Source organism: Neobacillus sp. PVCKKU3, from assembly GCF_058323225.1.
Map to the genome: position 1 here is coordinate 1 of NZ_JBLVQN010000023.1, position 57671 is coordinate 57671.

At 41.7% G+C, this 57671-nt stretch carries 55 protein-coding genes and 1 other annotated feature (1 of these 56 running past the window's edge); of the genes, 49 read left to right on the plus strand and 6 right to left on the minus strand.

Annotated features, from left to right (window positions below):
* Positions 1–462: 462 nt before the first annotated feature.
* Positions 463–714: a YczF family membrane protein gene (locus ACNQGS_RS16185; RefSeq protein WP_491488202.1), complete on the minus strand. Its 252-nt coding sequence runs from the start codon at positions 712–714 to the stop codon at positions 463–465.
* A 128-nt stretch (positions 715–842) separates the two neighbouring features.
* On the opposite strand from ACNQGS_RS16185, the gene ACNQGS_RS16190 reads away from it, so the two are divergent.
* Genes ACNQGS_RS16190 through ACNQGS_RS16200 form a run of 3 tightly spaced genes read left to right on the plus strand, consistent with a single transcriptional unit; the run spans position 843 to position 4819 of the window.
* Positions 843–2447, plus strand: a complete 1605-nt coding sequence (locus ACNQGS_RS16190; protein WP_491488273.1) for a spore germination protein — start codon at positions 843–845, stop codon at positions 2445–2447.
* Positions 2447–3658 carry a Ger(x)C family spore germination protein gene (locus tag ACNQGS_RS16195; protein WP_491488203.1) on the plus strand — a complete coding sequence of 404 codons (1212 nt, stop codon included), beginning with the start codon at positions 2447–2449 and terminating at the stop codon, positions 3656–3658. Before ACNQGS_RS16190 ends, ACNQGS_RS16195 begins: the two co-directional genes overlap by 1 nt.
* 21 nt (positions 3659–3679) lie before the next feature.
* Positions 3680–4819 carry a GerAB/ArcD/ProY family transporter gene (locus ACNQGS_RS16200; protein ID WP_491488204.1) on the plus strand — a complete coding sequence of 380 codons (1140 nt, stop codon included), beginning with the start codon at positions 3680–3682 and terminating at the stop codon, positions 4817–4819.
* A gap of 38 nt (positions 4820–4857) precedes the next feature.
* Here ACNQGS_RS16200 and ACNQGS_RS16205 read toward each other — a convergent pair whose 3' ends face one another.
* The 3 genes from ACNQGS_RS16205 to ACNQGS_RS16215 all read right to left on the minus strand — a co-directional run bounded on the left by ACNQGS_RS16205 (position 4858) and on the right by ACNQGS_RS16215 (position 7111).
* Positions 4858–6183: an ATP-binding protein gene (locus ACNQGS_RS16205; RefSeq protein ID WP_491488205.1), complete on the minus strand. Its 1326-nt coding sequence runs from the start codon at positions 6181–6183 to the stop codon at positions 4858–4860.
* Between the two features lie 113 nt (positions 6184–6296).
* On the minus strand, positions 6297–6800 hold the full coding sequence (locus ACNQGS_RS16210) for a GNAT family N-acetyltransferase (protein WP_491488206.1): 504 nt from the start codon (positions 6798–6800) through the stop codon (positions 6297–6299).
* Positions 6801–6958: 158 nt separating this feature from the next.
* On the minus strand, positions 6959–7111 hold the full coding sequence (locus tag ACNQGS_RS16215; RefSeq protein ID WP_464572588.1) for a YpzG family protein: 153 nt from the start codon (positions 7109–7111) through the stop codon (positions 6959–6961).
* 251 nt (positions 7112–7362) lie between these two features.
* Between ACNQGS_RS16215 and ACNQGS_RS16220 the strand changes: the two genes are divergently transcribed.
* From ACNQGS_RS16220 to ACNQGS_RS16320, 21 genes are all read left to right on the plus strand, one after another.
* On the plus strand, positions 7363–8535 hold the full coding sequence (locus tag ACNQGS_RS16220) for an acyl-CoA dehydrogenase family protein (RefSeq protein WP_213140410.1): 1173 nt from the start codon (positions 7363–7365) through the stop codon (positions 8533–8535).
* Between the two features lie 59 nt (positions 8536–8594).
* Positions 8595–9359: a beta-ketoacyl-ACP reductase gene (locus ACNQGS_RS16225; protein ID WP_213140409.1), complete on the plus strand. Its 765-nt coding sequence runs from the start codon at positions 8595–8597 to the stop codon at positions 9357–9359.
* Positions 9360–9376: 17 nt separating this feature from the next.
* The gene (locus ACNQGS_RS16230) at positions 9377–9826 is read left to right on the plus strand and encodes a MaoC family dehydratase N-terminal domain-containing protein (RefSeq protein ID WP_491488207.1); all 450 of its coding nucleotides are present in this window, start codon (positions 9377–9379) and stop codon (positions 9824–9826) included.
* The gene (locus ACNQGS_RS16235) at positions 9823–10224 is read left to right on the plus strand and encodes a MaoC/PaaZ C-terminal domain-containing protein (RefSeq protein WP_491488208.1); all 402 of its coding nucleotides are present in this window, start codon (positions 9823–9825) and stop codon (positions 10222–10224) included. Before ACNQGS_RS16230 ends, ACNQGS_RS16235 begins: the two co-directional genes overlap by 4 nt.
* A 141-nt stretch (positions 10225–10365) precedes the next feature.
* On the plus strand, positions 10366–11133 hold the full coding sequence (locus ACNQGS_RS16240; protein ID WP_491488209.1) for a class II aldolase/adducin family protein: 768 nt from the start codon (positions 10366–10368) through the stop codon (positions 11131–11133).
* A 66-nt stretch (positions 11134–11199) separates the two neighbouring features.
* The gene (locus ACNQGS_RS16245) at positions 11200–12111 is read left to right on the plus strand and encodes a ketopantoate reductase family protein (protein ID WP_491488210.1); all 912 of its coding nucleotides are present in this window, start codon (positions 11200–11202) and stop codon (positions 12109–12111) included.
* A gap of 30 nt (positions 12112–12141) precedes the next feature.
* A complete protein-coding gene (locus ACNQGS_RS16250) occupies positions 12142–13746 on the plus strand; it encodes a long-chain-fatty-acid--CoA ligase (protein WP_491488211.1) in 1605 nt (534 codons plus the stop codon).
* A 22-nt stretch (positions 13747–13768) separates the two neighbouring features.
* Positions 13769–14917: an acyl-CoA dehydrogenase family protein gene (locus tag ACNQGS_RS16255; protein ID WP_491488212.1), complete on the plus strand. Its 1149-nt coding sequence runs from the start codon at positions 13769–13771 to the stop codon at positions 14915–14917.
* A 29-nt stretch (positions 14918–14946) separates the two neighbouring features.
* Positions 14947–16137: a thiolase family protein gene (locus ACNQGS_RS16260; protein ID WP_491488213.1), complete on the plus strand. Its 1191-nt coding sequence runs from the start codon at positions 14947–14949 to the stop codon at positions 16135–16137.
* Positions 16138–16152: 15 nt separating this feature from the next.
* The gene (locus tag ACNQGS_RS16265; RefSeq protein ID WP_491488214.1) at positions 16153–16533 is read left to right on the plus strand and encodes a PaaI family thioesterase; all 381 of its coding nucleotides are present in this window, start codon (positions 16153–16155) and stop codon (positions 16531–16533) included.
* Between the two features lie 53 nt (positions 16534–16586).
* Complete coding sequence (locus tag ACNQGS_RS16270) at positions 16587–16961, plus strand: PaaI family thioesterase (protein WP_491488215.1); 375 nt, start codon at positions 16587–16589, stop codon at positions 16959–16961.
* Between the two features lie 291 nt (positions 16962–17252).
* Positions 17253–18458 carry an acyl-CoA dehydrogenase gene (locus tag ACNQGS_RS16275; protein WP_491488216.1) on the plus strand — a complete coding sequence of 402 codons (1206 nt, stop codon included), beginning with the start codon at positions 17253–17255 and terminating at the stop codon, positions 18456–18458.
* A 22-nt stretch (positions 18459–18480) separates the two neighbouring features.
* Positions 18481–19254 carry an SDR family oxidoreductase gene (locus ACNQGS_RS16280; protein ID WP_491488217.1) on the plus strand — a complete coding sequence of 258 codons (774 nt, stop codon included), beginning with the start codon at positions 18481–18483 and terminating at the stop codon, positions 19252–19254.
* Between the two features lie 48 nt (positions 19255–19302).
* Positions 19303–20472 carry a thiolase family protein gene (locus ACNQGS_RS16285; protein WP_491488218.1) on the plus strand — a complete coding sequence of 390 codons (1170 nt, stop codon included), beginning with the start codon at positions 19303–19305 and terminating at the stop codon, positions 20470–20472.
* A 158-nt stretch (positions 20473–20630) separates the two neighbouring features.
* Positions 20631–21215, plus strand: coding sequence for a TetR/AcrR family transcriptional regulator (locus ACNQGS_RS16290; protein ID WP_491488219.1), 585 nt, complete (start codon positions 20631–20633; stop codon positions 21213–21215).
* Positions 21216–21242: 27 nt separating this feature from the next.
* Positions 21243–22919: a long-chain fatty acid--CoA ligase gene (locus tag ACNQGS_RS16295; protein ID WP_491488220.1), complete on the plus strand. Its 1677-nt coding sequence runs from the start codon at positions 21243–21245 to the stop codon at positions 22917–22919.
* 80 nt (positions 22920–22999) lie between these two features.
* Entirely contained in the window at positions 23000–23863 is an 864-nt protein-coding gene (locus ACNQGS_RS16300; RefSeq protein ID WP_491488221.1) for a branched-chain amino acid ABC transporter permease, read from the plus strand.
* Entirely contained in the window at positions 23863–24891 is a 1029-nt protein-coding gene (locus ACNQGS_RS16305) for a branched-chain amino acid ABC transporter permease (protein ID WP_491488222.1), read from the plus strand. The genes ACNQGS_RS16300 and ACNQGS_RS16305 overlap by 1 nt, the downstream gene beginning before the upstream one ends.
* A 2-nt stretch (positions 24892–24893) precedes the next feature.
* Complete coding sequence (locus ACNQGS_RS16310; protein ID WP_491488223.1) at positions 24894–25661, plus strand: ABC transporter ATP-binding protein; 768 nt, start codon at positions 24894–24896, stop codon at positions 25659–25661.
* Complete coding sequence (locus ACNQGS_RS16315) at positions 25654–26361, plus strand: ABC transporter ATP-binding protein (protein ID WP_491488224.1); 708 nt, start codon at positions 25654–25656, stop codon at positions 26359–26361. Before ACNQGS_RS16310 ends, ACNQGS_RS16315 begins: the two co-directional genes overlap by 8 nt.
* Before the next feature lie 144 nt (positions 26362–26505).
* Entirely contained in the window at positions 26506–27720 is a 1215-nt protein-coding gene (locus ACNQGS_RS16320; protein ID WP_491488225.1) for an ABC transporter substrate-binding protein, read from the plus strand.
* Positions 27721–27790: 70 nt separating this feature from the next.
* On the opposite strand, the gene ACNQGS_RS16325 is transcribed toward ACNQGS_RS16320, so the two are convergent.
* Positions 27791–29320, minus strand: coding sequence for a 2-isopropylmalate synthase (locus tag ACNQGS_RS16325; protein ID WP_491488226.1), 1530 nt, complete (start codon positions 29318–29320; stop codon positions 27791–27793).
* A gap of 42 nt (positions 29321–29362) precedes the next feature.
* Positions 29363–29597 (minus strand) — a binding site (T-box leader).
* Positions 29598–29831: 234 nt separating this feature from the next.
* On the opposite strand from ACNQGS_RS16325, the gene ACNQGS_RS16330 reads away from it, so the two are divergent.
* A complete protein-coding gene (locus ACNQGS_RS16330) occupies positions 29832–30248 on the plus strand; it encodes a PaaI family thioesterase (protein ID WP_491488227.1) in 417 nt (138 codons plus the stop codon).
* Positions 30249–30380: 132 nt separating this feature from the next.
* On the opposite strand, the gene ACNQGS_RS16335 is transcribed toward ACNQGS_RS16330, so the two are convergent.
* On the minus strand, positions 30381–30977 hold the full coding sequence (locus tag ACNQGS_RS16335) for a TetR/AcrR family transcriptional regulator (protein WP_491488228.1): 597 nt from the start codon (positions 30975–30977) through the stop codon (positions 30381–30383).
* Positions 30978–31278: 301 nt separating this feature from the next.
* Between ACNQGS_RS16335 and ACNQGS_RS16340 the strand changes: the two genes are divergently transcribed.
* The 24 genes from ACNQGS_RS16340 to ACNQGS_RS16455 all read left to right on the plus strand — a co-directional run.
* Positions 31279–32064: an enoyl-CoA hydratase gene (locus ACNQGS_RS16340; protein ID WP_491488229.1), complete on the plus strand. Its 786-nt coding sequence runs from the start codon at positions 31279–31281 to the stop codon at positions 32062–32064.
* A gap of 66 nt (positions 32065–32130) precedes the next feature.
* Positions 32131–33324: an acyl-CoA dehydrogenase family protein gene (locus ACNQGS_RS16345; protein ID WP_491488230.1), complete on the plus strand. Its 1194-nt coding sequence runs from the start codon at positions 32131–32133 to the stop codon at positions 33322–33324.
* A 45-nt stretch (positions 33325–33369) separates the two neighbouring features.
* Positions 33370–34542, plus strand: coding sequence for an acyl-CoA dehydrogenase family protein (locus ACNQGS_RS16350; protein ID WP_491488231.1), 1173 nt, complete (start codon positions 33370–33372; stop codon positions 34540–34542).
* Between the two features lie 550 nt (positions 34543–35092).
* Positions 35093–36652, plus strand: a complete 1560-nt coding sequence (locus ACNQGS_RS16355; protein WP_491488232.1) for an acyl-CoA synthetase — start codon at positions 35093–35095, stop codon at positions 36650–36652.
* 13 nt (positions 36653–36665) lie between these two features.
* Positions 36666–37730 (plus strand): phosphotransferase family protein, encoded by a 1065-nt coding sequence (locus tag ACNQGS_RS16360; protein ID WP_491488233.1) that lies wholly within the window; start codon positions 36666–36668, stop codon positions 37728–37730.
* A 20-nt stretch (positions 37731–37750) separates the two neighbouring features.
* A complete protein-coding gene (locus tag ACNQGS_RS16365) occupies positions 37751–38806 on the plus strand; it encodes a phosphotransferase family protein (protein ID WP_491488234.1) in 1056 nt (351 codons plus the stop codon).
* A gap of 10 nt (positions 38807–38816) precedes the next feature.
* Positions 38817–39275 (plus strand): hypothetical protein, encoded by a 459-nt coding sequence (locus tag ACNQGS_RS16370; RefSeq protein WP_491488235.1) that lies wholly within the window; start codon positions 38817–38819, stop codon positions 39273–39275.
* Positions 39276–39313: 38 nt separating this feature from the next.
* Positions 39314–40525, plus strand: coding sequence for an acyl-CoA dehydrogenase family protein (locus ACNQGS_RS16375; protein ID WP_491488236.1), 1212 nt, complete (start codon positions 39314–39316; stop codon positions 40523–40525).
* Between the two features lie 55 nt (positions 40526–40580).
* A complete protein-coding gene (locus ACNQGS_RS16380; RefSeq protein WP_491488237.1) occupies positions 40581–41438 on the plus strand; it encodes a crotonase/enoyl-CoA hydratase family protein in 858 nt (285 codons plus the stop codon).
* Between the two features lie 3 nt (positions 41439–41441).
* Positions 41442–42230, plus strand: coding sequence for a crotonase/enoyl-CoA hydratase family protein (locus ACNQGS_RS16385; protein WP_491488238.1), 789 nt, complete (start codon positions 41442–41444; stop codon positions 42228–42230).
* Between the two features lie 30 nt (positions 42231–42260).
* Positions 42261–43406, plus strand: coding sequence for an acyl-CoA dehydrogenase family protein (locus ACNQGS_RS16390; protein ID WP_491488239.1), 1146 nt, complete (start codon positions 42261–42263; stop codon positions 43404–43406).
* A 93-nt stretch (positions 43407–43499) separates the two neighbouring features.
* On the plus strand, positions 43500–45032 hold the full coding sequence (locus ACNQGS_RS16395; RefSeq protein WP_491488240.1) for a class I adenylate-forming enzyme family protein: 1533 nt from the start codon (positions 43500–43502) through the stop codon (positions 45030–45032).
* A 113-nt stretch (positions 45033–45145) separates the two neighbouring features.
* Positions 45146–46297 carry a CaiB/BaiF CoA transferase family protein gene (locus ACNQGS_RS16400; protein ID WP_491488274.1) on the plus strand — a complete coding sequence of 384 codons (1152 nt, stop codon included), beginning with the start codon at positions 45146–45148 and terminating at the stop codon, positions 46295–46297.
* 177 nt (positions 46298–46474) lie between these two features.
* A complete protein-coding gene (locus ACNQGS_RS16405) occupies positions 46475–47626 on the plus strand; it encodes a thiolase family protein (RefSeq protein ID WP_491488241.1) in 1152 nt (383 codons plus the stop codon).
* Positions 47627–47743: 117 nt separating this feature from the next.
* Positions 47744–48514, plus strand: a complete 771-nt coding sequence (locus ACNQGS_RS16410) for a 3-hydroxyacyl-CoA dehydrogenase (protein ID WP_491488242.1) — start codon at positions 47744–47746, stop codon at positions 48512–48514.
* A gap of 109 nt (positions 48515–48623) precedes the next feature.
* Entirely contained in the window at positions 48624–50264 is a 1641-nt protein-coding gene (locus ACNQGS_RS16415) for an acetate--CoA ligase (RefSeq protein ID WP_491488243.1), read from the plus strand.
* Positions 50265–50433: 169 nt separating this feature from the next.
* Positions 50434–50835: an acyl-CoA thioesterase gene (locus ACNQGS_RS16420; RefSeq protein WP_491488244.1), complete on the plus strand. Its 402-nt coding sequence runs from the start codon at positions 50434–50436 to the stop codon at positions 50833–50835.
* A 29-nt stretch (positions 50836–50864) separates the two neighbouring features.
* Positions 50865–51653: a tyrosine-protein phosphatase gene (locus ACNQGS_RS16425; protein WP_491488245.1), complete on the plus strand. Its 789-nt coding sequence runs from the start codon at positions 50865–50867 to the stop codon at positions 51651–51653.
* 45 nt (positions 51654–51698) lie between these two features.
* Complete coding sequence (locus tag ACNQGS_RS16430; protein ID WP_491488275.1) at positions 51699–51968, plus strand: aldehyde dehydrogenase family protein; 270 nt, start codon at positions 51699–51701, stop codon at positions 51966–51968.
* A 201-nt stretch (positions 51969–52169) separates the two neighbouring features.
* Positions 52170–53324 (plus strand): acyl-CoA dehydrogenase family protein, encoded by a 1155-nt coding sequence (locus ACNQGS_RS16435; RefSeq protein WP_491488246.1) that lies wholly within the window; start codon positions 52170–52172, stop codon positions 53322–53324.
* A complete protein-coding gene (locus ACNQGS_RS16440) occupies positions 53321–54415 on the plus strand; it encodes an acyl-CoA dehydrogenase family protein (RefSeq protein WP_491488247.1) in 1095 nt (364 codons plus the stop codon). The genes ACNQGS_RS16435 and ACNQGS_RS16440 overlap by 4 nt, the downstream gene beginning before the upstream one ends.
* On the plus strand, positions 54412–55224 hold the full coding sequence (locus ACNQGS_RS16445) for an enoyl-CoA hydratase/isomerase family protein (RefSeq protein WP_464493984.1): 813 nt from the start codon (positions 54412–54414) through the stop codon (positions 55222–55224). Before ACNQGS_RS16440 ends, ACNQGS_RS16445 begins: the two co-directional genes overlap by 4 nt.
* 258 nt (positions 55225–55482) lie before the next feature.
* On the plus strand, positions 55483–57000 hold the full coding sequence (locus ACNQGS_RS16450) for a class I adenylate-forming enzyme family protein (RefSeq protein WP_491488248.1): 1518 nt from the start codon (positions 55483–55485) through the stop codon (positions 56998–57000).
* A gap of 44 nt (positions 57001–57044) precedes the next feature.
* Positions 57045–57671: the 5' portion of a R2-like ligand-binding oxidase gene (locus ACNQGS_RS16455; protein WP_491488249.1), read on the plus strand. Its footprint extends 267 nt past the window's final position; 627 of the gene's 894 nt are visible here — the first part of the coding sequence; its start codon is at positions 57045–57047; its stop codon lies off the right edge, out of view.

The following is a 57671-nucleotide window of genomic DNA, read 5'->3' on the forward strand; positions in this document are numbered from 1 at the left end:
TAAGTCCTTCAACTCCAATAAAATAAGTGGTGAATTTAATGTGTCCTTTTTATAGTGAGGCATGACCGCTCATCTGATCTCTTCATTCTTTTAAAATGATGTTTAATGCGTATTTTTTTGGTAATCTTTCTGAAGACATTACTCAACCTGCCAAAATTCGGAAATGATTGCAACACACTTATCAAGGAAGGAAATGTGTGTTGCAACACTTAGGTTGACTTGCCTCCCTGTTGATTGGAGCGGAGGGCACTCGACTCCTGCGGGATACAGAGGTCACTGGAGACCCCGCAGGCGCTTTTAGCGCCGAGGAGGCTCCAGGAGCTCCCCGCGGAAAGCGAGTGCCCGGAGCGGAGATCAACAGGCCAGTTAGCAGGGATAAACAACAAAAGTTTGGTAATTTAAGTTTGGACAAAATAAAAAAATGCCGAGAAAAATAGCCTTTTTCGACAATCTGAGCTCGCTTTAAGGCGAGCTTTTTGTATTTTTATTTCTTTTCTTAAAAAAATTCACAACAGATTTAATGGAAAAATAGAGTAAAAATAACAAGATGATTATATTTTCCGCAGGTTCCATAACCCTAAAAGGATTAAGTTCTTTCGTGACAATTCCGGAAAATTTAGTGCCCATTATTATATCTATTGAAATAATTAGCATTGCTAAGGTTAGAGCTAAGAGAACGGTTGCGAACAATATTTTCATATAGGTCACCTTCATAACATTATTATTTTATTATTATCAGTTAGTTATGCTTAACATATTAATGCAATGTAAATTATGGATAACCCATTTATTTTTGGGCAATCTACCTAATATATCCACTTTGTTCTGAAAAGGGGGCGGAAATTGTGTCGATTTGGTCTACCAAGTTGAAAAACAAACAAAAAAAACGGAAAAATGATAATGTCAGACAGCACAATGATCCGCAAAAACCTGAAGAACAACCTATCCATAGGAATTTTGAAGATAATGTTTCACGAATTAAAGGAGAATTAGGTAACAGCACAGACTTGTTGTTCCGTGAGTATCAAATTGGTGGTCTTAAAGGAACCATTGTATATGTGGATGGACTGGCAAATGGTCAGCTAATCAATGATTTTTTTAATGAGACCCTTTTAAATTCAGGTTTCAATGGTACTCAAGATCCGTTTCAGTTTTTAATTGAGAAAGCAGCGGGTTTAGGAAATTTTCAGTTTGCCACTGACTGGAATCAAGTTTTTGATTCATTTCTTTCGGGAAATACTCTCTTTTTTTTAGACGGCTATAATCAAGCAATCAATGTGGAAACAAAGGGCTGGGATAAACGTTCCATATCCGAACCCTCTACACAATTAGCCATACAAGGTCCTAAGGATTCTTTTACAGAAACACTTCGGACCAATACCGCCTTAATCCGGCGGCGGATAAAAAGTCCAAATTTATGGCTAGAATCAATAAAGCTTGGTACAGTCGCCCAAACTGATATCGGAATTATGTATATTAAGGGGATTGCCAATGAAAAAATTATACTGGAAGTCAAAGAACGGCTGAATCGGATAAATATAGATGCTGTAATGGCTGCAGGTTATTTAGAGCAATTATTTGAAGATCAAACTTGGACACCCTTTCCGACGACCCATCATTCCGAAAGACCGGATGTGATAGCATCGCATTTACTCGAGGGAAGAATTGCCATTTTAGTGGATGGAACACCCTTTGTTATTACAGTGCCAGCTATTTTTGCCCAATTTTTTCAAGCGCCGGACGATTATTATGCCCGCTTTGATATTTCGACAAGTCTTCGCATACTACGAATTTTGGCCTTTTTAATTGCCTTAATGGGTCCTGCACTATATATTGCAGCGACAACCTTTCATCAGGAAATGATTCCTACCACTTTGGCTATTGCCATTGCTGCTCAAAGAGAGAATGTTCCCTTTCCGGCCTTTATAGAGGCTTTAATCATGGAAGTGACGTTTGAAATTTTGCGGGAAGCAGGCTTAAGGCTGCCGAGGGCGGTGGGTCAGGCAGTTTCCATTGTAGGAGCATTAGTTATTGGGCAGGCAGCTGTTCAAGCGGGAATTGTTTCCCCAATAATGGTTATTGTTGTCTCAATTACAGCTATTGCTAATTTTTCGACACCAACCTTTATGATGGCCATTGCTGCACGATTAATTCGCTTTGCAATGATGGCATTGGCAACTTTCCTTGGTTTATACGGAATTGTATTGGGGCTGATGTTTATGTCCATCCATTTATGTGCACTACGTTCTTTTGGGATTCCTTATATGATGCCGATTGCGCCTTTTAATGTTCAAAATCAGCAGGATATATTTATCCGATATCCTATCTGGGCTATGAAAAGCCGTCCAAAATTTATAAGTAAAGGAAATACAATAAGAGCGGGAGACAATCAGAAACCCATGCCACCTAAACAAGGGGATAATCAAGATTCGAAAGGTGAATCATGATGAGAAAAACCATTGTGATATTTTTAATCATCTGTTTGTTCCTGCCGATCCTCAGCGCCTGCTGGAATCAAAAGGAGTTGACAGATTTAGCATTTGTAATGGCTTTGGGTATTGATAAAGGCGAAGATCGGAGGTTTCGAGTTTCATTTCAAATTGTGAACCCTGGAAATGTAGCTTCCGGCCAAGGGGGCGGAGGCGGGGGACAGGGTATGCCAATTGCGGTCTATACAAGTTCAGGGGATACACTTACTGAAGCTGCCAGAAGAGCGACTGAAAAAATTTCGCGCCGCCTTTATTATGCCCATACCAATTTAATTGCCGTAAGTGAGGAAGTGGCGAAGGATGGACTCCTTGATATTATCGATGCCTTGGATCGCGACCCGGAATTTAGAACGACAACAGAGATGGTCGTAGCTAGAACAACTAGTGCAGAAAAATTGGTCTCGGCATTGGCTAATCTTGATAAACTGCCTGTCAATAAAGTTACAAAAGAAATAGAATCTACCGAAATGCAGTTAGGTGAAAATATGAGCGTAAATATTGATGAGTTCATAAACGGCCTTATAAGTCATGGGAGAGAACCGTTTGTAAATGGATATACAATATCCGGTAACCAAAAAATTTCTGGAAATGCGGATGATCTAAAGAAGACAAAATCAGAGGCCGTCCTTGCTTCTTCAGGATTAGCGATTTTTAAGAATGGCAAGCTTTCAGGATGGATTGACCGAGAAAAAGCCCGGGGAGTTATCTGGTTAATGGATAAGGTGAAGAGCACATCCATCAATATCGATTGGAATGGAAAAAAAAATGCCATCACGATGGCCCCGATACGATCTAAAACAAAAGTTGCCGTAAATATAAAACAGGGGAAGCCTGTTGTAAATGTAGCGATCGAATTTGAAGGATGGATAAGTGAAGCAAATACAACGGTGGATTTAACGGACCCGAATGTGATCGGTAAGATTGATAAGTCCGTGGCAAAAGAAATAAAAAAGCAAATTCAGTCTACTATAACAGAAGTTCAAAAGAAGAAAAGCGATATTTTTGGGTTCGGCGAAAGAATACACCGGAAAAATCCTAAGCTCTGGAAAAAACTAAAAGGGAATTGGAACGAACGTTTTGCGGACCTTGAAGTAAATGTAAAGGTAGATTCCTATACACGTCGTGAAGGAATTCGGACGAAGCCATTTTGGTTTGATATCAATCAATAAACCCTTAGTGAGGGGATAAGGATGGAAAACGCAAAAATAAAAGCATCGCAGATGTTTGTCCTCGTGGTCCTATTTGAAATGGGAAGCTCATTACTTGTTGGGCTTGGAGCAAGTGCAAGGCAAGATGCTTGGATTAGCATTTTATTAGGGTTGGCGGGAGGAATTTTAATCTTTTTTGTTTATTACCGGCTTTTTATATATTACCCGGAACTTCCATTGACAGGCTATCTGCAAAAAATAATGGGAAAATGGATTGGCAGAATACTTGCCTTGTTGTACATTGTCTATTTTATTTATATTGCGACAAGAGTATTACGGGACTTCGGAGAGCTGTTAACAACGACTATTTACACAGCTACTCCTCTGGTTGTCATCAACTCTTTAATGATTTTGACCATCATTTATGGGATTCATAAAGGTTTTGAGGTAATTGCCAGAATTGGTGAGTTGTACTTCGCGCTAATTTATTTGATGGCGATTTTCGGGATGATCCTTGTTACCGGTTCTGGACTTATCCACTTTGAAAATCTCCAACCCATGCTGGAGAATGGCGTTCAACCTATACTCCGCACATTTATAAAAGAAACTCTCGTCTTCCCATTTGGGGAGATGATTGTTTTTACCATGCTGCTGCCTTATTTAAACAATCCAAAAAAGGTCAAAATCGCCTGTATTGGGGGAATGAGTTTAGCGGGTATCAATATCGCTATTACCGCATTAGTTAACGTAGCAGTATTGGGACCAGATCTTTTTGTACGATCCAATTTCCCGTTATTAACCACAATTGGAAAAATTCAATTAGCAAATTTTATTGAACGGCTGGATGTATTTTTTATGCTTTATTTGGTTATTGGCGGCTTTTTTAAAATTACCGTCTTTTATTACGTGGCAGTGATTGGAGCTGCCGATCTATTCAAATTAAAAAGCCATCAAAAGCTGAATTTCCCAATCGGTTTTGTAATATTATTGGCATCAGTCATGATTGCCTCGAATTTTGCGGAACATATCGAGGAGGGGCTAAACGTTGTTACCATCTATTTATCTTGGCCCTTTCAAATCATCATTCCATTATTTTTACTAGTAATCGCCTTTTTTAGAAATAGAAAGAAACAACCTCAGCAGCAATCGAACCAACAGCCTAATCAACAATCCAATCAGTAATAATTGCTTGTATAATATAAATCAAAAAACAGCCTTCCTTAACTCAGTGAAGGCTGTTTTTTGTCATCCTGATGGGGTGGGACACTACTTACCTGCTGGATAGGTAGGACTATATGAACTGATGTACCTTGATTTTCCCTGCTCTCAAAATGAATGGTGCCATGATGTGATTGAACAATTTTAAAGCTAACAGTTAATCCTAAACCAGTTCCTTTTTCTTTGGATGAATAAAAAGGTTCACCAATTTTGGCAAGCCTTTCCTCAGAAATACCACAGCCGTTGTCTTCGATAACAATAGAAATCGTTCCAGGCTCCATTTTTTTAAAAGAAATGGTAACCATGCCGCCATTACCTGATGCTTCAATCGCATTTTTTATGATATTTATGAACAACTGTTTCAATTGGTTTGGCTCACATTCAATCGTCGTATCGTCATTTGGATATCGAGATTCAATCTGGACATTATGGTAGCTGGCTTCAGAGCTTAGTAATGAAATGACATCTTTTAAAAGTCTCTTAACATCCGACTTTGTAAATTTGACGGCTTGAGGCTTTGCCAGTAATAGAAGTTCACCAACGATATGATTAATTCGGTCAAGCTCATCAAGCATGATTTGATAATAAAACTGGTGTCTTTCATCCTCGACTTTAAGAAGCTGTACGAAGCCTTTAAGGGAGGTTAGCGGATTCCGTATTTCATGGGCTACGCTCGCCGACAGTTCACCGACAACTGACAACTTCTCGGTCCTTCTAAGGCGCTCTTCCCGTTCTTCAAGTTGCTTAACCATTTCCCTTCTTTCCGTAATATCGCGGCCAATAACGACGAGCCCTTGCCTAGTTCCATCAGAGTTAAATAGAGGGACCTTTATCGTATCAAAAACTTTTGCTGACCCATCTGGAAGGGGGAGGACCTCTTCAACACGGGTGATTTTTTTATTTTTCCAAGTTTCTTCATCTGAAATCTCACAATTTCTAAGAGCATCGGCGTAAAAATCTGTATACTCGGCTAACTCGGAATCTTTTTTACCGCGGTAATCAACATTTTCGAGCTGAAATAATTGTAACCCAAAATCATTGGCCTCAATCCATCGGCCTTGCCCATCTTTAAAGTTGACAAAATCCACCATTGAATTAATCAGGGTAGAAAGGCGCTGCTGGTCTTCCTTGGAGGCATTCAATTCATTTGCTTTATTCATAAAGAAATATATGAATGCCCCGGTGACCATTAAATAAAAAATTTCTTTGATTCTTGCTAATATTTCCGTATAAGAAGCTGGCACAAAATGTTCAACTAAATAGTTGGAACCATAAATCCATATTAAACTAGCAAAAAAGTAGATGATAATCAGCTTTTTTTTCTGCATGAAAATCTCCAATTCCCTCTACTGGGTTATATATTTATCTTTTATCTATATTACTAAATAATGACTGATTTAGAAACATCTTAATTCATGGAAAAATAGGTAAGGTTAATGATCTAATAAATTCTTTTGCCAAGGATCAGCAAGTCCCTTTCAATTCCGTCTAATTCGGCAACTTTTGGAAGATGGGCCCATTTTTCAAAACCAAAGCTGTTAAAGAGTTTAATGCTTGGCTCATTATGGGCAAATATAAAGCCCAGCAAGGTCTTGATGCCAATTTTTGGACAGAAGTCAATTGCTTTTTGGATCAAATATTTACCAAGCTTCTTGCCTCGATAATCAGGATGAATGTAAATGCTGATTTCAGCAGTGGCATTGTAAGCGGGTCTCCCATAAAAGGATTGGAAGCTTACCCAAGCGCAAATTCTCTCATCATGTTCTACTGCCCATAATGGCCGAAATTCAGGTGAATGATCGTGAAACCATTGCGTCCGGTTTTCAACACTGATAGGCTCTAAATCAGCAGTCACCATTCTGCCTGGAATGGTTGTATTATATATGTGAACAATATCTTCTAAATCTTTTATTTTTGCATCTCTTATTTTGAATTCTTCAAACATAACCTAACACCTCAAAAAGTTGAATAAATAGCTAGATTTTATGGTAACCCTTCTATCAACCAAAATCAATATCCGCTCGATTATTAAAAAGAAAAACCTTTTCCCGGAAATGTTATCCCGGAAAAAGGTTTTCCCTGATTCGTTTCATTGGCAAATCCCTACCAGCGGTGGGCTTTGGCATTACTCCTTAAGATGATGTTGTTTTGCGACATTTGCGTTTCGCCATTCACCTGAGATTTCTGACGCTTATGCCTTGTCGAATTTTTTACAAACATATCCGAATGTGCATCCAAACGCTCTCTGTAGCTCATCAAATCACCTCAAATTAGGATTTTGAAACGATGATATTCGAATGGAATATCATCTTTATCATTTGTAAAGATAATGAAAAATAGTCTATCTGAAAAAATTTTAAATATAAATTTAAATTTAAACTTGTTTTTTCTGAAATTTCGAAATAAAATAATCTTAAACATACCAACCGGTAGGTATGTGATAAACTAAACCGGCATATTAATAATAGCAGTAAAAAATACTAGAATCCTAGATTGGAGTGAAAGACATGCATTTACGTCTAACAGATGAACAAAAAATGGTTCAGCAAACGATTCGAAAATTTGTTGAAAAAGAACTAATGCCGCTTGAAAATGAAGTCCTAAGAAGAGAGCGGGAAGGTAAGCCAAGCCTACCGGAGGGCAAACTGCAGGAATTGCGGCTAAAAGCTAAGGAAGCTGGATTCTGGGGAATCAACACTCCGGAAGAATACGGCGGTGCAGATCTTGGACAAATGATGATGGCGCTTGTTTACATGGAGGTTTCCAAAACATTTGTACCATTCTCATTCGGCGGCTCTGCTGATAACATCCTCTACTATGGTAATGAAGAACAAAAGAAAAAATACCTAATTCCAACTATTAACGGTGAAAAGAAATCATGTTTCGCCATGACAGAGCCAGGTGCTGGATCTGATACAACAAATATTAAAATGACCGCTGTTAAAGATGGCAATGAATGGGTCCTAAATGGCGAAAAAACATTCATTACAGGTGGAAATGAAGCAGATTTTGTTATGGCTATTGCGATTACTGATAAAGAATTGCACCAAAAAACAAGAGGCCGTGAAGGTGTAACATGCTTCATCGTTGACCGCGATATGGGCTGGAAATCAGAATTTATACATACCATGGGAGAATGGGGTCCAGCCGGATTGGTATTTGATAATGTCCGCGTTCCGGAAGAAAATATTCTTGGCGAACTGCATAAAGGTTACAATCTTGGACTTGAGTGGATTGGCTTTGCAAGATGGGTTGTTGGCGCTAGAGCTGTTGGTACAGCAGAACGCTTATTGCAAATGGCGATTGATTATGCAAAAGAACGCGAGACTTTCGGCAAACCGATTGCAGAAAGACAAGCAATTCAATGGATGATTGCCGATAGTGCTGTTGATATTGAAGCAGCAAGATGGCTTGTGTTAAACGCAGCATGGACACTTGACCAAGGCGAAGATAATCGTCATTATGCATCCATGGCAAAACTTTATGGTGCCAATATGGGCAACCGTGTAGTTGACAAAGTTATGCAGATTCATGGCGGTATGGGTTACACAAGAGAATTGCCAATTGAGCGCTGGTACCGTGAAGCCAGACTTTGGAGAATTTACGATGGAACTGATGAAATTCAGCGCCTGATTATTTCTCGTAACCTGCTTAAGGGCCATGTGAAACTTGGTATTTAATAAGCTTATTGTAAGCGTTGTCTAAAAAAATAAACATACAGATGTAAGGAGGAACAATAATGGCAGGAAGATTTGAAGGAAGAGTTGCGTTTATCACTGGCGGAAGCCGTGGAATCGGCAAAGGGATTGTCGAGTATTTTGCAGAAGAAGGAGCTAGTGTTGCTCTTATCGACTTAAATGAAGAGGCATTAAGCGAAACAGCAAGCGAACTGAAAGAAAAAGGATATCAAGTCTATGCAAAGGTAGCCAATGTTGTCGACCCTGAGCAGGTAGAGGCTGCAGTTAAAGAGGTTCATGATGCTTTTGGCCGTATTGATATTCTTGTAAACAATGCTGGGGTAATTCGCGATAATTTATTGTTCAAAATGACTGATGCCGACTGGCAAACTGTCATGGATGTGCACCTAAAAGGTTCCTTTAATGCTGCCCGTGCTGCTCAAAAATACATGGTTGAGCAAAAATATGGCCGGATCATCAATATCTCTTCAACTTCTGCACTAGGCAACCGAGGTCAGGCAAACTATGCAGCAGCAAAAGCCGGCCTTCAGGGCTTTACGAAAACCCTTGCACTTGAACTAGGACGTTATGGAATCACAGCAAACTCGGTTGCTCCTGGATTTATCGAAACCGATATGACAAAAGCAACGGCTGAAAGAATTGGAATCTCCTTTGACCAGATGATTCAGGCTAGTGTAGCCAATATTCCTGTCGGCAGAAGCGGAAAGCCTGCTGATATTGCCAATGCTGTTGCATTCTTTGCAGATGAGAAATCGGGATTTGTTAACGGCCAGGTTATCTATGTCGCTGGCGGACCAAAATGTTAATTTAGGGGTGAGCTAAATTGTTCAAAGATCAAATTGGCAAGCGATCTAATAAAGTGAAAAATGCTGTAGAACGAGGAGCTGTTAAGAAATTTGCTGAAGCCATTGGCGATTTGCATCCTATCTACTTTGATGAGGATGCCGGCAGACTCTCACGTTATCAAAAGAACATTGCCCCGCCGACCTTCCCAAGGGTATTTGACTATGGGGTGATTGAAGGCTTACACCTGCCTAATAAAGGCTTGATTCATGGGGAGCAGTCCTTCCATTATGAGCGTCCATTATATGTAGGTGAGGAAATCTATTGTTATTCTCAGGTGAAAAATTACTTTGAGAAAAAAGGGAACTTTGGAGAAATGGGCTTCCTGGTAATGGAAAACTGTGGTGAGGATTCAGAAGGAAATGTCATTTTCACTTCTAGCTCTACTGTAGTCATATCTGAAGCTGTAAGGAAGGTGTTGGCGAAATGAGTTCACTTACTCAATTGCAAGCCGGTGATTCCTTAAAGGAAATCCAGTTATCACCTGTTTCTAGGATCGACCTGATTAAATATGCAGGTGCTTCCGGAGATTTTAATCCGATTCATACAATTGACGAAGAAGCAACAAAAGCTAGTCTGCCGGGAATCATTGCCCATGGCATGTGGACGATGGGAAATCTGGCCAAGTTGTTTACGGAATATTATGAAGAGGGCTTCGTCAAGGATTACTCAATCCGTTTTAGAAACATGGTTTTCTTAAATGATGTTGTTACATTAAAAGCTACACTAAAAGCCAAGGAAGACAATCAGCTTCGCTTTGAGGTTCAGGCGGTAAATCAGCATGGAAAGGACGTTATCCAAGGCGAGGTTGTCTACCAGCTTTACTAACTAGAGATAAGCAAACTGCAGATTGAAGGAATAGACCCGGCACGAAAGATGGACACCCCTCTGAATGCTGGGTTTATTGTTATCGATTGTTGATAGGAGCTCGAATCTGTATCCAAGTTAAATTTATAAAGGGATGATTATATGACGGTCAAATTAAAATTAAGCTATAAGCCGCCGGTATTTTCCTCAGCCGAAGAGGAACGCCAGCATTTAAAACAAAAATTGGCTGCTGCCTTCCGCTTATTTTCAAAGTTTGGTTTTGACGAAGGTGTCGCCGGACATATTACCGCACGCGACCCTGAACTGAAGAATCACTTCTGGGTTAACCCATTCGGCATGCATTTCAGCCAAATCAGCGCCTCTGACTTAATTCTCTGCAATCATCACGGTGAAGTTGTCGAAGGCAATTATCCGGTAAACCGGGCCGCATTCGCTATTCACTCGCAGGTCCATGCTGCAAGGCCAGACATTATCGCAGCTGCCCATGCCCATTCAGTCTATGGGAAGTCATGGTCTTCGCTAGGACGCCTTCTAGATCCAATCACACAGGATGCATGTGCATTTTATCAGGATCATTCCTTGTTTGATGATTTCACTGGAGTTGTTCATGAAATTGAAGAAGGCAGACGGATTGGCCAAGCGCTTGGTGATAAGAAAGCCTGTATCCTAAGAAACCATGGTCTTTTAACGGTCGGAAGGTCCGTTGATGAGGCAGCCTGGTGGTTTATTACGATGGAGCGCTCCTGTCAGGCACAGCTTCTTGCAGAGGCAGTTGGTAAACCGGTAATTATTGATAATGAAAGTGCTAGCAATACCTATAATACTGTCGGTACTTCCAGTGCGGGATGGTTCCAGTTCCAGCCATTATGGAATCGGATTGTCAAGGAACAGCCGGATTTACTAGATTAATCATGTTCTCTGAAGGGAGAGATTCCTTTCAGAGCCATACATATGGAATAAGCAGGGGGAAGCAGCATGAAAATTGGCGTGGCCGGTACAGGTGCGGTCGGTGGTTATTTTGGCGGCCTTTTAAAAAGGGCGGGTAATGAGGTCATTTTTTTAGCGAGGGGTAACAATCTCGAAAGAATGAGGGAAAATGGGCTGACCATTGAAAGCGATTCCGAATCATTCACAGTGGAGGCAACGTTTACCGATTGTTATGAGGACTTTACGGATGTAGACCTGCTGTTGTTTTGTGTTAAGTCAACAAGCACAATGGAAATGGCTGAGAAGTTTACCCGCGTATTAAAGGAATCATGCATGATTATGACTCTCCAAAATGGGGTAGATAATGAAGAATTTCTCGGTTCCGTATTTGGCAGCGGCCGGATCTTATCTGCTGCTGCTTATATTCAGGCAGGTGTGACGGAATCAGGAACTGTAAAACAAATCGGTGTCCCGCCAAAGCTGGTATTTGGAGCTTTAGTGGAAGATTTACAGGAAAGACTCAGTGTCATTCAAGAGCTATTTAACATTGCTAATATTGAAGCCTATCCAACTCGTGACATTTTAAAAATCAAGTGGAAAAAATTGCTTTGGAATGTCACCTTTAACCCGTTGACAGCCTTAATAGAAGCAAAGGTTGGGGCTATTTATGAGGACAAGGGATTAAAAGAAACGGCGATAAAAATCTGTCAGGAAGCTATTGCTGTTGCAAGAGCAGCAGGGGTTGAGATCGAGGAAGACCAGTATGAAACAGTGATGATGCAAGGGCAGTTTGCCCAAGGTCACCAAACCTCGATGCTGCAGGATAAGCTTAAAGGGAAACCGCTGGAACTGGAATCTATTGCCGGTTATATTGTGAAAAAAGGAAAAGAATTAGGGGTAGAAACCCCAGTCCTCAATACTATTTATCATCTTTTAAACTTTCAAACGAGGAACGTTTGAGTAATCAATGTGTTAAGAGAGGTGTTCGAATTGCAAATACAACACAAACGTCCTTGGCTCGGCCACTATCCTGAAACTGCGGTATCTTCCATTGAATTTCCGGAAATGAGCCTTTACACATTTTTGGATCATACAGCTGAAAAATACCCTGAGAATACGGCCATTATATATGAAAATGAAAAGCTGACCTACCATGATTTGAAGGATAAGGTTGACCGGCTGGCAGCTGCTTGGAAAGAGCTTGGCGCAGCAAAAGGAGATCGGCTGGGGTTGATGGTCGGAAATCACCCTATATATGTTGTATCCTATTATGCTGCCCTGAAGCTTGGGATGATTGTCGTGCAAATCAATCCGCACTATACACCAAGGGAACTGCTTGAAATATTCAATGATTCTGAAACCGCTTATTTGGTAGCTGAGCCGGATGGTCTTGAGAAAATTGCGAAAATTTCTGAAATTTATTCATTTAAGAAGATATTTTCTGCAGGTGATTCGCAAACCAATGACATTCCAACTATTTCGGAATTGATTGAAAAAGCCGTTCCTCTACAGGAAACATGTTCAATTTCAGCAAAGAAGGACATTGCAGTAATTCAATATACCGGAGGAACAACCGGTAAAAAGAAAGGTGCCATGCTGACGCATTTTAACTTGAGCGCGAATGTGTTGCAGAGCAAGGTTCTTTATGGAAGTACAATGGTTTACGGACAGGAAATCATTTTGACCGCAACCCCGCTTTACCATGTTTACGGAATGACGAGCGGCATGAATCTGCCGATTTACCTCGGGGCAGCAATTTTATTAGTAAACCGTTTTGAGCTTGAGAAGGTTCTAAGACTCATTCAAACTTATAGGCCTACGTTCTTCCCGGGTGTTCCAAAAATGTATAATGCTTTTGCCAATTACCCGGAAATTGATCAATATGATTTAACCTGCTTTAAGGTCTGTACAAGCGGGTCGGCTCCATTGCCGATTGAAATTATGAAAAAATTGAAGGACCTGACGGGAGTGCCGATTGGGGAAGGTTATGGACTATCGGAAACTTCTCCTACTACCCATCGCAATCCGCCTGATGGGGTTAGCAAAATAGGCAGCATCGGGATTCCATTGCCAGCTACAGACTGCCGGATTGTTGATGAAAATGGTGTGGATGTACCGGAAAAGACAGTCGGCGAGATTTTAATTAAGGGGCCGCAGGTCATGCTTGGATACTGGAATAAACCAGAAGAAACGGCCCAAGCACTAAAGGATGGCTGGCTCTATACAGGTGACTTAGCAACGATGGATGATGAGGGCTACTTTTATATTGTTGGAAGAAAAAAAGAAATGGTGATTGTCGGGGGCTTTAATGTTTATCCCCAGGAGGTTGAAGGAGTTTTATATGAACATCCTGCTGTATTAGAAGCAGCAGTAGTCGGGATTCCGGATAAGGAAGCCGGCGAAATCGTCAAGGCCTATATTGTTCCAAAAGCCGGTAAAGAAATCAATATTCAAGAATTAAAGGAACATTGCTACCAAAACCTGACCCGCTACAAAGTACCGAAACAATTCGAAATAAGAGAATCCCTGCCTCGAAACACAGTAGGAAAGCTCTTAAAAAGAATCCTTGTAGAAGAAGAAGCAAAAAAGGCTTAAAGCATAACGGAGGGATCTAGTCATGAACTTTGAACTGGATGAGGATATTCTTTTTTTAAAAAAGAATGTAAGAGAATTTATTCAAACCGAAGTCGAAGCGGTTGCGATGCAAATTGAAGAGGAAAACCAAATTCCGGAAAGAATTATCAATATGTCAAAAGAGATGGGGCTTTTCGGTTTAAGTATTCCTGAGGAATATGGCGGGCTTGGAATTGGGATGGTCGGCAAATGTGCCCTATACGAAGAAATCGGGCAGACACATAATGGCTATACCACGTTAATTGGCGCTCATACTGGCATCGGTTCGGTCGGGATTGTTGAAATGGGAAATGAGCAGCAAAAGCGTAAGTATTTGCCGGAAATGGCAAGCGGTGAAAAAATTGGCGCATTTGCCTTAACCGAACCTGAAGCGGGGTCCAATGCTGCTAATTTGAAAACAACCGCTGTTCGCAAGGGCGATAAATTTATCCTAAACGGCTTGAAGCATTATATTACCAATGCTACTGAGGCCAGCGTTTTTACTGTGATGGCTGTGACCGACCCGTCTAAAGGGGCCAAGGGCATAACCTCGTTCATTGTTGAAAAGGATTTCCCCGGCTTCAGGGTGGGGGCCGTTGAGAAAAAAATGGGCTTAAGAGGATCTCATTCAGCAGAATTGATTTTTGAAGATTGCGAGGTTCCAGTGGAAAATGTGCTTGGTGAAGAAGGGCAGGGCTATATGAATGCCTTGAAAATTCTTGCCAACGGACGTGCTGGTTTGGCTTCCCGGAATTTGGGCTCCTGCCAAAAGCTTCTCGACATGTCAACGCGATATGCGCTTGAGAGAATTCAATTTGGTAAACCAATCATTAGGAACCAGGCTGTCAGTCATATGCTTTCCGAGATGGCCGTAGATATCGAAGCACTGCGTTCGTTTACGTATCGCGTTGCCTGGATGGTTGATCAGGGAATGAAGGTCATCAAAGAAGCAGCGATGCTGAAGCTATACGGTTCCGAGGTATACAATCGTGTTGCTGATAAGGCCGTTCAGATCCATGGAGGAATTGGGTATATTGCAGACTATCCGATTGAACGCTTTTATCGTGATGCGCGAATCACAAGAATCTATGAAGGAACTTCAGAGATTCAGAAAAACATTATTGCTGCTCAGTTAGAGAAGGAATACAGCTAAACTATTAATCTAGGGACAGGTGATTTAAAATGCAAAATGATATTGTCATATTAAGTGCAGTAAGAACACCAGTAGGGAGATATGGCGGCACATTAAAAAGTCTTAATTCCGGGCAGTTGGCAGCGGTTGCGATTAAAGAGGCTATTGATCGCGCCGGTATTACGCCTGAGCAAGTTGATGAAGTGATTTTAGGAGAGGTTAGACAAACGACAGAATCCTCCAATGTAGCAAGAGTCGCTGCGCTTCGGGCTGGGGTTCCGGAAACAGCTCCGGCATTTACGATTAACCGTTTGTGTGCCTCAGGAATGCAGGCAGTTGCTTCAGGGGCGCAGCAAATTGCATTTGGTCAAGCAGATATTGTAGTCGCTGGGGGAACTGAAAGCCTCAGTAATGCTCCTGTTTACCTAAGAAACTCCCGTTTTGGCGGTGACAATCCAAAGCTGGTTGATTCCAATGCCGAGGCTGGCCAACAGCCTCAGGAAACATACGGCAGCGGGCTTGGAATGGGAATAACGGCAGAAAATGTCGCTGAAAGATTTTCGATTTCTCGCGAGGACCAGGATGCATTTGCGCTAGAAAGTCAGCGTAGAGCAGCAGCTGCCATTAGTGAGAAACGCTTTGCGGACGAAATTGTCCCTGTAGAAGTTAAAGGGAAAAAAGGGTCCGTTTGGTTTACGGAGGACGAACATCCAAGACCTGATACAACCATCGAGGCATTAAGCCGCCTAAAGCCGGCGTTTAAACAAAATGGCACGGTTACGGCTGGTAATGCCTGCGGGCGGAATGACGGGGCAGCTGCGCTTGTATTAACATCAGGCAGCCATGCCGAGAAATTAGGCTTAAAACCGATGGCGCGAATTGTCGATTGGACAGCTGTTGGTGTATCACCTGAAGTTATGGGCATTGGCCCGGTTCCAGCAGTGAAAAAACTCCTTGAACGTACAGGCTTAACGCTTGACGAGATTAGTTTAATCGAACTGAATGAAGCGTTCGCTTCGCAATCACTTGCTGTTATTCGTGAGTTAAACTTAGATTCGTCCCGAGTGAATGTCAACGGCGGTGCAATTGCTTTGGGACATCCGCTTGGTGCCACGGGTGCGAAGATTATGACGACTCTGATTTATGAATTAAAACGCCGTGGTGAAAAATACGGAATTGCCACTCTTTGTGTTGGCGGCGGTCAAGGAATGGCAATCCTAGTTGAAGCAGTAAATCAATAGGAAAGGGCAGGAAATGTGAAATTACCAGTTACGAGATCAACATTTTTTGAATACTTGGGTTTTAACAGTACTAAAACCGACACGTTTCATCTTGATTTGCCGCTTCAGACTATTTTGCTGCAGGATGATGGCACTGTCCATCCGGGCGTTTTTTCCACAATGCTGGATATTTCCATGGGGGCGACTGCCTCCCTGGAAACAAATTCGTTTGCAACGACGATTAACCTTAACGTGTCCTTTTTTGACCTAAGACCGAAAGAAAACTATCATGCGAAAACAAATATACTGAATATCGAGGAAAAAGTCATAACAGCCGAGGGAATCGTTTATGGGCAGGATGGTGCTGTTGCTGCCAAGGCTATAGGCATGTTCAAGGCAAGTCCTATTAAACAATGAAGAAATTGAAAGGTGGTGATAGGGTGTCCCGATTGGATTGGGAGATATATGAAATGATGGAAAGGAATCCATTTTTCAAGCATATCGGATTTGAACTCGTAAATTCCTCAGAGGAGGAGATTTTGCTAAAGCTTTCAATAAAAACCGAACTGCTAAATACGAATAAAAGCCTGCATGGAGGAGTTCACGCCTCGATGCTTGATACGGTGCAATCAGTTGCTCTCCGTTCCCTATATCAATGCCCGGTTACAGCTATGAATCTGGATGTTCACTATTTTGCTCCAGCAAATACCGGCCATCTTTTTGCAAGGGCTAAACTTCTCCAAAAGGGCTATAAAATGGCTGTGCTGGAAGCGGAAATTATTGACGAGAATGCAACATTAATTGCCAAAGGAACCGGTACCTATAAGATAGTCAGAAATGCATAGAGAAGAAATTTCTAAATATTATTTTCAAAAAATTTCGACTAAAATAAGTAGATTAATATAGAAATTTCTATCACTGTGTTTCCATGCTGATCTATTATAAATCAGCTAAATTACGGCATTTTATAGCAATTTGAAAAGATGCCCCTAAAAAATATTCAAAAAATATGATTCTACTATAACGATGAGAAAATTGTCGAAAATATCGAATTGAATATTCGAAAAATTTTTAATAATATTAGGTTATTCGACATACCAACTAGTTAGTATGTAGAAAAAAGAGGAGTGGTAAGGATGAATTTTAGTTATTCCGATAAGGTAGTAGAATTGCAAAAAAAACTTACTGAATTTATGGAAGAGTATATTTATCCAAATGAAAAGCTCTATCATGATCAAATTGATAAAAACGATCCATTTTCAAAGATCCCGCCGATCATGGAAGAATTAAAAGAAAAGGCAAAGCAAGCTGGTCTATGGAACTTATTTTTACCTGAGAGTGAATATGGTGCCGGTTTAACAAACCTTGAATATGCACCGCTTTGCGAAATCATGGGACGTGTCCATTTTGCACCAGAAGTGTTTAACTGCGCTGCGCCTGATACCGGAAATATGGAAGTATTGGTCCGTTACGGGACTGAAGAAGATAAAGAAAAATGGCTGAAGCCGTTATTAAATGGCGAAATTCGCTCCTGTTTCTCAATGACTGAGCCGGATGTTGCTTCATCCGATGCTACTAATATTCAAGCAAGCATTGTCCGTGATGGCGATGAATACGTCATCAATGGAACAAAATGGTGGTCATCGGGAGCTGGAGACCCTCGCTGTAAGATTGCGATTGTTATGGGTAAAAATGATCCTGATGCACCAAAACATGAGCAGCAATCGATGATTCTAGTACCGCTTGATGCTCCTGGAGTTACAATCAAACGTGTTACGACAGTATTTGGCTTTGATCATGCACCGCATGGCCATGCTGAAATTGAATACAACAATGTTCGCGTGCCGGCTTCAAATATGCTTTGGGGCGAAGGAAAAGGTTTCGCAATTGCACAGGGACGTCTAGGACCAGGAAGAATTCATCACTGCATGAGAACCATCGGTGCGGCTGAACGGGCACTTGAACTGTTATGCAAGCGCGTACAGGAACGGACTGCATTCGGTAAGAAAATTGCCGAGCAAGGCGTTGTTCAGGAATGGATTGCTGAAGCAAGAATTGAAATAGAGCAGGCTCGTTTACTTACATTGAAAGCGGCCTACATGATGGATACGGTTGGAAATAAAGAGGCAAAAGGCGAAATTGCCATGATTAAAGTGGTTGCACCTAACATGGCATTAAAGATAATTGACCGTGCCATTCAGGCATTTGGTGCCGCCGGTGTTAGCCAGGACACTCCTCTTGCCGCAAGTTGGGCAAATATCCGTACACTAAGACTAGCTGATGGTCCGGATGAAGTGCATAAGCGTGCGATTGCCCGCTATGAATTGAAAAAATACCGTTAATCGTATTAGGAGGAAAAAATAGATGCATGTTAAAGAGCTTTTTGATTTAACAGGTAAAGTCGCCATTGTAACAGGCGGTGGCCGAGGTCTTGGCCAGCAAATTGCTGAAGGCTTTGCGGAGGCAGGCGCCAATGTAGTGGTCTGTTCCCGTAAACTTGAGGCCTGTGAGGAAGTAAGTGAAGGCTTAAAAAAGATTGGAGTCGAGAGTCTAGCATTAAAATGTGATGTCTCCAATCCTGAAGATGTTAGAAACGTTGTGGAACGAACAATGGAAAAATTCGGACGCATTGACATTCTTGTCAACAACAGCGGTGCATCTTGGGGAGCGCCTGTCGAGGAAATGCCGCTTGAGGCTTGGAATAAGGTAATGAATACGAATGTTACCGGAACCTTCTTAATGTCCCAGGCAGTCGGAAGAGTGATGATCGAACAAAAGGGCGGCAAAATCATTAATATTGCTTCTGTCGCTGGGCTGCAGGGTTCGAACCCAAAATACATGAATGCGATTGGTTATAATGCCAGCAAAGGGGCTGTGGTTACTTTCACAAAGGACTTGGCTGTGAAATGGGGCCAACATGGTATTTATGTTAATGCAATTGCACCAGGATTCTTCCCAACAAAAATGTCAAAAGGGCTGCTTGATGCTGGCGGTGAAGCCATCTTAGAAGGCACTCCATTACGTAAGTTTGGGACTGACACAGATATGAAAGGTGTAGCGTTGTTCCTGGCATCACGAGCTTCGGACTTTGTAACCGGGGATATCGTTGTTGTAGACGGCGGCTCACATGTAATGTAAGAAATCAATAGAATCGCAAATATAAAAAAGCAGGAGGGGATTTGCTTAATGAAAAGAGATGCTGTCATTGTTTCGGCAGTTAGAACTGCTATTGGCAGACAGGGAGGCGCACTAGCCAGCGTTCCAGCACATGTTTTTGGAGCTGAAGTAATTAAAGAAGCAGTTAAAAGGGCAAATATCACGCCTGATATGATAGACGATGTTTTTTTGGGAAATGTTTTATCAGGCGGTGGAAATATTGCAAGATTAACAGCATTGCAGACGGGACTGTCCATCGAAATACCGGGCGTGACAGTCGATAGACAGTGTGGGTCTGGAATTAATGCTATTAATCTAGCAGCCCAGGCAATTAAAGCTGGGGATGGAGATATCTATATTGCCGGCGGAACAGAAAGTATGAGCCGTGCTCCTTACTTGATGGACCGGCCGGAAAAGCCGTATGGTGCAAATCCTCCAAGTTTCCGGAAATCGCAGCTCTCTCCTAAAGAGATAGGCGATCCGCCAATGGGGATTACGGCCGAAAATCTCGTGAAAAAATACAATATTACGCGGGAAGAGCAGGACGCATTCGCGCTCCAAAGCCAGCAGCGTATGAAAGCTGCTATGGAAGAAGGACGCTTTGATGAGCAAATCGTTCCTATCACTATACCTGTTAGAAAAGGTGAGCCGATTGTTTTCAATTGTGATGAGCATCCAAGGCCGGAAACGACCATTGAGGGTTTGGCAAAGCTTCCGCCAGCATTCCTACAGGATGGAACAGTTACAGCAGGCAGCAGCTCAGGCCTAAATGATGCTGCATCGGCTCTAGTTATCATGTCACGGGAAAAAGCAGAGGAATTAAATTTAACTCCACTAGCAGTTATCCGTCACTATGCTGTCGCCGGTGTTGACCCGAATATCATGGGAATCGGCCCTGTTCCGGCTGTTAGAAAGGTTCTTGAAAAATCAGGATTATCCATAGAAGACATGGACTTAATCGAAATCAATGAAGCTTTTGCTGCTCAAGTAATTGCTTGCAACCGCGAGCTTGAAATGAATATGGAAAAAGTCAATGTTAACGGAGGGGCCATCGCCCATGGCCACCCGCTGGGAGCAACAGGTGCCATCCTCGTCACCAAAGCCTGCTACGAACTAAAACGCACCGGCGGAAGATATGCCCTTATCACCGCCTGCATTGGCGGCGGCCAAGGAATCGCAACAATCATCGAGAGCGAATAAAAACAAGGTACTGACTGTGGTGGTACTCATCTAGGTGTCAGGCACCAAACTTGACCAAACGCCTTATTGAAAGGGGAAGAGTCAATCTTGGTGTCAGACGCCACCTACCACATTCCACTACAGCAGCACTTTGGTTTTAATGCTGAAAGGATAAACCGATGAAGCGAAAGATTATGGAGACGGGGATTTTACTATTCGATAAAAACGGGTTTAAGTCAACTTCAGTACAGGATATTGTCCAGGAGCTGGGTGTAACAAAGGGTACATTTTATTATTATTTCAGCAGTAAAGAGGAATTGTTAAAGGAAATTCACCTGTTGTATATTGAGTCAATAATCAAACAGCAGGAAGAAATTATGAATAATTCTTCGTACGATTTTGCCAAAAAACTGCATGAGATTATCTTAATGCAGATTAGCACCATTAGAATCGAACTGAGAAGTGCCCGGATATTTACCAGAGAAATGCGGCATTTAAGCAGAAATAATTTCCTGGAAATCAAGGAAAAACGAAGCGCATTTCGTCATAATGTCCAAAAATTAATTGAAGAAGGTATTACACAAGGAATCCTCCAAAAGGGCCGCGCCGATATAATAACAATGGCTATCCTTGGCATGACCAACTGGAGCTATTATTGGTTCAACCCGGAGGGAGAAGTTCCTGAAGAAAAGGTTGCGGATATATTTCTTGACCTTATTTTAAACGGAATCAGCAATGACAGCGTTTACACACCTAACATCTAGCATTCTTGCAAAAAGGAGAGATCGAGATTGTTAACTCTTCATTATCAACATTGGCCAAATATCCCAAAATCATTGAATGTCCCTGCCACTTCACTCTATGACAATCTTAGAGTAAGTGCAAGCCGTTATCCTGACCAGGATGCTATCTTCTACTATGGGAATAAATTGACTTACCAGCAATTGGATGAAGAAGTAAATGCCCTGGCCGGATACTTAGAGCATAAGTTAGACGTAAAAAAAGGGGACAAAGTCCTGCTCTTTATGCAAAATTCCCCGCAATTTGTGATTGGTTTCTACGCTATTCTAAGGGCCAACGCTGTTGTAGTCCCAATTAACCCAATGCTAGTTGCGGATGAACTGGAATTTTACATTCGCGACTGCGGAATTAAAACAGCAATCGCCGGACAAGAACTCTTAGACCGAGTTCAGCCTCTATTAGGAAAAACCTCCTTGGAGCACCTGCTCCTTGCAGCCTATTCAGATTATATAGGTGAAGGCTTTGAAAAAATGCTTCCAAAAGAGGTGGAGGCTACAAGATTAGTGGTAAACAATCCTAATCATTACAACTGGGTTGATGCGATTCAGGCAAATCTCACTCCATCAGAACATACGGCAAAAGGTGATGATTTGGCTGTTATGCCCTATACATCAGGGACAACAGGTCTTCCAAAAGGTTGTATGCATACTAACCGGTCAGTCAATGCGAATACTGTAGGCTGCTACCACTGGTCCTCTACAACACCAAATGCCATCCATTTGATGACCTTGCCGCTTTTCCATGTGACGGGTATGGTGCACAGCATGCACATGCCAATTTTCAGCGGCAGTATGATGGTCATTATGACGAGGTGGAATCGGGATGCGGCAGTGGAACTAATAAAGAGCTTAGGCTGCACCCATTGGGTCACAATCGCCACTATGATTGTTGATTTTCTTGCCAATCCGAATCTGAAGGTGGAGGACATTGCTTCCTTAACCTATCTTGCTGGTGGAGGAGCAGCTCTTCCAGAAGCGGTTGGTGAAAAATTATTTAACCTGACGGGATTGCGATTTGTCGAAGGCTACGGACTTTCAGAAACGATTGCCCAGACCCATTTCAATCCGCCGAATCGGCCAAAAATGCAATGTCTTGGGATCCCTTCCTTTGATGTCGATGCTAGAATAATTGAGCCGTCGACGGGAAAGGAACTCGGTGTCGGTGAAGTCGGTGAAATTATTGTCAATGGACCGCAGGTAATGGTTGGCTACTATAACCGCGATGACGAAAATCGGGAAGCATATCTTGAGATTGATGGGAAAAGGTTTTTCCGAACTGGGGATATTGGCCGTTTTGATGAAGATGGATATTTCTTTATGGTCGATCGTGTTAAACGCATGATTAATGCCTCCGGATTCAAGGTATGGCCAACTGAAGTCGAGTCATACCTTTACAAGCACCCTGCTATTCAGCAAGCTTGCGTCGTGGGAGTACCAGATCCTAGAAGAGGGGAAAACGTAAAAGCCTTTGTCATCTTAAATGAAGGGTATGAAGGCAAAGTCAGCGAGGATGAAATTATCGAGTGGTCCAAGCATCACATGGCCGCCTATAAATATCCACGCATGGTTGAGTTCAGAGAGGTGTTTCCAATGACCTCCAGCGGCAAAATTCTCTGGCGCACCCTTCAGGAGGAAGAAAATGAAAAGGTTCAGAATCAGGTCCATTAAACGTTTATGATCAAGAGGGCTGAAATTGCGGAAGGCCCCTCTTGAAAAAATAATACTAACTAATACAAAGGAGGAGAGCAATGGATATTCTTATTCAGCAGTTGTTTAACGGTTTAACCATAGGGAGTGTTTACGCACTGGTAGCTTTGGGCTTAACCCTAGTTTATGGAATTTTGCACATTCCAAACTTTGCTCATGGTGCACTATACATGATGGGCGGATACATAACGCTGACCATGATGACCAAATTTGGACTTCACTACTGGATAGCGATTTTTGTTTCAATCATCGTTGTTGGTCTTCTTGGTGTTTTAATGGAAAGGTTGGTTTTTCACCCGTTACGGGAATCGCCGCCAATCCAAGATAAAATTGCCGCCATTGGTATCCTCTTATTCCTGGAAGCTTTCGCTCAATATTATTGGGGAGCTGAATACCAGAGCATGCCAACACCATATGGAAACGTCGTTGAGATTTTTGGATTAACGTTGACAATGCAAAGAATTCTTATTGTAGTAGCTGCAGTCATCGTTATGATTCTATTAAATTTCTTCTTAAGAAAGACCTATACCGGTTCCACCATCATTGCGATGTCGCAGAACCGTGAAGGGGCAAACCTGGTGGGGATCAATACAACCCGGGTTGCGATGCTGACCTTTATGATTTCTGGTGGACTGGCAGCCATCGCTGCATCTATTTCGGCACCTATCAATCTAGTATTCCCAGGAATGGGACAGTTAGTTATATTAAAAGCGTTTGTTATCATTATTCTTGGTGGAATGGGCAGTATCCCAGGAGCAATCGTCGGCGGTTATATTATCGGCTTCAGCGAAAGCTTGGGAGCGACCTACATTTCAAATGACTATAAGGACATTATTGCCTTTTTTATCCTGGTTATTATTCTTACGGTTAAACCAACCGGATTGTTTTCAAAGGGGGGACATTAATGTCAGCGGTATTGAACAAACGAAATATCATCATTCTCTTAGTATTGGTCGCTATTGGGTTTCCATTAATAACAACAAATACTTATTTGATCCACGTAATGACTTTGGCGTTTATTTGGATGATTGGGGTTTATGGACTTAACCTGCTCGCAGGCTATACCGGTTATCTTTCATTGGCACATGCAGGGTTCTTCGCAATTGGTGCTTACGGTTTAGGGATTTTAACTGTAAAAGCCCATTTGAGTTTCTGGCTAGCATTTGTCTTATCGCTGGTGATTACTTGTTTAATAGGATTATTAGTAGGTTTGATTGCACTAAGAACGAGTGAGCACTTTTTCGCTATCTACACGATGTGCTTAGGTTATATTATTTATCTCGTGATAGATAAATGGGAAAGTTTAACAGAAGGTGTTCGTGGCCTGATTGGGATTCCAGCACCTCAAGGCTTTGGTCCTATTACATTTGAGACGGAAAAATCACATTATTATCTAGTTTTATTTTTCCTTCTCCTTGTCATTTTGCTTATGTACCGAATTATTCATTCACTTACCGGAAGATCGTACATTGCGATTCGAAATAGTGAAGACTTAGCACAAACTATTGGGATTGCAACTGGAAGAAATAAATTAACAGTTTTTGTATTATCAACATTTTTTGCAGGCCTTTCCGGTGCTTTGTATGCATCATTTGTACGCTTTATCGGCCCAGATATTGGAAACATTGCGATTATCTTTGATTTGCTGACTTACCTGGTTGTTGGCGGTATCGGAACACTTACCGGTCCACTGATTGGGACTATGCTTGTCATGTGGCTTTCTCAGCTGCTTCAAGATTTTCAGCAGTACCGCATGCTTATTTTCGGACCACTATTAACGATCCTAGTAATTTTTTATCCGCGCGGAATCGTAGGTGGCGTCACAGACGTGTACCGAAAGCGAATGGCCAAGAAAGAAAAGCAGCAGGCTGTCAGGAAGGATTCGTATATCCAAAGTGAATTGCGTCCTGAAAATCAAGTGAAGGAGGGGTAGGCATGAGTTATTTAGAGACTAAAAACCTGACAAAGAAATTTGGCGGCAACGTGGCAGTCAACAATGTCGACTTTTCGATTGAAAAAGGAAAAATCAATGCCATCATTGGTCCCAATGGTGCAGGAAAGTCCACTTTTTTCAACCTAATAAGCGGCTTTTATGGTCCAAGCTCAGGCCAGGTCATTTTCAAAGGGCAGGATATTACCAAACTGCCCTCTAATAAAATTGCTGAGCTTGGGGTTGCACGGACGTTTCAAACAACCAATCTATTTGAGCAGGCGACTGTATTGGACAATGTTATTGTCGGTCATCGTTTGCGTACAAAATCAACTCTCTTTGATGCTATTTTGAGAACCCCAAGGCTTAAGAGAGAAGAGCAACAATGTCGGGAAAAAGCGATGGAAGTACTTGAATTCGTTGGCTTAGAGCATTTAGCAGGCAAACTGGCCGGCGGTTTAACGCAGGAAGAGAAGAAAAGGACAGCCTTCGCGCTAGCTCTTGCCACTGACCCGGAAATCGTCTTCCTTGACGAGCCAGCCGGCGGGGTTAATCCCAGCGAAACAGATGGTCTGGCCGAATTAATGCAGAAGATGGTGGGGAAAGGAATTACGGTCTGCCTGATTGAGCATAAAATGCAAATGATCATGAGAATAGCCCATAAAATTATGGTTCTAAGTTATGGCGAAAAAATTGCTGAAGGAACACCGGAAGAAATTCGTAATAACGATACGGTCATTAAGGCTTATTTGGGGGGGAGTGCCAGTGCTTAAACTTGATAATGTCTCTGTCAAATACGGAAGCTTTACTGCCGTTCATGACATCAATATTGAGGTAAATGCGGGAGAGATTGTCGTGTTACTAGGCTCAAATGGTGCCGGTAAAAGTACAACATTCCGGGCGATAAGCGGCCTTAACAAACCATCAGTAGGTGGGATTACTTTTGAAGGAAAGAATTTAAATAAGTCTTCTGCTGACAAAATCGTGGAATGGGGAATTGGCCAGTGCCCGGAAGGAAGAAAGCTATTTCATGCCATGTCTGTGGAAGAGAACCTAAAAATGGGTGCTTATGTCCATCGGCGGAAGAAGGACCAAATCAAACACTCGCTCGAGCATGTGTATGAATTGTTCCCGATTTTAAAGGACAAGCGCCACGATCCAGCCGGTTCTTTAAGCGGAGGACAGCAGCAAATGGTGGCCATCGGCAGAGCACTCATGTCAAAGCCGAAGCTAATGTTATTGGACGAGCCTTCAATTGGACTAGCTCCATTAGTCGTTGAACAAATGTTTGAGGTAATCCAAAAAATTAACAAAGAGGGAACAACCATTCTATTAGCCGAACAAAATGCCAATGCAGCGTTAAAAATCGCGGATAAAGGCTACGTGTTCGAAAACGGAACAATTGTCCTTAAAGGTACGTCTGCAGAATTATTTGCTAATGATGAGGTGAGAAAGGCCTACATCGGTGCATAAGAAAGCGGGTCAAGCGGTCTTGGACTGAAAGGTTCAAACGTTCGACCCTTAGCAATAACTGCATTCCTTTTTGAAGGGGGTGGTTGTCGGCAATACGAAATATTTTCTTACCAAACATTTTAAAAAAATTTAGGGGGAAAACCAATGAAAAGAATGAAATCGGTATTTATGATTATTTTTACCTTAGTAATGGTATTTAGTCTTGCTGCATGTAACAGCACAAGTGATAAAACTGCTAATACAAAGCCTTCAAGTGGCGGCGGAGATAGCAAATCAGGAGATGCTGGAACGGTTAACATCGGTTACTCTGGGCCATTAAGCGGACCTGCTGCGTTCTATGGTGAGCGTACATTGAACGGGGTCAAAATGGCTGTTGAAGAAATTAACGGTGCTGGCGGTATCGAAGTTAGCGGCAAAAAGTACAAGTTTAATATTGTCTCACTTGACGATAAATACCTTCCAAACGAAACAGGTGCAAACGCAAAGAGATTGCTTCAGGAAAACAAGACGCCAATCATCTTCACTCCACACAGCGGCGGCGTTTTTGCAATGCAGGTTTTCAATCAGCAGGATAAATTCCTTATTGGTGCTTATACAAGCGAACCGAAAGTATCTGAAGTTGGCAATAAGCTGACTGTTCGTATTCCTCCACGTTACGATGGATATTTAAAGCCATTTACTGAATATGAAATGGAGAAGTTTGGTAAGAAGATTGCATTCCTTCCAACCTCTTCTCAGTACGGCAAGGATTGGTCTGAAAAGCTAAAGCCATATTGGGAAAAACAAGGCGGCAAGGTTGTTTTCGAATCTGCCATTGACTTTGCAAAAGAAACAGACTTCTTTACAGTTGTAACGAATGCATTGAAAGAAAAGCCAGATGTTCTATTTGTCGGTGGTCCTTCTGAACCAACTGCAAAAGTTATTAAGCAGGCTCGTGAGCTTGGCTTTAAGGGCGGGTTCATCGTTATGGACCAAGCCAAACTGGATGAAATGAAGAAGGTAACAGGTTCCTATGATATGCTTAATGGTGCAATCGGCGTTATGCCATTGTCTGAGTCCAAAATCAGCCCAGTTATTCCTGATTTTGTCAAGAAGTATCAAGACAAGTATAAGGAAGTCCCTGGTTCTGAAGCAGGTTTGAACTATATTGCCATGTATATCTTTGCGGAAGCAATGAAGGCTGCAGGTTCTGTTGATGACGCAGAAAAGATTCAAGCTGCTATGCAAAAAGGTGTAGAGAATGTTCCTGAAAAAGCAAAAGTTTATATCTTCAACAAATTTGAAGGTGGCGGCTTCGATGGTGATTTAGAAGTTGCAGCGGTTGAAAATGGTAAGATTGTACCTATTAAAGTTAAATAAAAACACTTAAAAAACTAGCTCTAAAAATAAATTCCCCCTTGAAGGAAGGTTTTCAAGGGGGAATTTTCATTTATATTAGTGTTTTTACATTTGCAGCCTTTAATCGGTTAATAGCATCTATATAGGCATTGGCGCTGGCTACAATAATATCCACGTTAATCGCTCTTCCTGAAACCATTTTATCATTGTTCCGGACTTTAACAAAGACCTCTCCAATTGAGTCTTTTCCCTTTGATATAGAATTGATTTTATAGTCAATTAACTCAAGCTCAAGGCCAAGCGCTGAATCGATTCCTTTGTAGATAGCATCAATCGGTCCATTTCCATCTCCAATTCCTTCGATATCGGTATTTTCAGCTCCGCTAATGTTGACAAAAGCACGATATTGGTTATGATTTAGGATCTGTAAGCTAAAGTCATTAAACGTAAAGGAAGAAGGAGCTGCATTTTTTGGCTGGGTTTCCAATAGGGCGATAATATCTTCATCAAAAATATCCTTTTTCCGATCTGCCAATTCCTTGTATTTTTTGAAAATTTCTTTTAATTGAGTTTCGTTTACCGAATAGCCGAGTTCTTCATATCTCTTTTTAAGCGCATTTCTTCCTGATAGCTTGCCAAGAACTAATTTTGTTTCATTAAAACCAATACTTTCCGGCGTCATGATTTCGTAGGTTGATTTATCTTTAATCACGCCATCCTGATGGATCCCGGAAGAATGGGAGAAAGCATTTCCGCCAATTACCGCTTTATTCGGAGGAATGGCAATCCCTGTCAGCCTGCTGATAAGCTTGCTCGTTTTGGCGATTTCTTTCAGCTTGATACCTGTCTGGATGTTGAAGAAATCCTTCCGTGTTTCTAAAAGTGCTGCCACTTCTTCAAGGGCCACGTTTCCAGCCCTCTCCCCGATTCCATTAATACAGCCTTCCACCTGAACTGCCCCTGCCTGGATGGCTGCAATGCTATTACTAAGTGCCATCCCAAGGTCATCATGGCAATGACAGCTCAGCCGTACCTTTTCAATTCCCTTAGTGTTTTCGAGGACGTATTGAAAAAGCTTCGTGTATTCCTCTGGAGTTGTATAACCGACAGTATCAGGAAAATTTAAGACAGTTGCTCCTGCCTCTATGACCTTTTCAGCTACCTCAGAAAGGAATTCAAGCTCGGTACGTGTTGCGTCTTCACAGGAAAATTCGATATGTTTAAAATATTTTGCGGCATAGGATACGCTTTCGACCGCTTTTTCCAAAACTTGTTCTTTAGTCATACCTAATTTACGCTCGCGGTGGATAGGGGAGGTAGCGATAAAGATGTGTATGCCCGTATTGTCAATATCCCCCAAGGTGTTAATAACAGCATCAATATCATCCTTATTGGTGCGTGCAAGGCTGACCACCATTGGCCCCGAAACGGCTTTGGCAACCGCCCTGATTGCCTCGGCATCACCGGGTGAGGCATTAGCAAATCCTGCTTCAATAATATCAATCCCTAAATTTTCTAACCTTAGGGCAATCTCCACTTTTTCATCCAAATTAAAGCTGACTCCAGGTGTTTGTTCTCCGTCTCTTAATGTGGTATCAAAAAAATAAACCCTCTTTGCCATGATTAATCCCTCCTAATAAAAATAAAAATACCTTCACTTGACCTGAGGGGCGCAATCCGCGCGGTTCCACCCTCATTCGCTGATCCCTTGCGGAAAACAGCCTCGGTAAGTAAAGGTATTACTTAAACAAATGCATAACGGTTTGCAGCCCGTTCTTCCTACTGTTAATTCAGAAGAAAGTCTCCAAGGCGAGACAGATTATTTCTCCTGCCTGTTTGCACCAACCACAGGCTCTCTATAAGGAAAGAATAATCAAACTCCTTTTCATAGACAATTACTAATATTCAGATTTTAAGTTAAACATATGGTACTACACTAAAAACAGTAAATCAATATTTTTTTTGAAAATAAATTAAATTGTTTGAATTATTTGCCCTTTTTGTTGAAGAAAACAATTTTTATATATAAAATAAAGTATATAAAGTAGACAAGGGTATAAAAGATTTAGTCATTTAGGATGGAAGAAACGTAGTTGTTTACCATCCTAATAAATTAATAGAGGTGAAAAATATTGGTAGTAGAATCTTCAATGGAAGAACTTCGAAAAATTTATGAGAGCAGTTCATTCAACAATTTAATTGGGATTAAAATAGTAGAATTTGAGGAAGGAAAAGTGGTTTATGCTCTTGAAACAGGACCATCGCATTTAAATGTCAATCAGGGCATTCATGGAGGAGTGTATTTTACTCTTCTTGACTCAGTGATGGGGGCTACAACCCGATCATTGGTGAAACAGCCAATTGTTACGATAAACATGAGTATTAATTACTTTGCACCCGTTCAAAATGGGGAAACGATTTATGCAAAAGCAAAGATTATCCAGATGGGCAGGAGTATTGTAACAGCAGAAGCAACAATCGAAGACGATAGCGGCAATGTTTTTGCAAAGTCTACCGGAACTTTTAAAGTAATGCGCAATTATAAGTAAACAAATTTCCTATTATATTGCATGCCAAGGTTGGGTTGTGCTCATTTTTGAGGACGTAAAAGTACCCGCTGCCAATTTATTGGCCAGAACGTAAACACCCTCCTTTTTTTACAAAGGGAGGGCGTCAGAAGGTTAACGGTTCTTAACAACCATTTTTAGAAGATTCGCAGCATAGGATTCTGCAATTTCGTCGCCTGTTTGCGGGCCATCATGGTTGTACCATTGTTGAATATAGTTTATTGCACTAAGAATAATCATCCGAACCATTTTTGTATCATCAATTTCAAATACTTGCTTCTCAATACCCTCTTTTAAAATTTTGTCAAAATAATGGGAATAGTTTCTTCTTGCATCAAGAACTTCGTTCAACTGATCATCAGTAAATTTTTGATATGGCTTATCCATAATCATAAACATTGATTTTTCTTTTATGGAAAGCAGGATATGTGCTTTAATGGCACTTTCAAGCTTTTCGATTGGGTTTAAATCACTGTTTACGACTTCCTCGATTTTTTCGAGACATAGTTCCATGATCATCTGATGGCAGTGATATAAAATATCATCCTTGTTCTTAAAATAGTAATACATGGAGCCCTTGGTCATTAATAGCTGGGCGGCTATTTCCTCCATAGTGGTTCCGTGGTATCCTTTTTCAGCAAGAACGGCTGCTGCAGAACGAAGGATTTCCCTCTTTTTCTTTGCTATTTTTTGTTCCCTAAATGAAGACATATAACTCACTTCCCTCCTTTTTTATGGTTGACAATAAAAATTATTTATTTAAATTGTAGTTTATTTTTTTACTATTAGTTTAAATAGTATATTAATTATTCTAAAAAATCAACCTATTTAATTATTATACTAAAACTTCGAAATGAAAGATATATATTGAAAAGAAGAATCATTCTGCAAAAAATGAACTTTAATTTAAAAAATAAATGAATTGTAAAATAATATAAAAATTGTTATTATTTGTATAAATGAAAACGCTATCAAATACTTGAATTAATAAAAGAATAGGGAGGTTTTTGTAATGACAAAATTAGTGCATATTGAAAAATTAAAAGGAGTCGCCATCGTCACCATTGATAATCCACCGATGAATGTATTAAGCAAGCAGGTAACAAGAGAGTTAGGTGAGGTTTTCACGGCCATTGCGGAGGATTCCGAAGTGATTGCTGCTATTTTAACAGGTGCGGGAAGCAGGGCATTTATGGCGGGTGCCGATATCAAGGAATTCCCTCAATCACTTGGGTTGGAAAAAGAGCTATTAAAGAAAAACAATCTAGAATCGCATGACGTATTGAACTTTATTGAGCGAATCCCGAAACCTACGATAGCGCTGCTAAATGGACTGGCTTTTGGCGGCGGCTGTGAATTGGCATTAACCTGTGATATTCGGATCGCTGAGGAGCATGTAAAAATCGGACTGCCTGAGGTCAAATTAGGGCTTTTCCCGGGAGGCGGCGGAACACAGCGTTTACCTAGATTAATAGGACCTTCCAAAGCAAAAGAATTAATGTTTTTGGGAGAACCTTTGTCAGCGGAGGAAGCACTTAAAATTGGATTGGTTAATCAAGTTGTTGAAAGCGGGAAAGGGATGAAGACAGCCATCTCCATGGCGAAAAAGATGGCCAGCTATTCCTTGCAGGCCATAAGCAGAATAAAGAAAGCTGTAAATGACGGAATCGATACCTCCATTGATGAAGGATTAGAGTTGGAGGCTGAACTTTTTGCTGAAGTATTCGGCACCGAGGATGTTCGTGAAGGAGTCCAAGCATTCATTGAAAAACGGTCGCCATCATTCAAACATCAATAAATAATATAAAAAAACTTTTATCATTATATCCTGATAATTAACCAATTGAAATGGAGGTTGAATGGAATGGATTTTGCGTACACAGAATCAGAATTAGCGTTTCAAAAAGAACTGAGAGCTTGGCTGGAGGAAAACCTTCCTGAAGGATGGCTTGAGGGAAGACGAGTCGTTCCGGAGGACGATAATCAAAAAGCGGCGTTTTTGAGAGATTGGTATCGAAAACTGGCAGATGGTGGCTGGGCCGGAATTTCCTGGCCAAAGGAATACGGTGGCAGAGGTGCATCATTAATGGAGGAAGTCATCTACGAACAGGAGATGGCAAGGGTGAAAGCACCGCCTGCGTTAAATATTATAGGGACAGCCATGGTCGGCCCAACTCTATTACAAATTGGAACCGATTACCAGAAGGAGCGTTATATCGAGAAAATATTAAATGGGGAAGAAATTTGGTGTCAAGGCTACTCGGAGCCAAATGCAGGCTCCGACCTCGCCGCGATTCAAACAAGGGCCGTTAAAAAAGGCGATAAATGGATTATTAACGGTCAAAAGATTTGGACCAGTTATGCTCATTTGGCTGACCGCTGCTTTTTACTGGCCCGTACTGAAAATACCGGAAAAAAACATGAAGGAATTACAGCTTTTCTAGTTGATATGCATCAGGAGGGTGTGGAAACACGGACAATCCGTTCAATTAATGATCGCCGTGATTTTAATGAAATGTTTTTCAATGATGCCATCGCCTATGATGCAGATATTGTTGGCGAGGTAAATCAAGGCTGGAAAGTCTCTTTGATTTTACTTAGTCATGAGCGTGTAGGTGTAGCGAGACAAACATTCAGGCTGCAAAAACAATTTGAGGAATTAGTTGAATTGGCAAAATCAATGAAAAAGAATGGCCGCCCCCTCGCCGCTGACCCGCTGGTTCGGCAAAATCTTGCCATTTTCCGGACAAAAACAAAAGCTCTATTGTTCAATTACTACCGCCACTTAACCACCACCATTCGTACAGGACGTCCTGGCCCTGAAGGTTCGATGGATAAACTTGCTTCCAGTGAATTAGGACAGGAAATGCTGGCGTATGCGATGTCCCTCCAAGGTGCATCTGCTACATTATGGAAGGAAGATGCGTCCGTCGACCAAAATTGGCAGCAAGAATACCTCCGGTCATTTGCTTATACCATTGAGGGCGGAACATCTGAAATCCAAAAAAATATCGTGGGTGAACGAATTCTAGGTCTGCCAAAGGATATCAAATATTAAAACCTTACAAGCATTATATAAAAAAATAAAAATTGAGGTGGTTATATGGATTTCGCATTAAATGAAGAACAATTAATGTTTCAAGAAACAACTCGACATTTTTTAGAATCGAAGGGGGATTTGGCGATACCCCGAGATTATATGAATGGAAAAAAGCAGGTGCCTGAAGATTTATGGAACGGTTTAGGCGGCCTTGGTTTTATGGGGATTAATATCTCAGAAACCTATGGAGGATTAGGTCTTGGTGCTCTATCACTAGTTCCAATTTTAGAAGAAATGGGCCGTACAGTTGTGCCGGGTCCCTATCCTGAAACAGTGGCCTTTGCCGTACCGCTATTGGAAGCTTACGGTTCAGCGGAACAGAAGGAGAAGTATTTGCCTGAAATTGCCGCTGGAAAGCGTAAGTTTTCGCTGGCACTTTTGGAAGAAAGCGGAGAGCTATCGCCTTCTGCCATCCAGCTAAAAGCCGAACAACGGGGCAATGAGTATGTCTTGCAAGGTAAGAAAATACTCGTTCCTTATGCAGACATTGTTGATACGCTTATAGTTCCTGTTCGAACAGGCGGCACTTCCCAAGGTGAATACGGAATTTCCTTGATTTTAGTAGATTGTAATCAGGCTAACCTAACCATGCAGGAACTACAAAGCATTGATGAGACTAGAAAACTGGTCAATGTTTCCTTTCATGATGTAAAGGTACCGAAATCACAGCTGTTAGGCATGGAAAACGAAGGATGGTCTATCTTAGATACGGGTCTGAACCATTTAAATGCTGCGTTTGCATCCACGATGGTAGGAGGAATAGAGCGTGTTGTGGAAATGTCAACGGAATATGCGAAGACCCGCCAACAATTTGGGCAGCCAATCGGGCGTTTCCAAGCAGTTAAACACCGGATTGTGGATATGAAACTGGCTCTTGAAAGCTCCCGTTCCCTGTCCTATTACGCATCGTGGGCAGCGGAAAACAATGCAGAAGAATTATCGGAAGCTGTTTCAATGGCCCGTTCCTTTATTTCTGAAGCCTATATTAAAGCTGCTGGAGCAAATATTCAAAATCATGGGGGAATGGGTTTTACCTGGGAGTTTGATTGCCACCTATTCCTAAAGCGGGCCCGTTCCTTAGAAAATCATCTTGGATCGCCTGAATATCATCGTGAAAAAATCGCTGTTGAATTGGGCTGGTCGGAAAATGTCATTCCCAAAATTATGATGTCATAACCAAATTAGAAAATGGTGTTTTGCAAAAGGTAAGTTTACCAGATTGGTTGGTTGCTTGCCTTTTTGTTATCACCTGAGGCAGAGTACATTAATGGGGAATGCATTACAGTGGATGGTGCGAGATGGTTAAACAACTCTGGCTTAAAAGAAGTTTAGTGGCATTTAATAATAATTCAATTTTTGACTTTCGAGTAGACAAAGGTAAAAAAAGGATATATAATATTATTGAATTATTATAATTTTTCGACAACTTAGTAACGTTTATTGTTCGATAAAATAATCTCATCTATGCCTATTCCCGCCGCATATACTTGCAGCGGGACACCCTACAAGAAAATAAAACCTACTGTTCATTCTACAATCTCTCCTAGCTTTAAATTTGCCTACATATATTAAGTACTAGTTTCTGTACCACACCTCATGTATATCAAATCAATTATCAAAAATTATTAACAGCTTCAGAGATAGACTCCCATTAAAATTGGAACATCAAATGAAAGGGCTTTCAGAACAGGTGTTGTTAATTTTTACTATAGAGGAGTGAAGGACATTGACAACAACAAGTTTACAAATGTCACGGCAGCTATTAGTAGGGGAATTAATCAGAAGGGCAGCCCATAAAACACCTAATCAAGAGGCATTCATTTACGGTGATGAAAGACTTACCTATCTTGAACTGGAAAAGAAGACTTTGCATTTGGCTGGCTGGCTCCAGCAGCAAGGTCTAGAAATCGGTGATAAGGTAGGGATCATATTTAAAAATAATCTTGCTTTTGTTGAAGTCATGTTTGCGACGGCGTCTGCCGGGTGTGTCAGTGTTCCGATTAATTTTAGGCTCGCACCCGAGGAGTTTGTTTATATTATTAATCATTCTGATACTAAGGTTTTATTTATCGAAGAAGAATACCAGGATACGATTCTATCGATTAGACAAGAACTTCCAAACGTAGAAAAGATTGTTGTAGTCGGGAAAGTGAATTCGATGGAATTGATTCCATACGAAACTATTTATCACTCGGAAATACCATACCAAAGTATTGATGGGCAAGTCGAGGAAAACGATGCCTGCATGATTTGTTATACATCCGGAACTACCGGCAAGCCAAAAGGAGCCGTGCTGACACACAAGAACTTGTTGTTAAGTGCGCTGAACAGCGTTGTGGATTCCAAAATTGAAAGAGGCTCTAAACAACTTGTCATTACACCTTTATTTCATATCGCTGGTGTTGGAAATGTTCTAATTAGCTGTACAGTTGGCGGATTGACAGTGATTCATCGAGAGTTTAATCCAGTGGGAGTCCTGCACACCATTCACCACGAGAAAATAAACGGTCTTTTTATGGTGCCTGCTATGTGGAATTTAGTCCTGCATGTTCCCAATATTGAGGATTACGATTTAACGTCAGTGCAAAGGTGCTCAACAGGGGCAGCCATTTGCCCGCTCGAAGTAAAGCATAAAATGATGAAGCATTTTCCGAATGCCGGAATTTTTGATGCGTTTGGCCAGACGGAAATGAGCCCAACCACCACTTGCTTATTGCCGCAAGATTCACTAAGGAAAACGAATTCAGTGGGAAAACCAGTAATGAATGTTGAAGTGCGGATTGTGGACGAAAATATGAATGATGTTCCAGTTGGGGAAATTGGCGAGATTATTTATCGTGGGCCGACCGTGATGAAGGAGTACTATAAAAATCCTGCAGCAACAGAAGAGGCTTTCCACGGCAGCTGGTTCCATAGCGGAGATTTAGTCCGCCAGGATGATGAAGGATTTATATATGTGGTCGACCGTAGTAAAGACATGATCATTAGCGGTGGGGAAAATATCTATCCCGCAGAAATTGAGGCAGCACTTCACAAACACGATGCGATCTTCGAAGCGGCTGTTGTGGGTGTCCCTGACCCGAAGTGGGGTGAAACTGTCAAGGCATACATTGTCCTTAAAAGCGGAAAGAGTTTAACGGAGCAAGAGGTGATTCAACACTGCCTCAACCACTTAGCCTCCTATAAAAAGCCGAAATATGTTGAGTTTCTGAATGAACTGCCGAGGAATCCATCTGGAAAAATACTAAAACGGGTATTGAGGGAAAAAGAAGTGAAAATGAACTAAGGAGCAATTGCCTATGAATATACAAGATACAATTCCTGTTCGCAAAGGCGAAGAATTAAATCATTCCAAGCTTGAAGAGCTTATTAGAAAAAAGCTCCCAAACTTAAGCGGTGACCCCATAACAGTGAAACAATTCAGTGCCGGAAAATCAAATTTAACGTATTTGGTTAGTATCGGAGATTGGGAGGGTGTCCTGCGAAGGGCACCTCTTGGTCCAGTTAATACAAAAGCCCATGACATGAAACGTGAATTTAAAGTGTTGGAAGCGGTCAGCCCCATTTTTCCCCTTGCACCCAAGCCTTATTTTTTTATCGATGATGAATCTATTATCGGGGCACCGTTCTATTGTATGAAACGTCTTCATGGTGTATTGCTGGATCAGGCACTTCCGAATCAAGAGGACGGTAATGCAGCCCTTTATAGTGAAGTTTCTCATTCTATGGTAAATACTTTGGCCGCCATTCATGAAATAGACTATAAGAATACTAATCTGGTTAACTTAACACGGCCACAGGGATTTTTAGAACGACAGGTACACGGCTGGATTGGCCGTTATCAAAACGTAAAAACAGAAGAAATTCCCGGAATGGATCGACTAATAAAATGGATTATCGAAAACAGGCCCGTTTCTCAGCCGGCCACGTTCATTCACTATGATTTTCATTTAAAAAATGTCTTGTTCTCAAAGAATCAACTAGGTCAATTGGCAGGCATACTCGATTGGGAGATGAGTACAGTCGGCGATCCACTTAATGACCTTGCATCCGCACTAGTTTTATGGTTTGACCATGATGATCCAGAGTTTTTCAAAAACCAGCAGCTATCAAACCCAATTACTCTTAGGCCGGGTTTCATGACAAGAAAAGAATTTATTGAAGCCTACTCTAAGAAAAGTGGGCGCGATGTTTCAAAAATGTATTATTACATGGTTTTTGGCTACTTCAAGCACGTCGTCATTGCCCAACAAATGTATTACAGGTGGAAGAAAGGACAAACCCAGGATGAAAGATTTGCGCAGCTTGATATCTTCGTCAAGAATTTAACGGATTGGGCATTGGAAAATACTCTTAAGAAATGAATCTGGAAATTATGCGGTAAATGGAGAAAGGTGAGGTGCTGGTGGCAGAAACAATGAAACTCTCGTTGAAAGCTTATTTTGAATCGAAAATTAAAGGGGCAAAAAATGTCGAAATTCGGGAGTATTCCCAGCCTTCCGCAGGATGGTCCGATGAAGCCTATATTTTCGATGTCCACTGGGAAACCGCGAGCGGTGTACAGAAAAAAGGCTTTGCGGTTCGCAAACAGAATAAAGGCGGGTTAATGAGAGAGAACAGAAATTTTTTTCTACAGTTCAAGTATTTGGATCGTTTAAGTAAAAATTGCGACCTGCCTATCCCGGGAGTTTACTGGTATGAAACAGATGAATCGATTCTCGGCGGATCGTTTTTTGTAATGGATAAGCTGCCCGGAAACAGTTACGTACCTTGGTCAAAGGAGGGGCAATTATTTTTTAAAAGAGCCAATGAAGAAGGGGATATTCCTTTTCATTTTGTCCAGTATTTGGCGAAATTGCACCTTATTGATTATAGAGGAGCCGGCTTTACGGAGGACTTTGACGAGCCCAAAGGAGAGTACGGATTTATTGATGATAAATTAATAGGTTTAGAGGAAATGTATTACCGCTACCAAATCAGCCCCGACCCGGTAATGGTTGATGCGTTGGAATGGTTAAAGGCACATAAGCCGGCTGCCCAAAGGTATTCCCTCATACATAATGATTACCGAACGGGTAATTTGTTATATAGCCATAATGAAATCACGGGGATACTGGATTGGGAAGCAGCCGAAATCGGAGATCCCATGGCAGACGTTGCCTATGTTTGTGCCAAATCGAACCGGATGGATTCTCCGCTGATGTGTTACCTAATAGATAGACAGCTGTTTTTGGATACGTATAGTGAGCTAACCGGATTAAGGGTAGAGGAAAAGGTACTTCATTATTATGAGGTATACCATCAAGTTAGGTTTGTTCTTATCTCCCAATCGGCTGGGACGTCGTTTGCAAAAGGAGAAACAAAGGATCTTCGGATGGCCCGGCAAGGCTATCGCTGGCCATTGATGAGGAATATGGTTGCCGAATTATTAGGCTACTAGGGGGGAAATGATGTTCGATAAATCTTTAACGTTAAAAACCGCCAATGATGTGATAAAAGATGTAATCATTCCTAATCTCACCAGCGGCATGGCAAAGGAACAAGCCATTGCCTTGCTTTCTGTTTTAAAAAATGTGGATACCAATACTATTGAAAATACGAAACCGAAAGAACAGTTAATTACGCTAATCAATCAAACTGTTGAAGAATTTTTACAAGCGATACGGTCAGATTCAAGGGAGACTTCTGCCTTTAATTGGGTGGAAGAGTTGGATTCCGCCCTGGAAGAAACAGTGTTTATCGAGGATGTAACTGAAAAATGGAAACAATTGAATGAAATTCAATGCCGCCTTCTTCGCTTTTTATATAAGGAAAATGCAGCCAACAGAGTAATAGAATCCAAGTACATTTTTCCTTTAAGAAAGAGGATAAGAGAGCAGTTAACCATTGAAATGGCGCTAGTTCGTTAAACAAGAGAAATAACATGAGCGATAGGAGGGAAAGTATTTTGAATGAGATTGAACAAAAATTCGGTATTAGTCCCCATGTGATGGAGATTCGTAATAAGGTTAGAAGGTTTATCGATGAAAAAGTCATTCCGGTAGAAACCGTCATTGAAAAAGGCGAGCAAGAAGGAAGGCGGGTCCTTAAGGAATTACAAGCCCATGCAAAGGAAGCGGGGATATGGGCTTTAGGCCTTCCGAAAGAGATTGGCGGCGGCGGTATGAAATTTATGGACTACGTCTATATAAATGAAGTAATTGGCCGTTCCGAAGCTGCCATGTTCGCTTTAGGTACCCATACTGCCCAGGACGGGACGATGTTAAATCTGTTTGGAACAGAAGAGCAGAAGAAAACATGGTTATATCCAATGGTGAATGGGGAAATCAATCCATCTGTAGGATTAACCGAGCCTAATGTGGCCGGATCCGACCCGACATTAATACAATCCACAGCATATTTGGACGGAGACGAATGGGTCATTAATGCCCATAAATGGTTCACTACCGGAGCTAACCGTGCTGCATTTACCACCGTTTTTTGTGTGACCGAACCTGGAGAACCAAACCGACACAAAAGAGCATCGATGATCATTGTTCCGACTAATACACCTGGTTATGAGATTGTTAGAGTCGTGCCGACAATGGGACATACCTCAGGCGGCCACTGCGAAATCCGTTTAACAAATGTCAGGGTTCCAAAGGAAAATTTATTAGGTGAAAGGGGAGAAGGTTTTGTCATTGCCCAAAAAAGACTGGGTCCCGGCAGAATCTACCATTGCATGAGGTGGCTGGGTCAATCCCAAAGAGCTTTTGATTTGATGTGTAATCGGGCCTTAAACCGATATGCTCATGGCTCTCTTTTATCAGAAAAGCAGATGATTCAAAAATTTATTGCTGATTCCGCAACGGAAATTCAATCGGCACGCCTGATGACACTTGAAGCTGCAAGAAAAATTGATAGGGGAGAAGATGCTCGGATTGATATCGCGATGATAAAAGTATATGGAGCAAAGGTTCTTCATGATGTGATTGACCGAGCGATTCAAGTACACGGTGCATTAGGGGTCACCGCCGATACACCATTAGAGAAAATGTACCGGGAAGCTAGATACGCCAGAATCTATGATGGACCTGATGAGGCGCATACTGCTACCATCGCGCGCCGTATCTTACGTAAATACCAACAAGAGGAAAGCTGGGACCCTGCAAATTTTTAAAAAGACATCGATGTGAAATGAGTATTTTAATATAAAAATTATTGAGGTGATTAGAATGCAAACAATTCAGTATGAAACGTTAAAAACAGCAGTCAAAGACAAAATCATGACGATTACCCTTAGCAGGGAGAATTTAAATGCTTTTAATCATCAAATGCTAATCGAACTTATTCAAGTGTTTGATGAAGCGGATGCCAATGATGATGTAAGGGCCATCATTATCACCGGAGACGGTAAGGCATTTTGTGCAGGTGCGGATTTAGGAAGCGGCACTAGCACATTTGAAAATAAGGAGGCTGCCATCGAGGAATATCGGGATGGCGGAGGAATGTTAAGTTTACGAATCTATGAATTGAAAAAGCCGATCATCGCTGCCATCAATGGTCCAGCTGTCGGGGTGGGGGCAACCATGACCTTGCCAATGGATATCCGGATTGCATCATCGAATGCAAAAATAGGTTTTGTGTTTAGCAGACGCGGCATTACCCCGGAAGCATGCAGCGGCTGGTTTTTACCTAGAGTAGTAGGCATCAGTAAAGCAGCTGAGCTTGTTTATACTGGGAAGATTATCCCGGCAGAGGAAGCATTAAAAATTGGTTTAGTAACTCAGGTGGTTTCACCTGAAGAGCTTTTGCCTGCAGCCGAAGCGATTGCGAAAGAAATTGCCGAAAATACATCTGCCATTTCTGTCACCTTGTCACGGCAATTAATGTGGAAGATGCTTGGTGCAAGCCATCCATACGAATCACATGTAGTTGAATCGAAAATGATTCATTGGACCGGGCAGCAAGCGGATGTAAAAGAGGGAATTACGGCATTCTTTGAAAAAAGAAAACCAAACTTCCCAATGAAGGTCAGCACCGATTTGCCGAGCTTTTATCCGTGGTGGAAAACGAATCATGGGGGAGAATAATAAATGGACTATCAAGCTATTTTAGTAGAAAAAATTGGCCGAATTGCTGTGATTACCTTTAACCGGCCGGAAGCCATGAATGCTGTTAACAGCCGTCTTTGGCTGGAAACCGGTACGGCATTAAAGGAGTTTAATGAAGACCCTGAGCTTTGGGTGGCCATTCTAACCGGCGCCGGTGACCGCGCCTTTTCAGCAGGTGCTGACTTAAAGGAAATAGGGGCTGGGGGATTTTCTACTTCTGACGAAATGAAGGAATGGGGATTTGCAGGGATTGTAAGACATCATATTTCGAAGCCCGTTATCGCTGCGGTGAACGGATTTGCCCTTGGCGGAGGCACAGAGATCGCCTTGGCATGTGATTTAATCGTGGCTTCTGAAAAGTCATCATTTGGGCTGCCGGAAGTTAAAAGGGGGCTTATTGCCGGGGGAGGAGGACTATTGCGCCTGCCAAGACAAATCCCTCTTAAAGTGGCCATGCGTACCATTCTTACCGGAAATCCAATCTCCGCGGAAGAGGCAAAACAATGGGGGCTGGTGAATGAAGTCGTTCCGCATGATCAAGTCCTCAATGCCGCGATTCAGCTGGCAGAGGAAATTATTTGCAATGCTCCGCTGGCCGTGAAGGCAAGTAAAGAAATTGTCTACCGCGGATTGGACACCTCCATGACATTTCCACCAGATGGCTGGTCCATCAATAATGAATATACAAGTCAAGTTTTTGCAAGTAATGATGCGAAAGAAGGTCCGCGGGCCTTTGCCGAAAAACGAAAGCCAAATTGGTCGGGACAATAAATTGACTTTAAAAAATAAGGAGGTACTGTAATGGCAAAATCATATCTATTAGAAGAGCATGAAATTTTTAGAAGGTCTTTTAGGAAATTTTTGGAGAAGGAAGCATACCCTTATTTCGAAGAATGGGAGGAAGCCAAGCAGGTACCAAAATCATTTTGGAAAAAAGCAGGAGAACAAGGTTTCCTCTGCCCATGGGTGGATGAAAAGTATGGAGGGTCGGGCGCTGACTTTGGCTATTCCGTTGTCATTACCGAAGAACTTGATAAGGTTGGCGCGGGAGCAGGCGGAATCGGACTTCATAATGATATCGTTATTCCTTATATTGCCGAATTTGCTTCTGAGGAACAAAAGCAAAGATGGCTGCCAAAAGCGGTCAGCGGGGATATGATTTCCGCTATTGCCATGACCGAACCGGGGACTGGTTCTGATTTGGCTGGGGTAAAAACAACGGCGATTAAAAATGGGGAAAATTATATTATCAATGGTGAAAAAACATTTATTACCAATGGGTATTCAGCTAACTTCGTTATCGTTGTATGTGTAACAGACCCAAATGCTGTACCGAAGCATAAAGGAATTAGCTTAATTGTAGTGGAAGAAGGAACACCTGGATTTCGAAAAGGCAAAAAGCTTCGTAAATTGGGGCAGCATTCTAATGATACTTCTGAACTTATTTTTGAGGATGCTATTGTACCAAGGGAAAATTTAATTGGTGAAGAGGGACAGGGGTTTTATTACCTCATGCAAAAGCTGCAGCAGGAACGGTTGATGCTGGCAATCGGCAGCATTACTGCCAGCAAACATATGCTGGATATGACCATTGAGTATGTCAAGCAGCGGACGGCATTTGGAAAACCTATCAGCAAATTCCAAAATACCCAGTTTAAGATTGCCGAAATGGCTACAATGATCAAAATTGGCGAAACCTTTGTTGATCAGTTGATCACCGACCATATGGAGAAAAAGAATGTGGTCAATGAAGTCTCAATGGCAAAATGGTGGCTGACGGACCTTGCCAAGAGTGTTGCCAATGACTGTATGCAGCTGCACGGAGGCTACGGCTATATGGAAGAATACGAGATTGCCAGAAGATACCGGGATGTGGCAGTAGGTTCGATTTATGCTGGCACCAATGAGATTATGAAAACAATTATAGCTAAGAACTTGGGGTTATAAGCTGTTATTGCAGGGGTGAGTGTGAACTAAAGTCATCACCCCTTTTTCTTCTATTTTATATGTGTATGTATTTGAATGTGGGAGGAATAAGAAGTGAATCTTTTTGAAGCACTTGAGCGGAATGCCAGATATCAGCCAGACAAAACAGCTATCATCTTTAATGAAAGTATATATACGTATAAGGAATATAATGAACAGGTGAATCGTATTGCCAACGCTCTCATTAGCTATGGGGTAAAGAGAGGCGATAAGATTGCCTTAATGATGAAAAACTCAGATTTATTCTGTTTTATTTATTATGGAATTTTAAAAGCCGGCGGGGTCGCTGTTCCTGTAAACTTTCGCTTAACTGCCAAAGAAGCCAGTTATATTTTGGACGATTCCGATTCGATAATTGTCTTTGCCGATGAGGATTTGGCAGAGGTCGTTCATAAAGCTTCTGAAGGAAACGACAAGATCCAGCTTCAGGTTATTGCGGGGTCGAATAAAAGAGAGAACCAAATCCAATTATCCGCGTTCCAAAGCTCGGTTGTAGATAATCCTGAGCGGGAAGTCTTTGAATCGGATGATGCCGAAATTCTTTATACCTCTGGAACAACCGGGCTGCCAAAGGGAGTGGTCCTGGATCATCACCGTGTTATCCATGTGGCCCTAGGAATCATCATTACATTTAAAATGGGGCCGGAGGATCAACTACTTCATCTTGCCCCATTATTCCATTGTGCACAATTGAATTTATTCCTTGTCCCAGGTTCAATCCTTGGCTGTACACAAATTGTCCGCCAGGAATTTAATCCTGTACAGACCTTAAAGGATATTGATCAATACAAAATCAGCCTATTCTTTGGAGTTCCGACTATGTATAACTTTTTGCTGCAGGTTCCGAATAGGGAGCAATTTGATTTATCCAGTGTGAAACGGTGCGGATATGGGGCAGCCCCAATGCCCACAGCCCTATTGAAACAGGCAATGGAGATGTTTCAGACAGATCAATTTTATAATATGTGCGGTCAAACGGAGGGTGGTCCTGGAGGAGTATATCTATTGCCAGAAGAACACAAAACAAAGTTTGGCACTTCTGGAAGGGCTTCTTATGGTACTGATGCAAAAGTGGTGGATGAAAACGGTGAAGATGTAAAGCCTGGTGAAGTTGGTGAGTTTATAATTAAGTGTGAAAACGTCATGAAGGGTTATTATAAAAAACCTGAAGAAACAGCAAAGGTCCTTAGGAATGGCTGGCTATATACTGGTGACCTCGCAAAAATAGACGAAGATGGCTACATTACCCTAGTAGACAGGAAAAAAGATATGATTATTTCCGGCGGAGAAAATGTCTACTCTACTGAGGTTGAACACGTCCTTTACAAACATCCTGATATTTTAGAAGCAGCGGTTATTGGCGTTCCGCATGAAGTATGGGGTGAAACGGTAGCAGCTGTTATCGTTCTGAAAGAAGGAAAACAAATGAATCAAGAAGAATTACAGCAATTCTGCCGGGAGGAACTCGCAGGTTATAAAATTCCAAGAATCATCTATAAAATCAACCAACTTCCACGAAACACTTCGGGGAAAGTCTTGAAATATCAATTAAGAGAGAATTACAAAACGGTTGCATCGCAACATTGAATTATTGTTTAAAAAGTAAATAAATTGTAAAATTATTAGAAAATTGGTATTATTAAAAATAGGAAATCTACTTTATGCTGTATCTTTTTGGGAGGGAGTGGGTGCGGTTGACTATGCCTTTGGAGGGTATTCGCGTCCTTGATTTGACGCGGCTTTTGCCGGGTCCGTATTGTTCGTTAATGCTGGCCGACTTTGGGGCAGATGTGATTAAAATCGAGGACCCAAAGTTAGGTGATTACACGCGATGGGGAGATCCAAAAATTGGTGAAGCAAGCGCGATGTTTCATTCTTTGAATCGGAATAAGCGGAGTGTGAGCCTTGATTTAAAACAAGAAGAAAATAAACAGATATTTATTGAATTGGTGAAAACAGCCGATGTTCTGGTGGAATCCTTTCGACCAGGTGTAATGGATCGTCTCGGACTGGGGTATGAAGAACTGAAAAAACATAATCCCAAGTTGATTTATTGTGCGATTACAAGCTACGGTCAAACCGGACCATACAAGGATATTCCAGGTCATGATATTAACTTTTTGAGCTATTCCGGATTATTGGATCTGCAAGGAGAGCAAGGTAGTAAACCGGTAAGCTCCTCCGTTCAAATAGGCGATATTGGCGGAGGTTCCTTAATGGCAGTTATCGGTATTCTCGTTTCTATCATTGACGCGAAAAAGTCAGGGAAAGGTCAATTTATTGATATTTCCATGTTGGATGGAGCGGTTTCCTGGATGCAAACGTTTTTGCCGGCATTTTTAGCCACTGGAGAACTTCCAAAACGTGGAGAGCTCGTCTTAAACGGCCGCCTCGCCTGTTACGAGACATATGAAACGAAAGATAACCGCTTTATATCTGTTGGAGCACTAGAATTTAAGTTTTGGAAAAACTTCTGTCAGGTAATTGGTATGGAAGATTTAATAAGCCAGTTAAATGCCCCAGCTGATCAGCAAGCCTCGATGAAAAAAGAGATTCAAGCCGTAATCGGAACGAAAACATTAAATGAATGGGTCAATCTCTTCGATGGTGTCGATGCCTGTGTCGCCCCGATCTTAACGATGGAGGAAATGGTTCGTGACCCGCAAATCAGGCACCGGGGAATGATAGAAGAGGTAAATCACCCTCAACATGGCACAATGAGACAAGTAGCAAATCCTATTAAACTATCAAGAACGCAGGCTAAAACAGTTCGCCAAGCGCCGGGTCATGGAGAACATAACGAAGAGATTTTACAAGAATTAGGGGTACTATTTAAACCATTTAAAGAATAATAATTAAAGTACTTTGTATAGAGATTCGCAAAATAAAAGCGCTTACGAAATATGATCGATCAAGGATTTGTTTGCCCAAATAATAGAAGAGGCAAAGAACTCTATCGATTTTATTCATAAAAGAATGTAGTTCATTCTTACGTTTAGTTTGCAATTAAAATTTAGGAGGAATAGAGAATGAGAGAAGTTGTTATTGTTGAAGCAGTACGTACCCCAGTAGGAAAAAGAAAGGGAGTATTTAGCTCAGTACGTCCCGATGAATTGGCTGCAAAAGTTCTAAGGGAATTGGTGAAACGTGCCGGTATCTCGTCAGGGATTGTTGAAGACGTTATTTTAGGCTGCGTAATGCAAGTGGAAGAGCAAGGATTAAATATTGCACGCAGCGCCGCATTAATGGCCGATTTTCCGATTCACGTTCCAGGAACAACCATTGACCGTCAGTGCGGTTCCAGCCAGCAGGCCATTCATTTTGCTGCACAAGCCATTTTGAGCGGGGACATGGATGTTGTCATTGCCGGCGGAGTGGAAAGCATGACGAGAATTCCTATGGGAGCATCCCGCAGGGAATCGAACTGGAGTGAAGAATTAACATCTAAATATGAAATGATTCATCAAGGCTTATCTGCTGAGCGGATTGCTGAAAAATGGGGCTACTCCCGTAGTCAGCTTGATGAGTTTTCGCTTGAAAGTCATAAGAAAGCGATTAAAGCTCAAGAGGAAGGGCGATTTGATCGGGAAATTATGCCGATTGAAGTAAAACTTGAGGATGGGTCAACTATAGTAGTGACTCAGGATGAAGGCCCAAGAAAGGATACTTCATTAGAAAAATTGGCTTCTTTAAAGCCTGCCTTTACGCAGGACGGAAGAATTCATGCCGGTAATTCCAGCCAAATGAGTGATGGTGCTGCAGCCGTTCTATTAATGTCGAGGGAAAAAGCAGAGGAATTAGGTCTAAAACCAAGATTCCGCATTGTTGCCCGTTCCGTTGTGGGCTCCGACCCTACTTTAATGTTGACAGGTCCGTCCATTGCTTCGAAAAAAGTGCTTGAAAAAGCTGGCCTTTCAATTGAAGATATGGATACCTACGAAGTAAATGAGGCATTTGCTCCTGTACCAATGCTGTGGATGGATGAACTAAAAGCAGACCCTGCAAAGTTAAATCCAAATGGTGGAGCAATTGCTTTGGGCCATCCACTAGGCGGATCTGGTGCCCGCCTGATGATTACCATGCTGCATGAATTGGAAAGAAGCGGCGGCCGTTATGGCTTGCAGGCAATTTGTGAGGGCGGCGGAATGGCGAATGCCACAATTGTTGAAAGAATTAGCTAATCGCTTTCAATAAAACTCCCTGAAGGAGGCTCATGCCACACAGATTGGAATGGGCTATCCTCAGGGTATTAAACATATTTTTAAAAATTTCGATTTAATAGAGGAGGAGCATGATATATGAAAATTAACGGCAAAGTAGCTGTTGTAACAGGAGGTGCTTCCGGGCTAGGCGAAGCCACCGTCGAAACGATTGTTGAAAACGGGGGATATGCAGCCATCTTTGATTTGCAGGAAGAAAGAGGCGCCGCTTTAGTAGAAAGATTAGGTTCAGACCGTGTTCTTTACGTTAAAACAAATGTTACCAGTGAGGACGATGTGGTCAATGCCATTAACCAAACTATTGAAAAGTTTGGAGCCATCCATGTTGCCGTAAACTGTGCAGGGATTGGTGCGGCCGAGAAAACCGTCGGCAAAGAAAAACCGCATGATCTTGGCGTTTTTACTAGAGTCATACAAGTCAATTTAATTGGAACATTTAACGTGCTTCGTTTAGCTGCGGAAAAAATGACGCAAAATGCTCCAAACGAAGAGGGAGAAAGAGGCGTAATCATTAATACCGCTTCAGTAGCTGCATTTGATGGTCAAATGGGCCAAGCAGCTTATAGCGCCTCAAAAGGCGGTATTGTTGGCATGACCCTGCCAATTGCAAGAGATCTATCAAGACATGGCATCAGAGTCCTGACGATTGCTCCGGGGCTTATGGATACGCCATTGCTTGCCGCGGCTCCAGAAAAAGTCCGCCTGGCATTGGGTGCTATGGTTCCGTACCCGCAGCGTTTAGGGTACTCATCCGAATATGCTCATTTAGCAAAATGCATCATAGAAAATCCATATTTAAATGGGGAAACGATCCGCCTCGACGGCGCGATTCGGATGCAGCCGAAGTAAAAAGCAAAAGAACCTCCAATTATCGAAACTGGAGGTTCTTTTACATACTGTACAGTTGAAAGTTATATTATTGTATTCAGTTTCTAATAAAACAAAAAATTTAAACGAGGTGAAACAAAAATTGAATTATGCAGAATTACGGGATGATTTCTCGTGGGAAAAAGTGGTCAAAACCTATGATTGGAATGTTCATGATAGGCTTAATATAGCACATGAATGTTGTGATAGGTGGGCGGATGACCCGAATCGTGTCGCTATCTATTGGGAGGATGAAAAAGGAAATAAGGATGTCTGGACCTATTTCCGTTTAAAGGAACAATCCAATCGGATGGCGAATGCACTTCGGTCGCGGGGAGTAAAAAGAGGCGATCGTGTGGCAGGTCTCCTTGGGAAGGACATGGAATTAATTGTGACAGTCCTTGCAACATGGAAAATAGGTGCCATTTATGTTCCAATGTTTACAGCTTTTGGCCCTGAGGCCATAACGTATCGTTTAAAAGATGCTCGTTGCAAAATTTTAGTAACGAACCAGGAACAGGCCAAAAAAATAGAAGGTCAGCACGTATCCTGTGAGCTTCTATTAACTGATGGTTTATCAGGTAATGGATTAACCTTCTGGGAGTTTATCCAACAGTTCTCTTCTGAACATGAAACAGAGCCAACCTCGATAATGGATCCAAGTGTCATCCAATACACCTCTGGTTCAACTGGCATGCCAAAAGGGGCTGTTTGGGCTCACAAAATACTAATCAGTACCTACCCGTATATGCGATACTCAATGGGTATAGAAAACGATGATAGGTTCCTGGGAGGGGCGGATATGGGCTGGGCTTATGGTTTGATGAATTGTACATTATGCCCATTAAGTTTAGGTATATCCATTGTCGTATATAAAGGCCCTTTCCAAGTGGAAAAATACTATCAATTACTAGAACAATACAAAGTTACCAACTTTGCATATGCTCCAACGGCGTACAGAATGATGATGGCAGCCGGTCCGGATTTAGTAAAGAAATATTCCTTAACTGTCAAACAGTTCTCCAGTGCTGGTGAACCATTAAATGCAGAAGTTGTCCGCTTCTTTAAAGATAATTTTGGCCGGGAAATCTATGATCACTATGGATCAACCGAAACCGGGATGATTGTAAATAACTATAACGTCACAGACATGGTGGTAAAGCCCGGATCAATGGGTCTGCCGACTCCAGGTTATAATATTGCTTTATTAGATGAGCAGGGGTATCCGGTCGAAGTAGGTGAAGCGGGTCAAATCGCCGTAGATATACATGCATTTCCGTACTTCTTTCTAGGTTATTGGAATGATCCAAAGAAAACGGCAGAAAAAATAACAGGAAATTGGTTTCGGACCGGGGATCTAGCGAGTAAAGATAATGACGGCTATTATTGGTTCCAAGGCAGAGCAGATGACATTATTTCCAGCGCAGGCTACCGAATTGGTCCTTTTGAAGTGGAAAGCACCCTATTAGAACATCCTGCCGTAGCTGAAGCTGCTGTAATCGGGAAACCGGATCCTGTTAAAGGAGAAATAGTAAAAGCATATGTAGTTCTTAAATCATCTCATAAATCTTCCTCAGAGTTAGCTGACGAAATAAGTGCTTTCGTAAAAGCAAAGCTATCAAAACATCAATATCCACGAGAAGTTGAATTTGTTGAAACCCTTCCTAAGACACCTAGCGGAAAAATTCAGCGCTATATTTTAAAACAAAGTCTTGAAGCAGCAAACAAGTAAGCATATAAGCCCTAATGGGGTCTATAGATGTATTGGAAAACGGACATATTGCTTTAGAAGGAAGATTCCAGGATCTAAGAAATAATGATGAAGTCCGCCAACTCTATCTTGGCGGGTAAAAAAATTTGGATATCCTTAAATGCGGAATGTGATGAAGAGAGGGAAAAAAATGCAGACTACTACAAAAATTGTCGTTACACCAGATGACATCGACCAGCTAGGTCATGTCAATTACCTGAAATATATTCTTTTTTTAGAAAAAGGGGTCGGAGAATGGTACAAACAGGCTGGGGTAAATTTTAAGGAGTTAAGGAAACAAGATCTCGGTACGGTCGTCCTCAAATTTGATGTCTCTTACCATAAGGAAGCTAGATTGGGAGATACTTTGAGTGTTACAACAACTTTAATGTATGTGGGCAACAAAAGTTTTACTGTAAAACAAGAAATTTATAATCAAGACGATATTCTAATTACCGAATCAACGAAAACATTTGTGATGTTCAATACGGCGACAAGAAAAGGTGTACCAGTGATCCATGAGATTGCCCGCCATTTCAAGTGTGCTAGATAACCCCAGAGGTTAAGTGAAAGGAGAATGGAATGAAAAAGGAAACTTTACCGGAGTGCCTACTGCCACTGAGTGGAGCAGTTAATTTCCGCGATATGGGCGGACTGGCAACAAAGGATGGCAGAAAAGTAAAAAAAGGGCTCTTATTTCGAGCGGCAGAATTAACCGGATTAACTGACAAAGATGTAAGTTTATTAGAAACCCTTCAATTAAAACGAGTGTTTGATTATCGTAGACAAAAAGAGGCGGAACGGAAGCCCGATCCGCCTCTAGGATCTGCCATACTTGAGCGGGTTTCTGCGATTAGCGAAGAAAATATTGCCACAAATATGTTTGTGAAAGACGACGGATTTAATGCGGACTATTACCGTCAATTCACAGTTGAAAGATTTATAAAGATTTACACTGAGATGCCAATACAGAATCCTTCTTACAAAAGATTAATGATGCTATTAAAAAGCCCGGAAGAAAACTTGCCGCTCGTCCACCACTGTACCGGCGGCCGTGACCGAACGGGTGTAGGTGCCATGTTAATATTGATGACAATGGGTGTACCCTATGAAACTGTATTAGAAGATTACTTACTTTCAAATCTAACATTAGCTGAACGTCATCAAACCATTTTTGAAAAAGCATCACAATATTTTACTCCAGAAGAATATAAACAATTAATAAATGCTTTTCCACTTAGAGAAGACTATCTTCATGCTGCCTATAACGCGATATTAAGGAATTATGGTGATTTTGAAACGTATATTGGAGAGGAATTCGGGATATCCGAAGAGGTTAGGGAAAACATTAAAAATTATTGTTTAGAATAGGAGTGAAAGTTTTGAACAAACCTTGGCTTTTCTCACTTACCGGTCATTAAATATAGCAATTATGATGAGGTCATCACGAAGGCAAATAATACTGATTATGGATTAGCCGGTTCTGTATGGGGAAAAGACCTTAACCTGGCACGTTCCATTGCCGAAAGGTTGGAAACGGGGACGGTCTGGATCAACGAGGCACATATCCTTTTACCGAACGTTCCTTTTGGAGGCCATAAACAATCAGGAATCGGTGTTGAAAATTCAATCGAAGGATTAAAAGAATATACCAACACAAAAACCATTATGATTAAGAAAAAATAATTTTGGATAATTTTATTTAAATGTTTAAAGGACAAAGGCTACGAAAATAGGGCTTTTGTCTTTTTTATTTTCTTAGAATAATGAATAAAGGATAACTTTTCAGATAATTAAAAATTGACCATAAAGTCAAAATTATTATATAATTTATTTGGTAGTAATAGAGTTACATAAGCGTTAATTGCAGAAAAGAGGGTGAAACAAATGAAAACGCTGGAAATTCCTGTGGTAAAGCTTCCGAAAGAAACGGAAGAGCTAAGAAGAGAAATTAGGCAGTTTTTAAAAGAAGAAATTGAAAACGGTTTAATCGAAACAAAATGCGATTGCTGGCTTAGCGGATTCTCGGAGGATTTTTCACGGAAAATGGGAGCACGCGGCTGGATTGGCATGACTTGGCCGAAAAAATATGGCGGCGGGGAACGTTCGTCAGTCGAGAGATATGTAGTTACTGAAGAAATGCTGGCAGCAGGCGCCCCGGTTTCAGGACATTGGATTGCCGACCGTCAGACTGGTCCGCTTTTACTGAAGTATGGGACAGAAGAACAGAAACAATTTTTCCTGCCAAGAATAGCAAAGGGAGAATGTTATTTTGCGATTGGCCTTAGCGAGCCTAATGCAGGCTCCGATTTGGCTGCACTTCAGGCACGGGCCGTTAAGGTTGATAAAGGCTGGATCTTAAATGGCAGCAAGATTTGGACAAGCGGTGCCCATCATGCCCATTACTCTATCGTTTTATGCCGGACAACTCCAATGGACCCTAATAACCGCCATGCCGGGATGAGCCAATTGATTGTCGATTTAAATGCGCCGGGAGTAACCATTCGCCCAATTCATCTGATGACAGGGGAACATCATTTTAATGAAGTCTTTTTTGAAGATGTGTTTGTTCCTGATGGTATGGTTGTTGGGACACTTGGAAATGGCTGGGCCCAGGGCATGGCGGAATTAGCCTATGAGAGAAGTGGTCCGGAGCGCATTTTGAGCACCTTTCCTCTTCTAAATGAACTAACGAATGTGTTAATAGAAAAAGGTGACACAAAGGGATTAAATGAAGTTAGCAGACTCATCTCTAGACTGTGGACACTTCGAAATATGTCGCTTGGCATTGCCCGATTGTTGGAAGAAGGTGTGCCTTCTAATATTATTGCTTCTCTAGTAAAAGACATGGGAACCCAATTTGAGCAGGAGATTCCTGAGATTACGAGATTACTAGTTTCTGCTATTCCGTCAACCGATTCCGAAGACAGATTAGAAAGGTTCCTGGCGCAATCGATTCTGCAATCACCGGGATTTACACTTCGCGGCGGGACAACGGAAATTCTAAGGGGAATTGTGGCAAAGGGGGTTATTAACCAATGAGTGAAATGAAAGAGATGATCTTGGAGTCAGCAGCAAAGATTTTTGAAAAATATTCAACCAAAGAAGTGGTTAATGACGCTGAGAAAGGTCAATGGGCCGTTGAATTATGGGAGAACCTGGAGGCCTACGGCATGCTTGGAGTAGGAGTGCCGGAGGAATTAGGCGGAAGCGGCGGTGACCTGGATGATGCCTTGAGTATTTTGCAAATGGCGGGCAAATATTCTGCACCCATTCCACTTGCGGAAACGTTTATAGCCAATTGGTTATTAAGCGATTTGGGAGAATCTGTTGTTGAGGGGATTGTCACGATCCCAGGACAAAATAGTTCGGAAACTTTCCAGCTGCAAAAAAGTGGTCAAGGCTGGATTATAAACGGAAAAGCCAAATATGTTCCATGGGCGAGGAATGCGGAAAAGCTGCTTGTACTAGGAGAATCAATCGACGGGACCGTCCTTCTTGTTTTACCGCTTGAAAAAGCGGAAATTAAACCTGGCAAAAACATGGCTGGGGAAGCACGGGACGAAGTGATCTTTGATCAGGTCTACATCGAGGAATATCAAACCGTATCTGTCGACTACAGCGCACTAACAAAGAAGCTGTATTATGCAGGGGCATTAACAAGAAGCGTGCTTATGGCGGGGGCTATCGAAAGAGTTCTTGATGTAACCATTAACCATACAAATGAGCGCTCCCAATTTGGACGGCCTATTCACCGTTTCCAAGCAATACAGCATCATTTGGCAGCGCTTGCCGGCGAAACTGCCGGTGCTGGAATTGCCGCCAAATATGCTGTTGATGCTTTCGGCATGAATCCTTTTTCAAAAGAGTTAGCCTATGCAAAAATCCGAATAAATGAAGCAGCGGGAAAAGTCAATACGATTGCACATCAAGTATTGGCGGCAATTGGGTTTACATATGAACATACCCTGCATCACAGCACAAGAAGACTGTGGTCTTGGCGTGAGGAATTTGGGACAGAATCCGATTGGGAACAGGTCATTACGGAAGAACTATTAAAATTAGAGAAAAACGAATTGTGGTCTGTGATAACTGGCGTTGTGAATCATGAAAAAAAGGTGGGAATCCAATGACGGATCTAATTTTTAATGTGGAAAATGGGGTCGCCAAAATTATTTTAAACCGGCCGGATAGTTTAAATGCCTTTAGTGCGGAAATGATTGACCTTTGGATTAAAGCATTAGAGACCGTCCGTGATTCCGATGACATTCGGGTACTTGTAATATCCGGAAATGGACGCGGCTTTTGCTCGGGCGGGGATATCAAATCGATGGGGAGAGGAGAAGGATTCCTTCAAAGCGATGGGACTGAAGATTTTTCCTCGACCGCTTTAGCCAGAAAAAATTCTTTATGGAAAAGAGTACAAAGAATTCCTCTTCTGGTGAAAGAAATTGATAAACCTGTGATTGCGGTTCTGCATGGTGTTGCCTTTGGGGCAGGCTTTGATATGACCTTGGCCTGTGATATTCGCATTGCTGCCGAAAACACCAAAATTTCGGAAAGCTACTTAAATGTTGGAATTGTTCCGGGAGACGGTGCGGCGTGGTTCTTACCAAGGTTTGTTGGGACCGATCAAGCTTTGGATTTGCTCTGGACGAGAAAAGTCCTAACTGCCAAAGAGGCAAAAGATATGGGGCTCGTAACGTATGTCGTGGAAGATGACAAACTAGAGGAGTTTGTGGAAGACTATGTTCAAAAATTAGCGAGTGGCCCGCAAACAGTTATGCGTTTTACAAAAAGAGCTGTGTACCAGGGATTAAATATCGATTTACGTACATCACTGGATATGATTTCTTCAGCCATGGGGATCGTTACCGAGCTCGAGGATTACCAAGAAGGGGTCCATGCTGTTCTGGAAAAGAGAAAGCCAAATTTTAAATAACGCTATAAAAACACAGTGGCAATACATTGTCACTGTGTTTTTATTACAGTAGAATAAACGAGAAAATTGTCAAACGGTAATTATTGTATTTTTAGAATATTTTGTTTATAGTAATTGTTAGTGAAATACCAACTGATTAGTATGAAAGGGGGAGCCTTTTCCTTATATTAAAAAAGAGATTTCTAAAATGATAGCGGTTTCAAAAGGCTAGTAATTCTAAATAGTTTAATAGATGCAAGAGTCAAAGGAGAGGATTTTGTGAAGTTAAAAGATCTTCTTGAAACGAATATTGACCAATTTGGTGAATATCCGTTTTTATACTTCAAAGAAAAGATCTTTACGAATGTGGAAACGAAGGAATATGCGGACCAATTAGCAAACGGCTTGAAAAAGCTAGGTGTCGAAAAAGGCGACCGCGTTATGGTCTGTATGCCAAATTGTCCGGAAGTCCTCATTGCCTACCAAGGAATTACCCGTACGGGGGCCATCATCGTTCCAGTCATGTTTACGCTTCATCCGAAAGAGCTACATTATATTGCCCTTAATTCCGGGGCAAAAGCAGTCATTACTTCCTCCTATGTTCTTCCAAATGTAGAAAAATCCTTAGAAGCGCTGCCTGTAAAACCCGAATTGATTGTTGCAGATCAGCCTACAAATGAAAAAGCAAAAAATATTTATGATGTGATGGTACAAGATGACAATCTTTATTATGATGATGTCCTGCCCGAGGACATCGCTGTCATCCTTTATACATCAGGAACAACCGGAAATCCAAAAGGGGTTTTATTAACACATAAAAATTTATATTCAAATGCCGAAAACTCGGCAAAACATAATGAAACCGAGCGTGGAACCACCCTGGGTGTCCTTCCGCTTGCCCATGTATATGGGTTGACGGTTTCAAATGTGTTGTACTTAACCGGAAGTTCTATTGTCGTTTTTCCTAAATTTGATGTAAAGGAAGTACTTAATGCCATTGAAAAGCATAAAGTGAGAACGTTTTCTGGAGTTCCGACAATGATTTATGCGCTTGTATCCTACCCGGAGGCAGACCAATACGATACCTCCAGTCTAGAATCGATAGGATCAGGGTCTGCGCCGCTTCCAGTAGCCCTGCTGTACGCATTTGAGCAAAAGTTTGGCGCAAAGGTTTTTGAAGGATACGGACTGTCAGAGGCAGCACCGGTTGTAACAGCCCATCGTAAGGGTATTGAAATTAAGCCAGGTTCTGTCGGCATTCCGATTCCTGGTGTTGACGTGAAAATAGTCAACGAAAATGGTGTGGAGGTTCCTTGTGGCGAAGTAGGTGAGCTGATTGTCCGCGGGGATAATGTAACCCCTGGTTACTATCAAAATGAGGAAGAATCTCGGAAAGTGTTAAAAGATGGGTGGCTATATACGGGAGATATGGCACGGCAGGATGATGAAGGCTACCTTTATATAGTTGATAGAAAGAAAGATCTGATTATCCGAGGAGGCTTTAATCTTTATCCTCGCGATGTTGAAGAAATTCTAAATGGTCATGAGCAGGTTGCTGAAGCGGCTGTTGTCGGTATACCGGATGAACGGATGGGTGAAGAGATGGTAGCCTGTGTCGTCAAAAAAGCTGGTTCAGAACTAACAGAGGAAGAATTAATTCGTTTTTGCCAAGACCATTTAGCAAAAAACAAAACACCACGGCGGATTGTGTTCCTAGATTCACTGCCAAGAAACGGTGTTGGAAAGATTCTGAAAACACATCTTCGCAAAACAGCTGCAGATATTGTGGTTCGTTAATAGCTGATTTTCACATAAAGGAAATGATGAGAGGAGAATGTATTATGGAAAAAAGAACGATTTTGACAACTAGCAGCCGCGGTTTGATGGAGGATTCCTTTCCTTACCGTCTTTATCAAAAGGCGAAGAGGGTAGGAATCTGGAATCCAGCAGATATTGATTTCAGCCAAGATCAAAAAGATTGGCAAGTAATGAATGAAGTGCAGAGGGAAGACATCCTGAGGCTCATTTCCATGTTCCAGGCAGGAGAAGAGGCAGTAACATTAGATTTGCTGCCGCTTATCATGGCTATTGCCAAAGAAGGGCGCCTTGAGGAGGAAATGTTTTTAACAACATTTTTATACGAGGAAGCAAAGCATACAGAATTTTTTCGCAGGGTGTTAAATGCGCTTGGGGAGACAGGAGACTTGTCGCATTTTCATTCGGAAACCTACCAGCATATTTTCCATGAAATCCTGCCAACTGCAATGGAACGTTTAGTCACCGACCAATCGCCGGAAGCTATTGCTGAGGCATCGGTTGTTTACAACATGTTTGTTGAAGGGGTACTTGCGGAAACGGGGTATTTCTCCTTCTATCAATCTTTGGAAACAGCCGGAATCATGCCGGGGCTTTTGGAAGGAATCGGCAATTTGAAACGGGATGAATCCCGGCATATCGGATATGGGACA

Excerpts from the sequence above, each read along its gene's own strand:
- ACNQGS_RS16410 (WP_491488242.1), top strand. The coding sequence starts at position 47,744 with ATGAAAATTAACGGCAAAGTAGCTGTTGTAACAGGAGGTGCTTCCGGG.
- ACNQGS_RS16235 (WP_491488208.1), top strand. The coding sequence starts at position 9,823 with ATGAGTTCACTTACTCAATTGCAAGCCGGTGATTCCTTAAAGGAAATC.
- ACNQGS_RS16215 (WP_464572588.1), bottom strand. The coding sequence starts at position 7,111 with ATGAGCTACAGAGAGCGTTTGGATGCACATTCGGATATGTTTGTAAAA.
- ACNQGS_RS16200 (WP_491488204.1), top strand. The coding sequence starts at position 3,680 with ATGGAAAACGCAAAAATAAAAGCATCGCAGATGTTTGTCCTCGTGGTC.
- ACNQGS_RS16335 (WP_491488228.1), bottom strand. The coding sequence starts at position 30,977 with ATGTCTTCATTTAGGGAACAAAAAATAGCAAAGAAAAAGAGGGAAATC.
- ACNQGS_RS16365 (WP_491488234.1), top strand. The coding sequence starts at position 37,751 with ATGGAGAAAGGTGAGGTGCTGGTGGCAGAAACAATGAAACTCTCGTTG.
- ACNQGS_RS16425 (WP_491488245.1), top strand. The coding sequence starts at position 50,865 with ATGAAAAAGGAAACTTTACCGGAGTGCCTACTGCCACTGAGTGGAGCA.
- ACNQGS_RS16380 (WP_491488237.1), top strand. The coding sequence starts at position 40,581 with ATGCAAACAATTCAGTATGAAACGTTAAAAACAGCAGTCAAAGACAAA.
- ACNQGS_RS16305 (WP_491488222.1), top strand. The coding sequence starts at position 23,863 with ATGTCAGCGGTATTGAACAAACGAAATATCATCATTCTCTTAGTATTG.
- ACNQGS_RS16350 (WP_491488231.1), top strand. The coding sequence starts at position 33,370 with ATGGATTTCGCATTAAATGAAGAACAATTAATGTTTCAAGAAACAACT.
- ACNQGS_RS16440 (WP_491488247.1), top strand. The coding sequence starts at position 53,321 with ATGAGTGAAATGAAAGAGATGATCTTGGAGTCAGCAGCAAAGATTTTT.
- ACNQGS_RS16225 (WP_213140409.1), top strand. The coding sequence starts at position 8,595 with ATGGCAGGAAGATTTGAAGGAAGAGTTGCGTTTATCACTGGCGGAAGC.
- ACNQGS_RS16340 (WP_491488229.1), top strand. The coding sequence starts at position 31,279 with ATGACAAAATTAGTGCATATTGAAAAATTAAAAGGAGTCGCCATCGTC.
- ACNQGS_RS16325 (WP_491488226.1), bottom strand. The coding sequence starts at position 29,320 with ATGGCAAAGAGGGTTTATTTTTTTGATACCACATTAAGAGACGGAGAA.
- ACNQGS_RS16370 (WP_491488235.1), top strand. The coding sequence starts at position 38,817 with ATGTTCGATAAATCTTTAACGTTAAAAACCGCCAATGATGTGATAAAA.
- ACNQGS_RS16405 (WP_491488241.1), top strand. The coding sequence starts at position 46,475 with ATGAGAGAAGTTGTTATTGTTGAAGCAGTACGTACCCCAGTAGGAAAA.
- ACNQGS_RS16245 (WP_491488210.1), top strand. The coding sequence starts at position 11,200 with ATGAAAATTGGCGTGGCCGGTACAGGTGCGGTCGGTGGTTATTTTGGC.
- ACNQGS_RS16290 (WP_491488219.1), top strand. The coding sequence starts at position 20,631 with ATGAAGCGAAAGATTATGGAGACGGGGATTTTACTATTCGATAAAAAC.
- ACNQGS_RS16280 (WP_491488217.1), top strand. The coding sequence starts at position 18,481 with ATGCATGTTAAAGAGCTTTTTGATTTAACAGGTAAAGTCGCCATTGTA.
- ACNQGS_RS16240 (WP_491488209.1), top strand. The coding sequence starts at position 10,366 with ATGACGGTCAAATTAAAATTAAGCTATAAGCCGCCGGTATTTTCCTCA.
- ACNQGS_RS16205 (WP_491488205.1), bottom strand. The coding sequence starts at position 6,183 with ATGCAGAAAAAAAAGCTGATTATCATCTACTTTTTTGCTAGTTTAATA.
- ACNQGS_RS16185 (WP_491488202.1), bottom strand. The coding sequence starts at position 714 with ATGAAGGTGACCTATATGAAAATATTGTTCGCAACCGTTCTCTTAGCT.
- ACNQGS_RS16300 (WP_491488221.1), top strand. The coding sequence starts at position 23,000 with ATGGATATTCTTATTCAGCAGTTGTTTAACGGTTTAACCATAGGGAGT.
- ACNQGS_RS16400 (WP_491488274.1), top strand. The coding sequence starts at position 45,146 with ATGCCTTTGGAGGGTATTCGCGTCCTTGATTTGACGCGGCTTTTGCCG.
- ACNQGS_RS16210 (WP_491488206.1), bottom strand. The coding sequence starts at position 6,800 with ATGTTTGAAGAATTCAAAATAAGAGATGCAAAAATAAAAGATTTAGAA.
- ACNQGS_RS16195 (WP_491488203.1), top strand. The coding sequence starts at position 2,447 with ATGAGAAAAACCATTGTGATATTTTTAATCATCTGTTTGTTCCTGCCG.
- ACNQGS_RS16275 (WP_491488216.1), top strand. The coding sequence starts at position 17,253 with ATGAATTTTAGTTATTCCGATAAGGTAGTAGAATTGCAAAAAAAACTT.
- ACNQGS_RS16385 (WP_491488238.1), top strand. The coding sequence starts at position 41,442 with ATGGACTATCAAGCTATTTTAGTAGAAAAAATTGGCCGAATTGCTGTG.
- ACNQGS_RS16320 (WP_491488225.1), top strand. The coding sequence starts at position 26,506 with ATGAAAAGAATGAAATCGGTATTTATGATTATTTTTACCTTAGTAATG.
- ACNQGS_RS16360 (WP_491488233.1), top strand. The coding sequence starts at position 36,666 with ATGAATATACAAGATACAATTCCTGTTCGCAAAGGCGAAGAATTAAAT.
- ACNQGS_RS16270 (WP_491488215.1), top strand. The coding sequence starts at position 16,587 with ATGATGGAAAGGAATCCATTTTTCAAGCATATCGGATTTGAACTCGTA.
- ACNQGS_RS16445 (WP_464493984.1), top strand. The coding sequence starts at position 54,412 with ATGACGGATCTAATTTTTAATGTGGAAAATGGGGTCGCCAAAATTATT.
- ACNQGS_RS16255 (WP_491488212.1), top strand. The coding sequence starts at position 13,769 with ATGAACTTTGAACTGGATGAGGATATTCTTTTTTTAAAAAAGAATGTA.
- ACNQGS_RS16260 (WP_491488213.1), top strand. The coding sequence starts at position 14,947 with ATGCAAAATGATATTGTCATATTAAGTGCAGTAAGAACACCAGTAGGG.
- ACNQGS_RS16285 (WP_491488218.1), top strand. The coding sequence starts at position 19,303 with ATGAAAAGAGATGCTGTCATTGTTTCGGCAGTTAGAACTGCTATTGGC.
- ACNQGS_RS16220 (WP_213140410.1), top strand. The coding sequence starts at position 7,363 with ATGCATTTACGTCTAACAGATGAACAAAAAATGGTTCAGCAAACGATT.
- ACNQGS_RS16390 (WP_491488239.1), top strand. The coding sequence starts at position 42,261 with ATGGCAAAATCATATCTATTAGAAGAGCATGAAATTTTTAGAAGGTCT.
- ACNQGS_RS16310 (WP_491488223.1), top strand. The coding sequence starts at position 24,894 with ATGAGTTATTTAGAGACTAAAAACCTGACAAAGAAATTTGGCGGCAAC.
- ACNQGS_RS16420 (WP_491488244.1), top strand. The coding sequence starts at position 50,434 with ATGCAGACTACTACAAAAATTGTCGTTACACCAGATGACATCGACCAG.
- ACNQGS_RS16435 (WP_491488246.1), top strand. The coding sequence starts at position 52,170 with ATGAAAACGCTGGAAATTCCTGTGGTAAAGCTTCCGAAAGAAACGGAA.
- ACNQGS_RS16345 (WP_491488230.1), top strand. The coding sequence starts at position 32,131 with ATGGATTTTGCGTACACAGAATCAGAATTAGCGTTTCAAAAAGAACTG.